The organism is Verrucosispora sp. SN26_14.1, assembly GCF_004307965.1.
In the GTDB taxonomy this organism is placed as follows: Bacteria; Actinomycetota; Actinomycetes; order Mycobacteriales; family Micromonosporaceae; genus Micromonospora.
Genome location: NZ_SISL01000009.1, coordinates 1 through 47987, shown reverse-complemented (window position 1 = coordinate 47987; position 47987 = coordinate 1). Strand labels below are relative to the sequence as shown.

Below are 47987 nucleotides of genomic sequence, written 5' to 3'. Positions count from 1 at the left end.
CTCCTGACCACGCCCGCCCGACGCCGTGCCGCCGCCCGCCGCGACGTGACCCGGCACGCCGACCTGCGCATCAAGCAGGCCCAGACCCGGAAGGACAAGCCGTGACCGACATCGACCTGGACCGCATCGAGGCGCTCACCAACGCCGCCACCGACGGGCCGTGGGTGGCCCACCCCGACGGGCTCGTGTGGACCGAGCAGCCGCGTATCGGTGACCCGGTGTCCGGCTCGACCGAGATCGCCGACGCCGAGTTCATCGCCGTCACCCGGACCGCCGTGCCGGTGCTGCTCGTCATCGCCGAGGCCGCCCGCTACGTGGTCGGGGACCGCCGATGCGTCGAGGGCGACTGCGACCACGCTGGCGAGGTAGACGACAACGCGGCCGACGACGCGCCGTGCCCGCTGGTCGAGACCCGATACGCCACCGCCGCCGAGCTGCTGGCCGTCATATCGCTGCTGATGAGCACGGACGGGGACGAGTTGGGCGACGACGAGGAGATCCCCGTGGGCGAGATCCGCCGGGTGCTCGCCGAGGCGGTGACCCGATGACGGGCATCACCCTGGCGGCCCTGCGCAACCGCCGCAACCAGAGCGCCGAGGACTACGTCGGCCGGCACCACACCGACACCGTCCAGACCGTCCCCGCCGGCTGGACGCCCCTGACCCCCGCCACCCGCCAACACCTCGCCCCGCACCACTACGCCGACACGGCGCTCCCCGCCGGCGTCGACCAGCCCACCGCCCACTTCGACCGGGCGGCCCTGAAGGCGGCCTGCGCCCCCATCCAGGGGCAGCCGCCCACCTGGCCCGAGGTGCTGGCCGCGCTGCGCGACGACATGGACCAGACCGCACCCACCGAGATCCTGCCCGCCGTCGGCGACGAGCAGGACGGGGCAAGCCAGTGAACGCCCCCACCGCCGCCCCGACGGTCACCCTCGCGCCCATCGACCTCCTCGCGCTCCAGCTGATCGCCGACGGACTCACCGTCGACCAGGTCGGCGCTCGCCTGCGGGTCGGCAAGTCCGCCATCCAGATGCGGATGTTCAGGCTCCGCGCCCGCCTCGGCGCGACCACCAACGCCCACGCCGTCGCCATCGCCTACCGCACCGGCCAGCTCACCGTCACCGCTCGTCCGCCGGAGCGTGCCGGGTGAGCCGTGACCAGGGCGCGGCCAACAGCGGACCGGTCCGGGAGCCCCGCCGCTGCGTGTGTGGGCGCCTGGAAACCCTCCACACGCTGCGGGATGGCCGCCGAGGTGGTCTGCCTCAGGTCGGCTGCAAGGGCTTCGAGGCGAGCAACGTCGTCCCGTTTCCCGGGGCCGGCACGATGCCGGCCCCGGGGCCCCGGGCGGTGCCCGCCGACCTCGACGCCATGGGCGAGCGGTACGTGGCGTACGCCGAGGCCCGCGACACCCCCGGCCGCGAGCACGAGACCAACCTCCTCGCCCGCGCCGTCGCCGACGACGCACCGGCGTGGCTGGGTGAGGTGGCCCGCGTCGAGCAGCTCCGCCGCGAGCTGGCCGACGAACTGAACCGGCTCCGGGGCGGCGCCTGATGGCCACCCGCCGCAAGCGCAGCCGCACCCGCCACCAGGTGCGGGTCCACCCGTACACGCCGTCCACGGTGTTGCCGGCGGATCACAACGGGCTGGTGCCGTGCATCTGCGGCCGGGCGAAACCCAACGCCGCCCACGACCCGGAGCAGGTGGCTGCGCAGGCCGCCGAGCGGGAAGCCGCTCAGACCGAACAACTCCGCCGACTCGGAGAGGACTCCGACCAGTGACCAGCCACCTGTACCGGGCCGTGTGGCCGATCCTTGACGACTCCCGGCCGCGCTCCGCGCTCGTCACCGAGGCGTCCGCCGGTCTCGACACCATGGCGCGCCTCGACGGCGCCCGCCTCACCGGCACCCCGACGTGGACGGTCGCCGGTAACCGGCTCGTCTGCGAGGTGCCCGCCGTGCCGCTGACCGACGAGCAGGTCGACACCTCCGACCTGGCCGACCGAGACGCGGTCGTGCTGCGGCTGGCCAGCCTGAACTGGTCGCTGCGGCAGATCGCCGCGACCACCGGCGTACCCCACTCCACCGTCCGCGACATCGTCGCCCGCCACGCCCGCACCTCGACGCCGGAAAGGACCCGAGCCGCATGAGCACCGCGATCGAGTGGACCGAAAAGACCTGGAACCCCACCACCGGCTGCGACCGCATCTCCGCCGGCTGCGACAACTGCTACGCCCTGACCCTGGCGAAGCGGCTCAAGGGCATGGGGTCGGCGAAGTACCAGACCGACGGCGACCCCCGCACCTCCGGCCCCGGCTTCGGCGTCGCCGTGCACCCGGACACCCTGGACGCCCCGCTGCACTGGCGCACCGGCCGGCGAGTGTTCGTCAACTCGATGAGCGACCTGTTCCACGCCCGGATCCCGCGCGACTTCGCGGCCCGCGTCTTCGCCGCCATGGCCGCCACCCCGCAGCACACCTACCAGGTGCTGACCAAGCGGCCCGAGCGCATGGCCCGCATCGTCAACGACGCCGCATGGCGGTCGTCGGTCTACCTCCACGAGAGCGTCCTCAAGCCGCGCGGCCCGGCGCGCGACATCCCGCCGTGGCCCCTGCCGAACGTGTGGCTCGGCACGTCGATCGAGTCCGACGAGCACGCCGGCCGCGCCGACCATCTGCGCGCCACCCCGGCGGCGGTCCGCTTCATCTCCGCCGAGCCGCTGCTGGGTCCGCTGCCGTCGCTCGACCTGGCCCGCGTCGACTGGTTGATCGCCGGTGGCGAGTCCGGGCCGGGCGCCCGACCGATGCACCCGGACTGGGCGCGCGACCTCCGCGACCGCTGCCAGGCGGCCGACGTCGCCTTCTTTTTCAAGCAGTGGGGCGGCCGCACCCCCAAGGCCAACGGCCGCGAGCTCGACGGCCGCACCTGGGACCAGTACCCCGCCGTCCCCGACTGACGCGGTCGGCCGGGTCCCCACCCGGGCCCGGCCGCTGTCAGGACGTTAACCCCGCGCCGCTGCTCGTATCAGTGGCGCACCACAGCAACACAGCAGCACCACATAGACCAGGAAGGCACGACGTGGCCCGGATTCGCTCCATCAAGCCGGAGTTCTTCACCTCCGAGGTCGTCGCCTCGGTGCCGATCTCGGCCCGGCTCACCTTCATCGGGCTGTGGACGCACGTCGACGACAACGGCGTCACCGTGGACAACCCGAAGCTCATCACCGCCGCGCTCTGGCCCCTCGAAGACGACCCTCGCGAGGCTCTCGCGAGAACCTCCGGAGACCTCGCGAGTCTCTCTACGGCCGGTCTGATCCAGCGCTACGAGGCATCCGGACGCCAGTACCTGTACATCGTCGGCTGGGACGAGCACCAACGCGTCTCCCACCCGAGCAAGGCCCGCTACCCGCGCCCCACCGAGCCGCCCACCAGCGGAAACGAGCCCGAACCGGCACCCTCCGGAAACCCTCCGGAGAACCTCCCGAGCCCTCCCGAGAACCTCGTCCCTGAGCAGGGAGCAGGGAGCAGGGAACAGGGAACAGGGAACAGGGATAGTGCGCCGCGCAAGCGCGGCACCCGACTCCCCGACGACTTCGCCGTCACCGACGAGATGAAGGCGTGGTTCGCCACCAACTGCCCCGGCGTCAACGGCTCCCGCGAGACCGAGAAGTTCCGCAACTACTGGCGGTCCGCCGCCGGCCAGAAGGGCGTGAAGCTCGACTGGCCCGCCACCTGGCGCAACTGGATGCTCACCGCCGCCGAGCGCGGCAGCAGCCCCATCACCGGCTCCAGGACCACCGGCGCTAACCGCCACACCGACCAGCGCGGCGGCGGCCACGACCCGAACCCCTTCCGCACCGGCGAAGCCGTCGCCACCTACGCCAGCCAGACCACCGGGAGCAGCCGATGACCACCACCCCGATCCGCTCCGACCTCGCCGCCTGGCAGGCCCGCATCGCCCGCCACGCCACCATCACCGACGACACCCCCACCCTGGAACAGCTCCAGCTCGACGCCGACCGCGCCGAACTCGCCGCCATCCAGTCCCGCCAGGCCGCCAACCGGGCCGTCGTCTACACCCGCCGCCGCCCCTCCCGCTACGCCACCGCCACCTACGACCGGCTCCGCACCGACCAGAACCCCAACGGCAAGGTCTCCCGCTGGTGGGCGACCGGACCCCGCACCCTCGTGCTCGCCGGCCCCACCCGCACCGGCAAAACCACCGCCGCGTACGCCATCGCCAACGACGTCCACCACCAGGAGCAGTGGGTCATGGTGTGGACCGCCGCCGACCTGTCCGCCGCACTCAAGCCCGACAGCGCCGAACCGCTCGCCTACGACTACGCCACCACCTGCCCGCTGCTCGTCATCGACGACCTCGGCCGCGAACGCGTCACCGACTGGTGGCTGGAGCAGCTCCAGCGCATTGTCGACCACCGCTGCGCCCACGAGCGTCGGCTCATCGTCACCACCAACACCGGCGCGTCCGCTGCGGCCGTCTACGACGAACTGGCCGAGCGCTACGGGCACCCGGTGGTCGAGCGGCTCCTCGACGGCGGCGGACTCCTGGTGCTCGACGGCCCGCCGGTGAGGCAGGTGACCGCCGAGTGGTGACCACCCTGCCCCCCGCCACCAACCCCGCCGCCTGAGGAGCCCGCCATGACCACCGAGCAGACCACCGGCCGCGACGCCGTCGCCGCCATCGACGCCGTCCTCGCCGAGACGGCCCACCCCCAGCCCCACAGCTTCGCCGCCTACATGACGGCCGTCGAACGCGACCAGCTCGACGCCCGAGCCGCCACCGCCGAAGCCGAGCGCGACGAGGCCCTCGCCACCCTCACCGACGTGTGGCACGCCCTCAACGCCGGCGGCGCGACCGGACCCGCCACCGCCGCCGACCACATCACCCGCCTCGCCGCAGCCCGCGACGCCGCCCAGGTCGACGCCGCGCAGTGGGGTGCACGCGCCGCCCAGCACGCCGAACAGCGCGACAGCCTCCAACGCGACCTCAACGGCGCCGGTGCCGAACTCCGCAGCGCACTCCGTGCCAACCGCGAACTCACCGCCGAACGCGACAACCTCGCCCAGGCCTTGGAACACGCGGAGAGCGTCCGCATCGACCGCGACGACAGCGTCTGGTCGCCCCGCCCCGACGGCCGCTGGTACACCCGCTACCTCGACCCGATGACCCTCAACGAGATCGAAAACGCCTTCGGGCCGACCCGCGCTGGTCTGTTCATCGCCCTCGACGACGAGCAGGACGAAGAGCAGGACGATGCTCCGGTTCCGGCCGGGCCCGCGCAGGAGCCGATCCGCCCCGCCGACTGGGAGCAGCAGGCCGTCGGCGCCGTCCAGGCCGCCCTCGCCGACGCGTGGGGCCACCTCGCCGAGGACCCCGTCCACACCGAGCAGATCGCCATCACCGCCGTCCGGGCCATCATCGACGCCGGACTCGCCGGGCCCGGCGGACGCTGCCGCCAGTGCGGCGCCACCTACCCGCGCACCCTGCCCGCCGGACAGGACCCGCTCTGCTGGACGTGCGACACCGGCGACCAGTCCGGCCCGGACCAGCCCGCGCAGGAGTCACACGACGCCGCACAGGAGCAGCACAGCGCGCCACAGACGACGGAGGGCTGACCGGTGACCTGCGACGTCTGCGGGCTCCCCGACCGCTACCGAGGCCAGGGCGACGGCATCGGCTCCTGCGACTGCCCCCGCTGCGACTGCGGGGCGGCGTCCGGCTCCCAGTTCTGCACCTGCGAGCCGGACGACGTGGACGACCAATGGCCACCCGACGACGAGCCGTGGCCCGACGACGTGATCGCCCGACCCGTGGAGACGGTCGAACTTGACGGGATCAGCCGATGACCGCGCCCGTCTGCGGCACCCCCGGCTGTGACCGGCCCGCCGTCGCCACCGCTACCACCAGCCCCACCGGCATCCGCATCCGCACCGACCGGCTCACCGACCCGCGCACCGCACAGGCGTGGGCCGACGACCTGCGCTGCTGGGGATGCGTCACCGCCACCGTCGACCACCACCTCACCACCGCGAACACCCGGGAGACGACGTGAACCTGGACCTGTACGCCGGAGCCGGAGGCTGGGACGAAGGAGCCCGCCACCTCGGTCTGTCGACCGTCGGCCTCGAACTCGAACACGACCCGTGCGTGACCGCCGTCCGTGCCGGCCACCCCCGTGTCCGCTGCGACATCGCCACCTACCCCACGCGCCCGTTCGTCGGCCGCGTCACCGGCCTGATCGCCTCCCCGCCCTGCCAGGCCTGGTCCATGGCCGGGAAGCGGGCAGGCGAGCAGGACAAGGCGCGCGTGCACCAGCTCGTCGACGACTACGCCGCCGGAGCCGACCACCCCGGCGACGGGTGGGCCGACCCGCGCTCGCACCACGCCGCGCAGCCCGTCCGCTGGATCCGCGACCTGCGCCCCGAATGGGTGACCCTGGAGCAGGTGCCGCCCGTCATCGACCTGTGGCGCCACATCGGTGACGTGCTGCGCGGCTGGGGCTACAGCGTGTGGACCGGTGTCCTCAACTCGGCCGACTACGGGGTACCGCAGACCCGCCGACGGGCCATCCTCATCGCCTCCCGCGTCCGGCCCGTCTACCAGCCGGAGACCACCCACGAACAGAACCCTCCCGACAACGCCCTGTTCGGTGCCCGGCAGCCGTGGGTGTCCATGGCGCAGGCCCTCGGCTGGGACGGCGTCGACCGGCCCGCCCGCACCATCTGCGGCGACCGGTCGCCCCGCTGGGCGTACGGGCAGGGCAACAGCTACGCCACCGGCTGGACCCTCGACCGGCGCACCATCAGCCGCGGCCCGGCGGGAACCCGGGTGCCGGTGGCCCCGGTGGAGGTCGAGCGGCCCGCACCGACCGTGACCAGCCAGACGGGCTGCCAGTGGGTGCTGCGGAACAACACCAACGACAACGCGTGCACCCGCCGCCTCGACGAACCCGCCGGAACCCTGTTCTTCGGCGCCCGCCTCAACAACGTGTCCTGGGTTCGCGAACGACCCGCCACCACCGTCCAAGGCGACCCCCGCATCGGCCGGCCGGGCCACAAGGACCGCGAAGGCGGCGAATCACAGTTCGAGCAGGACGCCCTCCGCGTCACCGTCGAGCAGGCCGCGATCCTCCAGTCGTTCCCCGCCGACTACCCGTGGCACGGCAACAAGACCAGCCAGTTCCTCCAAGTCGGCAACGCCATCCCGCCCGGCCTCGCCGCCCCGGTCCTCGCCGTCGCCGCCGGCATCACCACACCCGCCCGCATCGCCGCCTGAGGGAGCACCGTTGACCCCGCACCACTGGCACGCCACCGCCGCCGCCTGGGCCCTACACCAGGCGCGCGGCACCCTCACCACCCGCGCCGAAGCCGAGCGCCGCGTCATCGTCGCCGAACTCCTGGAGCCCCCGTCGGTGCTCCGCTCCCCGGTGTGGGGCCGACGCGGCGCCCTCGGCGGACACAGCGACCCCACCACCACCGCCCTGATCGACGCTGAGCGCCCCGCACGCCGCAACCGGTACGCGGAACTGGCCGCCGACATCACAACCCGTCTGGCGCTCCCTGCGGGCCACCTGCCGGGCGACGGCGACCCGCTCGACCGCATCACCACCGCCATCCCGGCGATGCTGCCCGGCACCGCCGCCGCCACCACGACACTGCTCGTCCGGCTCGACGACCGGATCCGCCGCGAACTCCGCATGGGCCCGGCACGCCGGCTACTGACCGGCCGCGAATGCCCGGCCTGCCGGCATCGGCTCGTCTACGAGCAGACCCTCGGCCCCACCGACGCCTGGACCGTCGTCTGCGGCGCCGACTGCCGCTGCACCGGTGTCGGCTGCCGATGCGGGCAGCCCGGCGCGGTGGAGGGTGTGCCGCACATCTGGCCCCGCGCCGCCGTCATCGGCGCGGTCGCGGGGGCCACGCCGAGCCCAACCACCTGACCCGCACCGACCGAAGGAGAGACCGATGAGCACCTGCGCGATCGTCACCGAATTCCTGGGCATCACGCTCGACCCCTGCGGCCTCGACGCCACCCACGCATCCGTTGGCCGTTGCGAACGCGGACACACCCGCGAGCGGCTGATCTGCTCGAACCACGCCTCTGCGTTCGCCGCCGTGCCGACGGCTGTTGTGTGCCAGCAGTGCGACGACGAGGGCCACGAGACGCAGATGGTCGTGACCGTCAGCGCGCTCGACGAGACCCAGATCCGTCGCTGACCCGCTCTGGCCCGGGGTGTGGCCGCGCACCCCGGGCCCCCGACCCGACCGAGAGGACCGACCGATGAGCGAGGCCAGCCGCCCCTGCCGCTACTGCGTCGCCAACTGGACCGAGATCACCACCCGACACAAGATCCCCGGCGCCGACCCGATTCTTCCCAGCGCCGAGGACTGCGAATTCGACCACCGCGACGACCCGCGCGTCTACGACCTCGCCACCGCCATGGCCCGAGTCATGCAGGACCGGAACCCGAGCGACGCCCAGATCGCCTACTTCCTCGGCGACGCTGACGACGTGGTCGACGACTTCGACCCGACGCCCGACCGGTGGCGGGTGCGGAAGCTGCCGGAGAGCGCTCGCGATCACGAGCAAGGCATCGAGGCCCGGCTGCGGATCAACGACGTGACGTATGTGGCGCTCGAAGGCGGCAAGGACAGCAGGGGCTCCGTGGTCAAGCTGACCGAGTTCCGCTCCTGGTGATGCCCTCAGAAGTGCCGTTCTGTTGGTAAACTAAGGTCGTGATGGATCCCGAAATCGACAGTGATCGAATCGCCGAATCCCTATCTCGCGTCGCCGTGAAGGCCACCGGAGCGAGCGACCAGATGCGTGCGGCGTGGGCCAACGTCCAGCCGGCGGTTGACGCCGCAGCCTCTGCCCTCGACGGTTTCGGCTCGCAGCTCAAGCTGGCGCACGAGGAGTACCAGGAGAAGCTGGCCGAGTTCGCTATAGCGCGGGGATACCGCCGAATCCTCTAGTCGAAGGCAGCGAGATGACCGCAGTCCAAGACCTCGCATTCGTGCAGCGCGACCAGGCGGACCACATCGGCCGCCTGGTCGCCGCATTCCTCGCCGGACGCCGCAGCAAACTCACCGCCGAGACGTACCGCCGCGACCTCACCAACTGGCTCACCTGGTGCCACGCCAACGCCGTCGACCCCCTCGACGCGTGGCCCGCCCACATCCAACTCTGGCTCGCACACCACGCCCGCCGGGGCGAGGCCGGCACCTCCCGCGCCCGCCGCCTCGGCGCAGTGTCGTCCTGGTACGGCTGGCTCATCCGCCACCAGGCCGCGCCCCGCAACCCCGCGCTACTGGAACGCGAAGAACGCCCAGTCCGCGCACCCCGCAAAGCCCCCGCCCTGTCCGACGCCCAGACCGGCGCCATGCTCGCCGCCGCCGACGCCGACAGCCCCCGAGCCGCCGCCATCGTCTACCTGCTGCTCTTCACCGGCATGCGGGTCGGTGAGCTGCTCGGCGCGACCACCGCCGACCTCGGCGAGACGCGCGGACACAGCGTCCTGCACATCCAGGGCAAGGGCGGCAAGGCTCGTTCAGCCTCGCTGGTGCCGCCGGTGCTGCTGCGACTCCACGCCTACCTCGCGCAGCGTCCCGACGTCGCCGGTGCCGCGCTGGTACCCGTCGGACAGGCCGGAGCCGGGAGCCCTCGCCCCCTGGTCGCCACCGCGAACGGAAACCGCCTCGACCGCAAAGAGGTACGCCGGCTGCTGCGGAGACTCGCCAGAAAGGCGGGGCTACCTGAGGTGCTTGCCGACCGGATCAGCCCACACAGCGCCAGGGCTACGTACGCCACCGCCTCGCTTGACGCCGGGGTTCCCGTGCGCGACGTCCAGTACGCGCTGGGCCACGCCTCACCGGTCACGACCGAGGGCTACGACAGGTCACAGTTGTCGCCGGACAGGTCACCCGCCTACCTGCTCATGCAGCGGTTCAGCGTCACCCAGCACGAGAACGGAGCGACCCCATGACCGTTGATCCGGCCTGCTGGTCATGGCCCGTGCGCCCCGTGGCCGAACTCGTCGACTGCGCCCTCGGCGGCATCCTCGCCGGGTTGAGCCCCTTCGCGCGGGAGCTGATTCTGGAAGGCCGCAACGACGGCCTCATGGCCATCGAGCAGTGGCAGCAGCAGCGGTGCGCCGTCTGCGGCATCCACCAGCTCGGCCAGCTCGTGCTCGACCACGACCACATCACCGCCCTGGTGCGCGGCTACCTCTGCCGGTCCTGCAACGTCCGCGAGGCACACACCTTCGGTCCGTTCGAGCTGTACCGCCAACGCAACCCGGCCACGATCCTCGGCGTGACCACCGTCTACGAATCGATCCTTGGTCCAGCCCGGCCCGCAACTCCGGTCGACCCGGACCTCTGGCACAAGAACCCGGCCGCCGGGATCGGCCTATAGCCGCATCGGCCCCGGGCGCCGATCGCAACCCGGGGCCGAACCGCAGTAGGGCTACGCCCCACCGAGCCGCTTCTCAGCCGTCCGCTGAAGGGTGTCCGGGATGTATGGGAAGTACTCGTTGGCGTCCCCGAGCCAGTGCTGGGTCTCCTCCTCCTGGAAGTGAGGGCGCGCCTCCTCGTACCACGGCACTTGCAGCCGGCGGAAGAGATCAACGAACTTGTCGAAGTCGCCGACCCGGTTGGTTTCGGGTACTCCCCGTACCGGCCCCATGCTCAGCCAACTGAGTAGTAGGGCGACCCCTGTGCCCCCCAGGAAGTTGCTCAGTTCGAGGCTCTCCCGGTATTCGGAACGGCTGCCCGGATCGCAGGTCCGGCCGCCGGTGGACTTGTGCACGATTAGGAAGTCCGTGAACTTGTCGTCCTCGCGGCGCCACATCACGAGCGACATGTTGGGGTCGGTGATCAGGTCGGGGCATCGGTCGCATTGCCAGGACTGGAGAGGTTCGGTGGTATTCATGTCGCTCCAAAAGGGTCAGGGCGAGGCGTCTCGGGTGACCCTACTGAGAGCGTTCTGTCCAGGGTGAACGCGGCCCGGGGTCGCTACGATCAGATTCGTGGATGACCTGGTGACCTGGCTGCGCGCCCAGCTCGACGAGGACGAGCGGGTGGCCACCGCTGCCCGCCAAGCCGCCCCGGGCGCCTGGGTGAGCATGTACCGCGACGTGCACGCAATCGATTCGCAGGCGGGCTCCACCAGCCGCGTACTCACTGCCGACACCGGCGTCCTGGCTGTTCATGCCGCCCGCCAAGACCCGGCCCGCGTGCTGCGCCGAGTGACCGCCCAGCGGCGCATCCTTGACCTTCACACGGGAGCCCACGAGTGCTCCACGCTGGTCTACCGGCAGGGCGTGCCGGAGGTGGACGCCTTCTCGTACGTCCTGGAGACCGAGCACTGCACCACCGTGCTGCTGCTCGCCGCCGAGTACGCCGACCAGCCCGGCTACCAACCAGAGTGGCGGCCCGAGTGAACGGCCGCCTGATCAGCGACGACCTGCGCGCCGCCATCTGCGACTGGGCCCGCACCAACAACCTCAACCCCGGCGACATCCCCGTCTCAGCCGACATCACCATCAACGAGCAGGCCAACACGATCACCACCGAAGTGTGGGTCCGCCGCGAAGGCAAGCTGGTCGTGCTAGGCAACGAGGCGTTGCGAACCTCGGTGACCGTTCCCCTGCTCACCAGACCGCCGGACAGCATCGCCCACCGGCTGACGTTTGCGGGCAGGCCGACCGCATGACCGAACACTGCCCCGCCTGCCGCGCCAAGCTGCCCCGCTCCGGCCGCTGCCCCGGCCTCGCGCCACTCATCGAACGCGACGGCCGGCTCTGGGGCATCGCCGCGCAGATTGCCCACGCCCTCGGCGGCGCACGCAGAGACGTCACGGAAAGCATGGTCATCAACTGGCGGGTACGCGACGGACTACCCAGCTACCGATTCGGCCGAACGGTCTATCACGCCCTCGACGAAGCAGCCCCCATCGAGCTGGCCAAGCGGCTCACCAAGGAACAGACGGGCAAGGGCCACCCGCGTCGACTTGACGTTGGCCTGGTCACCGCAGCATGATTTGATCAGTCGTTGTCGTAGGCGACGTATGCCCACAGCCCGGTAGAGGTCGACCGTCAGGTCCCCGCCGGGCTGTTGCGCGTCCAGGGTCGGGACGCAGGGGTGGTGGGAAAGCGGGCAGGCTGCTGGGCGAGGCGGCCTGCCCGCACACCTCCGGAGGTGGACATGGCCCGAGCGCTCAAGGTCTGCGCCGCGCCTGGCTGCCCCACGCTGGTCGCCAAGGGTCGCTGTGGCACCCACGCCCGACAGACCGACCAGGCGCGCGGCACCCGACAGCAGCGCGGCTACGGGCCGGAACACGAGGCCGAACGCCGCCGCTGGCAACCCGACGTGGAAGCCGGCCGGGTCGACTGCCACGCCACCACCTGCGTGATGCCCAGCCGCCGCATCCAACCCGGGCAGGACTGGGACCTCGACCACACCGACGACCGGCGCGGATACCGAGGCCCAAGTCATGCCCCGTGCAACCGAGGATGGAGACGCGACCGTGCCACGCACCCCTGACCAGGTGGCCGCCGACGAAGCGCTGACCGCCGCGATCGAGCAGGCTCTCCACGCCTACTCCGACGGCGAGCCGTGGGTGCTCACCGAGTACGTCGTCGTCACCTCGCAGCACAGGTTCGACGACGACGGCGAGGGGCTGACCGCCGTCGGGACCCTGTACCGGGACGGTGATGTTCCGCTGCACCGCGCGCTCGGCCTGGTCGACTACGCGGCAGTCCGGATGCGGAAGCCCGCCGCCGAAGACGACGAAGGCTGAATGTCACCCTCCGTGACGGGGGGTGGGGGGTGACCCCCACGGCAGGCCCCTGACCAGGACCGCCGGGGAGGGCTCTCCCTGGTCCGCAGGGTTCAAACGTTCAGAACCAGCTCCGGCCGTCACGCGATGTGACGGCCTCCCGATGCCGCGCGATGCGGTTGAGGAGTGATCGACATGACGCGTGGGGGTGCCCGCAACCGGTCGGGGCCGCAGCCGGATGAGACCTCGCTCAAGTCGGCGAAGATCGGCTACGTCCTGACCGCTCTGCCTGCGGCCGGGTATGACGGTCCGGTGCCGGAGTTCCCGCTGCCGAAGGTGATCGTCTGGTGGGAGCACTTCGAGGACAAGCAGAAGGTCCGCGAGGTTGACGACAACGCCACTGAGGCGCGCAGGGAGCGTGAGCTGGCGCTGTGGGAGTGGGTGTGGCGTACGCCGCAGGCTTGCGCCTGGTCGTCGCAGCCGTGGCGCTGGCACTCGGTGGCGATGTGGGTGCGCACGTCGGCGTTGTGTGAGTCGGCCGAGGCGACGGCGGCGGACAAGAACAGCCTGCACCGCTTCGCCGACCAGATCGGGTTGACGCCGGCCGGGTTGAAGGAGAACGGCTGGAAGGTCGCCGAGGTGGAGGCACCGGAGGCGAAGCGGCCTGCGGTGAAGAAGGCTGCGGCGCCGGCACGGAAGGCGGCAAGGGACCGCTTCCAGGTCATCGATGGCGCGGCGGGTTGAGCCCGAGCCGGTCGGTCAGTTCGTTGTCGACTTCCCCACCCTGTTCGTCACGGTCGACTGGATCGAGGCGCACTGCGTCGTCCCGGATGGGTTCCGGCGCGGCCAGCCGTTCGAGATGTACGACTGGCAGGCGTGGTGCACCCTGAGTCACTACCGGGTGCGTGAGGACGCCGAGTGGATCCCGGAGGATCCCCTGCTGGGGACCGCCTTTTTCTTTCGCCGGTCGCAGATCATCGCGCCGCAGAAGATGGGCAAGGGCCCGTGGTCGGCGTCGGGGTGCAGCGTCGAGGCGGTCGGGCCGTCGGTGTTCGCCGGCTGGGCCGGGCGGGGCGACGGGTGGGCGTGCTCGGATCACGGCTGTGGCTGCGGGTGGGAGTACGAGTACGCCCCGGGTGAGGCGATGGCGATGCGGCACCCGTCGCCGCTGATCCAGATCACGGCGTTCGCCGAGGACCAGACGGACAACATCTACCGCCCGTTGAAGGCGATGATCCGGCAGGGCCCGCTGGGTGACCTGCTGCGGGTGGGTGAGGAGTTCACCCGGATCGTCGACCGGGAGGATGGCCGGATCGACGTGGTGACGTCGTCGGCGCAGTCCCGGCTCGGTAACCCGATCTCGTACGCCCCGCAGGATGAGACGGGCATCTGGACGCGGCAGAACAAGATGATCGGGGTCGCGGACACCCAGCGGCGCGGCCTGGCGGGTATGCAGGGCCGGTCGCAGGAGACGACGAACGCCTTCGACCCGACGCAGCAGTCGCAGGCTCAGCTCACCTACCAGTCGAAGCGTCCGGACATCTTCAAGTTCCACCGGCCTCCGCCGAAGCACCTGAAGTACGAGCGGAAGGCGGACCGGCGAAAGATCCACGCGGCGGTGTATGCGGGGGCCCGGCATATCAAGCTGGACTCGATCGAGGCTGAGGCCGAGGAGCTGATCGAGAAGGGCGACCTGGCGCAGGCCGAGCGGTTCTTCGGCAACCGGATGCGAGCCGGCGCCGGGGTGTTCCTCGACGGCCAGGCGTGGAAGGCCCGCCGCAAGCCCCGGCCGGTGCCCGACGGGACGCCGGTGGTGCTCGGCTTCGACGGCTCGGACCTGGACGACTGGACCGGATTCCGGGCGGAGACGGCCGACGGCTACCAGTTCACCCCGCTGTACGGGCCTGAGGACTCCGAGCTGCCGACGGTGTGGAATCCGGCGGACTGGGGTGGCCAGGTGCCCCGCCAGGAGGTTCGGGACGCCCTGGCGGAGCTGATGCGCCGGTTCGTTGTGGTGCGGCTGTACGCGGACCCGCCGTACTGGTCGACGGAGGTCGACGAGTGGGCGGCGGAGTACGGGGAGAAGCGGGTGATCCGCTGGTACACGTCGCGGCCGTTGCAGATGCAGGCCGCCGCTGACCGGCTGCACACAGACGTGACGAAGAAGGGCTCGACGTTCACCCACGACGGGTGTCCGCTGACGCAGGCCCACGTCGAGGCCACGCACAAGGAGCCCCGGCCGGGGAAGCGGTACAAGCTGACCAAGCCGGAGGACGGCCGGAAGATCGACATGACGGTGGTGTCGATCCTGGCGCATGAGGCGGCCGGCGATGTGACCGCGGCGGGGTTGTGGCCGCAGCCGGAGCTGCCGTCGAGGATGGTCGTCTTCCGCAGCAGGAGCCGAGCGGGAAGGAGGTAGGGCGGTGCCGATGTCCCCGGAGGAGACCGTCTCCTACCTCGACGCGAAGTTGCAGCGGGCGCAGTTTCCTCTGCGGAAGTTGGACGCCTACTACGAGGGTGAGCAGCCGCTGCGGTTCTTGGCGCTCGAACTCAAGCAGGAGTTCGGTGAGCGGCTGGCGGAGATGGTCATCAACTGGCCGGAGATGGTCGCCGACGCCTACGAGGCCCGCCTGGACCTGACGGGTTTCCGCTTCCCGGGGTCGACCAGCAACGGGGTGGACGTCGATGAGGCGGACGCCGATGTGTGGGGCATCTGGCAGGACAACGACATGGACCGGCGGGCCCCGCAGGCGCATCTGGAGTCCATCGCATTGGGCCGCGCGTACGCGATCGTCGGCGCCCGGGGTGCGCTCGTTCAGGGGCCTACGGACGCTGATGGTGATGCTGATGACCCGTTCGACGAGGACACCGATTCGCCGCTGATCACGGTGGAGCATCCGACGCAGTGCATCACCGAGCAGGACCCTCGCACCCAGTATCCGGTGTCGGCGTTGAAGCGGTGGAAGGACGCCGACGGGTTGCAGCGGGCCACCCTGTACCTGCCGGACTCGACCCGTCATTTCGTGCGGACTCGTCGGTGGGTGGAGCAGGACCGCGACGAGCACAACCTGGGTGTCGTGCCGGTGGTGCCGCTGGTGAACCGCGGTCGACTACTCAAGCACGACGGGCGCAGCGAGTTCGCCTCGGTGATCCCGATCGCCGATGCGGCCAACAAGATGGCCACGGACATGATGGTGTCTGGCGAGTTCCACGCGATGCCGCGCCGGTACGCGTTGGGCTTTTCGCAGGGCGACTTCGAGGACGAAGACGGCAACCCGATCAGCCCGTTCGAGCAGATCGCCGGACGGATGTGGGCCACCGCGAAGAAGCCGGGCGAAGCTGCGGTGGGCCAGTTCCCGGAGTCGGACCTCACGGTGTTCCACAACACCATCAAGCTGCTTGCCCAGATCGTCGGTCAACTGTCCGGGCTGCCGCCCCACTACACGCAGTTCACCGGCGACAACCCGGCCAGCGCGGACGCCATCCGGTCATCGGAGGCGCAGATGGTGAAGCGGGTGGAACGCAAGCAGACCGGCTTGGGGGCGGACTGGCGGCGGGTGATGGCGATCGCCTTGCGGATCCGTGACGGCGCGGGCTGGGACAAGCGGGCCCGCCGGATGAAGGTGGTGTGGCGGGATGCGTCCACGCCGACGGTCGCGCAGGCCGCCGACGCGTCGGTGAAGAAGCGCCAGCAGGGCATCACGACGCTGCGGCAGGCCCGCATCGACCTCGGGTACTCGCCGGAGGAGATCCGGCGCATGGAGGAAGAGGACGAGCTGGAAGCCGCCCGCGACCCGGTGCGGCGCATCGCCGCCGAGCTGGCCGCCGACCGTCCGCCGCCGCCGGTGGAGGAGCCGGAGACGGTCGGTGTCGGTTGAGCAGGTCGCTCGGGCCCACTACCGGCAGCGACGGCGGCTCGTGGACGCGCTGGCGGCGGTGGCGCGGCTGCTGTGGGTACGCGTCGACCCGGACGACATCGCCCGGTCGTGGACTGGCCTGCTGGCCGAGCTGGTGCCGCTGACCAACGCAGCGCAGTTGGCGGCGGCCCGGTCCGCCGACGGGTATCTCGACGAGGTGCTCGACGCGCAGCGCGTCGACCCGGCGCGCGAGGGCCGGCTGGTGCCGGCTGGTGTGGCGGGGGTTGCGTCGGACGGACGGCCGCTGGCGTCACTGCTGTACGAGCCGGCCGTCGGCGCTCTGGTGGCGATCCGCGACGGGGCGACCGTCGAGCGGGCGCTGGCGGGCGGGTACGCGGCCCTGGACACGATGGTGCGTACTCAGGTGGCCGATGCGGGCCGGGTGGCCGACCAGACGGCGCTGGTGACCCGGCGTCGGGCGACCGGGTACGTGCGGATGGTGGTGGGCCGTACCTGCGGCCGGTGCGTGGTCCTGGCGGGCCGGCACTACGGGTGGAACACCGGCTTCGACCGGCATCCGCATTGCGACTGCATTCACGTCCCTGCTGCGGACGACACCGCTGACGACGTGCGGACGAACCCGCGAGCATGGTTCGACAGTCTCAGTGCCGTCGAGCAGGACAAGCAGTTCACGAAGGCCGGCGCGGAAGCGATCCGGCTGGGCGCGGACATCTCGCAGGTGGTCAACGCCCGCCGCGGCGCGTTCGGGCTGGCCCCGGCCGGAGCCCGGATCACCGCCGACGAGGCGCGGATGCTGCGGGGTGGCCGTGAGCGTGGCCGCCTGGAGGCGGTCGACGTGTACGGCCGGCAGTTGTACGTCACCAGCGAAGGGGTGACGCCCCGGGGCCAGGCCGGCATCCGGCTGGGTGCCCGCGAGTCCGGTGAGAAGCGGGACGGGGGTCGATACCGGTCGGCCCGCCCGCCGCGGCTCATGCCCGAGTCGATCCTGGCGATCGCCGGCAGCAACCGGAACGAAGCGGTCCGCCTGCTCAGGCGGTTCGGTTACATCACCTGACCTGGGCGCGACGCCCGGTCCTACTGGAGGTCGCGATGACCCTCACCAGCATCAAGCCGGGGCTGCGCGCCGCAGGCGACCTGCCACTGCACCCCACCCTGACCCACCCGCACACCGGCGCCCCGATCCGGGCGCTGGGTGTGCGCCGGGACGGCCGACTGATCTGGCCGGCCCTCGGCGCGGCCCCCGACGACGGGGGCGAAGGCGGCGGGGAGTCCGGCGAGACCGAAGGCGGCAAGCCGGAGGGCGAGTCCGGGAAGTCCGAGGGCGACGGCGACAAGCCGCTTGGCCCGGGTGGCGAGAAAGCACTCGCAGCGGAGCGGGAGGCGCGCAAGGCGCTGGAGAAGCGCATCGCCGCGCTGGCGCCGCTGGAGAAGCTCGCCACGGCCCTGGGTGGCGGTGACGTCGACAAGGGCAAGACCGAGGTGGAGCAGCTCACCGAGCGGCTGGCCGCGCAGGAGCGGGCCATCGCCGACGAGCGGACCGCCCGCTGGCGCGCCGAGGTGCAGGCGGAGAAGAAGCTCACCGCGGTGCAGGCGGCCCGGCTGGTCGGGTCCTCAAGAGAGGAACTGCTGGCGGACGCCGACGAGCTGCTCGCCGCCTTCGGCGGCACCGGCCAGGACGACCAGGCAGGCCAGAACGGCGCCCGGCGGCCGGGCATGCGACCGGATCCGGCTCAGGGCGCGAGGCCCGGGCAGAAGACGTCGTCGCTGGAGTCCGGCAAGTCCCTGTACGGCGAGCGGCACAACAAGAAGACGACCACGACAACCTAGGAGCGCGAGGGCGATGAACCTCAACCCCGTGACCGAGACCTTCCAGAACGAGGACCAGCGGTGGCTGGGGTCCGCCCACGCAACCGAGTCCGCCGAGTCGATCACGCTGGACACCAGCGCGTTCACGTCGGGCACCCACTACCCCAACGGCTACTTCCCGTCCGGCCTGCCGCTCGGGAAGATCACCGCGACGGGGTTGTACGGCCCGTACAGCGACGCCGCGTCCGACGGCCGGGAGACCCTCGTCGGGCTCCTGCTGTGCACGGTCGACGCGCCGAGCGTCAACACCCAGGACCCGCAGGGCGCGCTGCTCTGGCACGGCCGGGTCATCGAGTCCCGTCTGCCGATCGCGATCGACGCCAACGGGCGTGCCGACGTGGCCGGCCGGATCCGGTTCGTCTGAGAAGGGAGGTAGCCGAACATGCTGCTCAACGCTGACTACATCGAGCCCGTCGAGCTGACCGGGTACGTCCGGGAGGCTGCGGCGAACCTGCCGGTCAACCAGTTCTCGCTGGCGCGGTGGCTGCCGAACCGGCCGATCGACGACCTGGAGTACCGGTTCACCCGGGGTGGTGAGGGTCTCATCGAGGCCGCCACGTTCCGCGCGTACGACGCCGAGTCGCCGATCGGGCACCGGCCGGGCCTGACCCGGGTGTCGGGTGAGCTGCCGCCGATCAGCCGGAAGATCCGGCTCGGGGAGTACGACCGGCTGCGTCAGCGGTCGGCGAACGCGACGGCGGTCCGTGACGCGATCCTCACCGACGCGGAGCGGATGGCCCGGTCGGTGGCGGCCCGTCTGGAGCTGGCCCGGGGTGACGCGCTGGTCAACGGCTCGGTCACGATCAACGAGAACGGTGTGGTGGCCACGGTCAGCTTCGGCCGGTCCGGCAGCCACTCCGTCACGCCCGGCACGCCCTGGTCGACGATCGCGTCGGCGACGCCGCTGGCGGACCTGCTGTCCTGGCAGCAGACCTACATCACCAGCAACGGTGAGGCGCCCGGCGCGATGGTCATGCCCAGCACCGTGCTGGGCTACCTGCTGCGTAACGCCGAGATCCGCGCCCTGGTCGGGTCGACGCTGGGGGTGCCGTCGCGGGTGTCGCAGGCGGCCCTGCGGGGCATCCTCGACGACCACGGACTGCCGCCGTGGTACATCGTCGACGAGCAGATCAACGTCAACGGGTCGGCGGTGCGGCCGATCCCGATCGACCGGTTCCTGTACCTGCCGGCGCCGGTGGACCCGAACGACGCGGACGGCACCCAGCTCGGTGCGACCCTGCTGGGCACGACCGCCGAGTCCCTGGACCCGCGGTACAGCCTGGAGGAGGCCGAGCGTCCGGGCATCGTCGCGGGCGCGTACACGACCGAGGACCCGATCGCGGTGTGGACGAAGGCCGCGGCGATCGGCCTGCCGGTGTCGGTGAACCCGGACCTGTCGTTCGTGGCGGACGTGGCGTGAGCCGCCCGGAGCTGGCCACGTACGTGCACGTGGCGGACGAGCAGGGCACGGCGCATGTGTTCGGTCCGGGTGATCGGGTGCCGGACTGGGCGGTCGGGAAGATCGTCAACCCGAAGGCGTGGAAGGGCGGCAAGGCGCCGGGCCCGGCCGAGTCGCCGGAGGACGAGATGGCCCGGTTGCAGGCCCGGATCAACGCCCTGAAGGCCGCCGTCGCCGCGGGCACGGGCCCCGGCCAGAGCGTCGACACCGCCGGCGACCCGGACGAGGGCGAGCCGGTGCCGCCGCCGAAGGGCGGTCCGGGGTCGGGTGCTCCGGCGTGGCGGGCGTACGCGGCGGCCAACGATGTCGAGGTGGAGGCGGATGCGTCCCGTGAGGACGTGATCGCGGCTCTCGACGAGGCGGGTGTCCGCACCGAGTAGGACTCCGGTCGGCCTGGGTCTCCCCGTCCTGGGCCGACCGGACCACCCCGAGGGGGCAACGTGCCTGACCTGTTCACGCTGGAGCAGCTCGCCTCGTACATGCAGCAGGATCTCGACCTGGCGTCGGCGACGCTGGCGCGGCTGCTGGCGACGACCCTGATCCGCAACGAGATCGGCGGCACCCGGTACGACGCGCTGACGGATCTGTCGCCGCTGCTGCCGGTCGCCCTGGACGTGGCCCGGCGGCTGATGGACCCGCAGAAGGGCTTGCAGTCGTCGACCAGGCAGGTGGACGACTACCGGGAGACGGACACGTACGTGACGGGCTCGCCGGGTGCTCCAGCGCTGACGGCGGACGAGCGGGATCGGGTCCTGAAAGCGGTGGGGCTCAGCCCGTCGGGGGCGTTCACGATCCGCCCGGGCGCTCCGGCGCGACCGGTCCGTGGGTGTGGGGAAGCGGCTCGGCCGCTGCGCTGGTAGGAGGGTCTGTGGCGACGAGAATTTCAACGGCGGCCCGCAACGCGGCGGCCTCGGCGATCGCGGGTCTGCTGGATGGCGGTCCGGCGGCGGGCACGATCAAGGTGTACACGGGCTCGCAGCCGGCGACGGCGAACGATGCCGAGTCGGGCACGCTGCTGGTGACGTTCACGCTGGCCGATCCGGCGTTCGGTGCTGCCAGCTCGGGCGTGGCCACGCTGGCGGGTACGCCGCTGTCCGCAACGGGCGCCGCGAACGGCACGGCCGGGTGGTTCCGGGCTGAGGATTCGACCGGCGCGAACGTGCTGGACGGATCCGTGACCGCGACCGGTGGCGGTGGGGACCTGGAGCTGTCCACCACGACCATCTCGATTGGTCTGACGGTGGAGTTGACGTCCGGCTCGGTGGCGATGCCCGCGAGCTGATCGGAGGTGGCCGGTGGCGACCCTGACCAACAGCTTCGAGGGCGGGACGGCCGGCGACACGATCACCACCGGCAACAGCGGCGGATCGTCCGGCGACGCGTGGACGCTGACCGGCGACACGGCCGGCGGGTCGTGCACGTACTCGGCGACCGGCCCGTCGCACGGCTCCCGCTGCATGGCGGTGACGTTGGGCGCGACGGGCGGCGCGGTGCGACGCGGATGGAGCGTCAACGCCGAGGACTCGACGAACACCCAGCACTTCCGCTTCTACATCGATCCGGGCAGCGTCTCTGGCACGGTCAGCCCGTTGCGGGCCATGAACGTGACCAGCTCGGCACAGCGGTTCCGGGTGCAGCTCACCGCCGCCGGGGTGCTGACCTTCCACAACAACGGCAACGCCACCTTGTGGACGTCGTCGGCGTTGGCGGCGGGTACGCAGTGGCGGGTAGAGGTGTCGGCGGCCGGGTCGACGTCGGCGACGGCCCGGGTGCGAATCTTCGCCGGGGATGCGACCTCCGCGAGCCAGGATTCCGGCGATCTGACCGGCGTCAACATGGGCGGTCCGCTGCGGGAGGTGTGGTTCGGCCAGACCGGCGCCACGTCGAACGTGTCGCTGCGCCTCGACGAGGTCGGATGGTCGGACACGGCCCCGCTCGGCCCTGCGACGTCGCCGACGGTGTCCGGCATCCTGGCCGGGTCTCTGCCGCCGCTGTCGGCGTCTGCCGCCGGGTCGGCCCGCTCGTCGGGTGCGGCCGTCGTGCTGCTGCCGGGCCTGTCGGCTGCTCTGGCGGGTGCGGCGCGGGCGTCGGGTGCGGCCTCGGTATCGCTGCCTGCGGTGTCGGTTGCCCTGGTCGGTGGCGCGTCCTCGGCGGGTGTGCTGGCGGCCGGTCTGCCTTCCGTCTCGGCCTCGATGGTCGGGTCGGCGCGGGCGGCCGGGCTGGTCGTGGTGTCGCTGCCCGCGCTGGCGGTGTCGGCGGCCGGCGGCGTTCGCGCTCCTGGCGTGCTGGCTGCCGTGCTGCCGTCGCTGGCGGTAGCCCTGGTGGGCGGGTCGGAGTCGGCGGGCGGGATCGTGCCGCGCCCGGTGGAGGGCGTGGTGGTGCGGCCTGCTGGCGGTGTGGTGGTGCGGCCGGCGGCGGGTGTGGTGACGCGACCGTAGGAGGTGCCCGTGGATGCGCTGTTGGGTCGAGGCCGGGCGATGGCTGAGCGGCTGATGGCCGATGAGTGCCTGATCCGCCGCCGCACCGGTAAGGCGACGGACCCGGTCACTGCGGTGGTCACGCCGACGTACGCCACGGTCTACGAGGGTCGGTGTCGGGTGCAGCAGCCGACGTCGGCGGCCCGTGAGGAGACTCCAGGCCAGGCGGTATTACTCATGCTGCGCTTCGAGCTCCAGGTGCCGGTTAGCGCGGTGGGGATCGCGGCCGATGACGAGGTGCTGCTGACAAAAGCGGCGCACGACCCGGACCTGCTCAACCGCGAGTTCGTGGTGCGTGGCCTCTCGCACAAGTCGCATCCGGTGATGCGGCGGGTCGAGGTAGAGGAGCGCACGAGTTGAGCGGCGTGGAGTTCGAGCACCGGGAACTGGATCGCTGGGTGCGGACCCTGGACAGCGCAGCCGAGGACGCCATCCCTGAGGCACGCAAGGTCGTCCAGAAGGGTGCGCTCAACATCAAGAAGGACGCCCAGCAGCGGATCTCGGGCCTCAAGCACGCCCCCGCGTATCCGTACGCGATCACGTACGACTCGAAGGAGACGGCCGGCGGCGCGGAGGCGGAGATCGGCCTGGACAAGAACAGGCGGCAGGGTGCGCTCGGCAACATCCTGGAGCTGGGCACAGTGAAGAACCCGCCCCGCCCGCACATGATCCCCGCAGCTCAGGCTGAGGAGCCCAGGTTCGAGAAGGCGCTCGCCGACCTCGCCGAGCGGCTGCTGAGGCGGTCATGACGGTCCAGGCGCACGCCGCCGCGTTTCTCGACTTGCTGCGCGCGGACGACCGGCTGACCGTGCTTGACGGGGAGGTGCCGGACGAGGTTCGGCCGCCGTACGTGCTGGTCTACATCACCGTGGACGACTCGGACGGCCAGAGCCCCGATTGGGGGGATGGTCTGGACGGTGACTCTGGGGTGGTGACGGCGCGTGCCTACTGCCACAGCGTGGGCGGGTCGGCGGATGCCGCTCGAATCGTCGCCGGATACGTACGGGAAGACCTGCTTGACCGGGAGCCGCCAGTGGAAGGCAGGACGCAGGGGAAGATCCGCAAGGACTTCTCCAGTCCGCCGGTCAAGGACGAGTCGACCGGGGTCGTGGTGATGGATCAGATCGACGTGTACCGGCTGCGCACCAACCCGGCTTAGCGGGGTCGCAGCACGGTGAGCAGCACGTAGGCGATCACCGCCGTCACGGCCACCGCGAGGATGTGCAGCCCTCCGGTGGCGCCGCCGGATCCGGCGATGCAGCCGGCGAGGAGTCCGGCGACGGCGGCCACGAAGACCCGGTTGCCGGTGTGGTTGAGGCTCCACCGCGATTCGTGCTGCTGATCAGTCATGCCGCGCACCGTAGCGGTCGCGTGCATCTTCTACGGCCCGGAGACGGGATCACGACACATGGAAGGGGCCGCCGCATGGCGCTGCTCACCGCAACCTCGGTCACCAGCGCGGCGACGACCGTCGCTCCGGCGGCCATGTCCACCTCCGACACCGTGTCGGCTTCCGACATCGGGGTCAACGGCGCGCTGTTGCAGGTCATCAACGGCGGCGGGTCGCCGGTCAACGTCACGCTCGCCGACCCGGGTGTCACCCGGGTCGGGAACGCGGGCACGGCCGCCCCGCAGGCGGTGGCGAACGGCGCCGACCGCTGGTTCCGGCTCAGCCCGGGCCACGTGAATCCGGCCACGGGGGTGGCGACGGTGACGTTGTCGTCGGCCACGTCGGTCACCTACAAGCTGATCCGCTGCTGAGAGGGCGAGCGATGGCGAAGACGACCTACTGGATGACCGACGGGTACGGTGCCGCCGCCCTGGTCGAGGGTGCCGACGAGCGGGACCGGTGGAAGCCGCTGGGCTGGTCGGTGGTCGACGGCGAGAAGGCCCTGGCTGGTGTGACGCACGTCTGGCTGCGGCACGAGGACCACGGCCAGCGGGCGAAGTTCCCGGCCGGCGCGGTGGAGCTGTGGCAGGCGAAGGGTTGGCACCCCAGCGACCCGCCCGAGCCCACCAGCCCGTTCAACGCCGACCAGCCGGCCGACGTGCTGCCGGCGCAGGTCGCCGCGCCCGTCGAGAAGTCCGTGACGACCGAGCCGGCTCCGGCCGCGAAGACCAAGGAGAAGTAGGACATGGCGGACATCCCCGGCGACGGTAAGACCAGGGCGGACTGGGTTCCGGCCATCGCCAACAAGAACGCCCCCACCACGTCCGAGCTGAACGCGGGCATCCGGGTCAGCCAGTGGGCGACCGCCGACGGCCTGGCCGGGTTCCGGCCGGAGACGGCGGACGTGCCGGTGACCGGCCTGGAGGACACCTTCGACACCAACACGAACGGTCGGCGCAGCTTCTCGGGCACGATGATGCGCTTCAAGAAGCAGACCGGGAGCGACGTGGTCTACACGACCATGACCCCGGACACCGAGGGTTTCATCGTGATCCGACGGTCGGTGGCGGCGGCGACCGCCTACGCGTCCGGCCAGGACGTCCAGGTGTACCCGGTGATCTGCGGCGAGACGGCGTGGCTCGACCCCGAGGCCAACACGGTGGAGCGCTTCGAGGTGCCGCTGAAGATGCGCGAGCAGCCGGCCCTGCGGGCTGTCGTCGCCTGACCCTGAGCGCGGGGGCAGACCACCTGGCCGGTCTGCCCCCGCTTCATGTCCAGGGCCAGGGCGAAAGGCCAGGACACGAGCATGACCAGCATCAAGGACCGCATCAAGAAGGCCAGCCACAACACCAAGCGCATCCCCGTGTACCTCGGGCTCGACCACAACCTCCTCGACGAGTACCAGCAGGCGCTCAGCGACCTGGAGGACGCGGAGAGCCGCGCCCCGGACGCCGACACGTCGACCTACGGCGACAGTCTGGAGTCGGTGCCGACCAGTCAGGCGGTGGTCGAGCAGCGTGAGCGTGTGCAGCAGCTCCGCGATCGGCTCGACGAGTACAAGGTGATGCTGACGATCCGGCCACTCGACGACGACGAGTGGGAGCGTGTGCGTCTGGCGCATCCTCCCCGTCGTGGCGGCGACGGCGTCGAGGCTGACCTGCGGGACACCGACTCGCAGTTCAACACGAGCACCTTCCCGGGTGGGCTGTTGCGTGCCGCCGTGGTCGATCCGCAGCTCGATGACGAGGACTGGGGTCGTCTGCTCGGCACCGACGGTCAGCCGGCGCTTCTGCCCATGCCGCAGCAGCACCAGGCGGCCGACGAGGTGCTGCGGATCTCCCGGCACCGGCTGAACATCCCTTTCTCGTAGGCCGCATCGCCGCCGATCCGCTGCTGCGGGATCGGTTGGAGGCGGCTGAGCGGCGGGGCATCAGCCTGAAACGCCTCGGCGGCTGGGAGCCGATCACCACCACCGAGTACGAGTACGACGAGTCCGGTCGGCTGGTGCGGTCCTGGTCGCAGCCGGAGAGCGAGTGGGACCAGGACCAGCAGGCGTGGGTGGACGCGTGGGCCGAGTACCGGGCCCAACGCTGCCCGTGCGGGTGTGGCCAGCGGTACGCCGACGTCACCTCCGAGGAGGAGGGCGGGCCGCAGTTCGTCGCGGACCGGAAGGTGTGCCGGGCCCGCCTGGCGCTGCTGGAGGCGCAGAAGGCCGCTGAGACGCAGGACGTCATCGGCGGCGCCCGTCTGTGGCAGGTCCGCATGGTCGACGAGAGGGGGTGACGGGTGGCTGCGCTGCGCACGATCGGGGTGCGGATCCAGGCTGACGTCGCCGGCTACAAGGCCCGGCTGAATGAGGCCAGCAAGTCGACCAAGGACTTCGCCGCCGAGATGAACAAGGCGGCCACCGGCGGCCAGCTCGACCAGGTCGCCGACTCGGCGGCGCTGATGGGCGCCGGTCTGGTGGCCGCGTACGGCTTCGCGATCAACGAGTTCGCCAAGTTCGAGAAGCAGATGTCGTCGGTCCAGGCCGCGACGCAGGCGAGTGCGCAGGAGATGGAGCTGCTGCGCGAGGCGTCGATGCAGGCCGGCAAGGACACCGCCTACTCGGCGACCGAGGCTGGTCAGGCAGTCGAGGAGCTGGCCAAGGCCGGTGTGGCGACGGCCGACATCCTGCGCGGTGGTCTGGCTGGTGCTCTCGACCTCGCCGCCGCCGGTCAGCTCGACGTGGCCGAGGCAGCAGAGACTGCCGCGAGCGCGATGGTGCAGTTCAAGCTCGACGGCAGCAAGGTTCCGCACATCGCCGACCTTCTCGCCGCCGCCGCCGGCAAGGCTCAGGGCAGCGTGCACGACATGGGGTACGCCCTGTCGCAGGCGGGTCTGGTGTCCGCGCAGATGGGGCTGAGCATCGAGGACACCGTCGGTACGCTGGCCAGCTTCGCGAGCGCGGGCCTGCTCGGCTCGGACGCCGGCACGTCGCTCAAGACCGCGATGCTGATGCTGGCGAATCCGACGGAGAAGGCCGCCGACCTCATGGAGGAACTCGGCCTGGTGACGTACGACGCCAACGGCAACTTCGTGGGCATCGTCAACTTGGCAGGGCAGCTCAAGACGCAGTTGGGGCAGCTCACCCAGGAGCAGCGCAACGCCGCCCTCGCGCAGATCTTCGGCTCGGACGCGATCCGGGCCGCGTCGATCCTCTACGAGCAGGGTGCTCACGGCATCCAGGGCTGGATCGACAAGGTCGATGACCAGGGCTACGCGGCCGAGACCGCGCGGCTCAAGACCGACAACCTGATCGGTGACCTGGAGCGGCTGCGCGGCGAGCTGGACAACCTAGCCATCCAGGCGGGCGAGGGTAGTGCGGGTGGGCTGCGGTGGCTGGCGCAGGCCGCCGAAGGCGTGGTGGCCCAGTTCGGCAGCTTGCCGCCGGCCGTGTCCGGGACCGCGCTGGCGGTGACCGGCCTGACCGGTGGCCTGCTGCTGCTCGGTGCCGGGTGGGTGAAGGCGCGCCGCTCCAACCAGGAGATGCTGTCCGAACTGCGGGCGACGGGTCCAGCGGGCCGCCAAGCCGCCCGGGGCCTGGAGACCGCGCAGCGTGGTGCGACGAGGGCGGCCGGGGCGTTCGTGGCGCTCCAGCTCGCCGGTGCCGCCCTCAGCTCGCTCCAGACAGACCTCAAGCCGCAGGTGGAAGCGCTCGGCAAGGGCCTCGCCACCTGGGGGCAGTCGGGGCATCTGGCGGGCGAGGCCGCCCGGGTGCTCGGCAAGGACATGGAAGACCTGTCGACCGGGATGAAGTACCTGGCCGACACCGACAACTCGCGTCGGCAGTGGACGCGGCGGCTGCAAGACGGCCTGGAGTCGCTGATCCCCGGCCTGGACGGCACCAACCGGTCCCTCACGAAGACCCGTGAGCGGGTGGAGGCGATGGACCAGGCCCTCGCCGGGATGGTCCAGCAGGGGCAAGCCGATCAGGCGGCGGCCGTGTTTGCGAAGCTCTCCGAGGAGGCTGCGAAGCAGGGCGTCACCGTCGATGAGCTGCGGAAGATCTTCCCCGGCTATGTGGCCGCGCTGGAGACGGCCGGTCCGGCGTCGGACAAGGCTGCTGGTGCGGTCGGGTCGGTCGGGAAGGCGGCCGAGGAGGCGGCGAAGCGGACGCAGGAACTCAAGGATGCGTTCGACTCGCTGTTCGAGTCGCAGATGACGGCCGACCGGGCGGCCCTCAAGAGCGCGGACGCGATCGAGGCGCTCGACGAGACGTTCCGCAAGCACAAGTCGACGATCGACATCACCACCGAGTCGGGCAAGGCCAACCGCAAGGCCATCCTCGACCGCATCGACACGATCAAGGAGGAGCGGGACGCCCGGCTGGCTCAGGGCGAGTCGCTCGACAAGGTGAACCGGCGCTACGTCAAGGACATCGACGGCCTGCGGAAGTCGATGCGTCAGGCCGGGTTCACCAAGGAGGCCGTCGAGGAGCTGACCGGCGCGTACCGGGACATCCCCCGGACCGCCCGGACCACTGTCGAGGTGGTGGGCGACAAGAAGGCCCGCGACAAGCTCGGTGAGATGTACGTGCGTCAGCGCGCTCTGGCGAAGGGCACGACCATCGCCGAGGAGCAGCGCCGTTACGACAAGCTGAACGCGTTCGCGGACGGCGGGTGGACCGGCCCGGGCGGCAAGTACACCCCGGCGGGTGTGGTGCACGCCGACGAGTTCGTGATCCGCAAGGAGTCGCGGCAGCGCATCGAGCAGCGGCATCCGGGTCTGCTGGAGGAGATGAACGCCACCGGCCAGGTCCACGGCTACTACAACGGTGGTCGGGTGGTGCGGTGGCCGTTCCCGGTGACCGCCGAGTACACGAAGGTGCCGTCGTGGCGTGAGGTGGCGGCGCAGGTGACGCCGAACTTCGGGCCGTGGCCGCCGTCCCCGTCGGCGCAGCGCGGTGACTCCGACGTGTGGCGGGGCATCGTGGCCCGGATCCGCGCCACCGGCCCCCTGTCCGGCTCGTTCGGTAACGGCTACCGGCCGGGCGATCCGCTGTGGCACGGGTCGGGTCGGGCCGTGGACTGGATGGGCTACAACCAGGACGCCCTGTCGACGCTGATGACGGGGTGGCGTCCCCTGGAGCTGATCCACCGCACGAACCGGCGCGACTACGCGTACACGCGGGGCGTCAACAAGGGCTCGTTCAGCAACGCGCTGATGGAGGCGCACCGCAACCACATCCACATCGCGATGGCGGACGGCGGGGTGATCCGTGAGCCGGTGTACGGCATCGGCGTCGACACGGGCCGCAGCTACAGCTTCGCGGAGCGGGGCCCGGAGACCGTCGTCCCCGGCGTCGGGGCGATGGCCGGCGGTGGCCGGACCGTCGTCGAACACATCCACCGGCACGTGGTCGTCCTCGAGGGCAACGGCGTGCTGCGCGAGTTTCGCCGCGAGGTCGAGCTGAACGGCGGCGACGTGCAGAACACCTTCGGGAGGAAGAAGCGGTGACCTTCCCGCTGCAAGTCCGGGTTCAGGTGGCACCCGGCGTTGATCCGGCGTCGGACCCGGCCGGGTGGGTGTGGCAGACGGTCACCTCCGAGGTCCGGCCGGGGGTGCGCATCACTCGGGGGCGCACCGACGAGGCGGGTGAGACGCAGCCGTCTCGCTGCGTCCTTGCCGTCGATCACGCCGGTGGCCTGCGACTGCGGCGTGGCTGGGGCCTTCGGGTGCTGGTTCAGGTCGCGGGCGTCTGGCATGTCCGCATGACCGGCGTCATCGACGAGTTGGCACCGCGGCTGGTCGACGGGGCGATCGACACGTACGTGGTCGAGGTGCAGGCGTCGGGGGTGATGCATCGGCTGCTCAAGGGTGGTCCGCTGCGGTCGCCGCTGACCCAGTTCCTGTCCGGTCAGAGCGTGCTCACGGCGTGGTTGCCGCTCGAGGACTCGGCCACCACCACCGATCCGACCCGAGGTGTGCCCGGCCAGCCGCGCGCCACCGCGGCGGCGGTGGAGTGGGGGCAGCGCGACGAGGGCATGCCGGGGTCGCTGTCGGTGGCCCGTCTGGAGTCGGCGGCGGCGCGGATCGTGATGCCGGTGCCGACCGTCGAGCAGATCGGTGTCGGCGGGCAGATCCTCGCGACGGTCGGCTGGTACTGGCGGGCGTTCACGACGCTGGGCTCCACGCCGATCGACATCGCGGTCATCAGCGTGCGTAGCGAACAGGTGTCCCGGCTGGTCATTCGGGCGAACGAGACCGGCCTGACCATCGTGGCGCAGGACAGTGCGGGTGCGACGGTGCACAGCCTGTTCGCGCCGTGGTCGGTGGCGCACCCGTCCGAGGGGTGGGTGGGCATCCGCATCCAACTGGAGCGGCCCGATCTTCTGCCGGCGCTGCGGCTGCACGCCTCTCTGCACGCCGTGGGATCGCTCCAGTGGATGAACTACGCGTCGACGTTGGGTAGCTTCCCGTGGGGGCACGACGGGTTCAGCCAGGTGGAGACGGTGTGGGCGGGCGGCTCCGGCTGGTCGCAGCTCTACGCCGTCAACCTGACGACCGCGCCACCGCAGACGATCTGGCCTGCCAGCGGCTACGTGCGGGAGCCGGCCGCGAATCGTCTGGTCCGTGCCTGTGCGACGGCGGGTGTGCAGCTCGCCCCGGTGGGTGCGACGGGCACGAGCATGGGTCCTCAGCCGCCCGGCACGCTGATGGCGGTGATGCGGGACGTCGAGGACGCCGACGGGGGCACCCTGTTCGAGGGCCGCGATGGCCGATTCGCCTACCTACCTCGGGTCTCCCGGTACAACCAGCCGACCGCGCTGCCGCTGACGTACAGCCAGTTGGCGCCGCCGCTGGCGCCGACGGATGACGACCGGTACGTCCGTAACGACTGGACGGTCAGCCGCACCGGTGGCGGTTCGGCGCAGTTCGTCGACGACGCGCATGTCGCCGAGTTCGGCCGCTATGACGAGTCGGCGGCGATCAACCTGTCCAGCGACAACCGGCTGCGGGACCGGGCGGCGTGGCGGGTGCACCTCGGCACCGTCGACGATCTGCGCTATCCCGTGCTGAGCGTCAACTTCCGGCGTCCGGCCACCACGCCCGCCATCGCCGCGTGGCTGGCCTGCGACATCGGCTCCCGCATGACCGTGACCGGCGTGCCGGAGGCCATGGGCCCTGGCGTCATCGATCAGATCATCGAGGGCTACACCGAGACCATCGACAAGTACGAGTGGCGGGCGGAGATCAACACGTCTCCAGCGTCGCCGTGGGGGGTGTTCGTGGTAGGCGACCAGGCGCGCGGCCGACTGGATACGGCCGGATCGGAGCTGGCGACGTCAGCGCTGGTGGCGTCCACGGACCTGCTGGTGGCCACCGATCCCGGCCGCAAGCGGTGGATCACCAGCAGCGAACGGCCGCAGGACTTTCCGATGTTCGTGTGGGTGGGTCCGGAGGTGGTGCAGGTCGACGCGATCACCGACACCTCCTCGCCGCAGCTATTCAGCGTGACCAGGGCGGTCAACGGGATCGCGATCGAGCATCCGGCGGGTACGCGGGTGCGGGTCGCACGGTGGGGGGTGTGACGTGACTGTCATCTGGATGATCAACGGCAACGGCGGTCCGACCAGCATGGCGGTGTCGGTGCGGGTCACGACCGGCCCGACGATCCGCATCGGTCGCTCCACGGCGCCGGATTTCAGCTCACCGGTGTGGTCGTCGGCCCTGACGGTCAACTCGACCGGGCAGGTGAAGGGCGGATGGTCCGGGCTGACGCCGGGCACCCGCTACTGGTGGCGCGTCGAGGACAACGGCGTGGTCGACACCAGCGTGACCGGAACGTTCGTGACCGATCCGGCGCCGGTGGGCGACCCGGCGTCGTACACCGTCGCCTGCATCGGCGACGCCGGCATCACACCGGTCGTACCAGGCGTGACCGGCGCGGCGGTGTCCCGGCTCAGCAACCACCCGATCTTCGACACGATCCGGCAACGGGCGCTGGCCGAAGGGTGGCTGGCGGTCATCCACCACGGGGACCTGCACTACTACGACCTGGGCAGCGGCAGCCACGGGCTCAGCTCGGCGGCGAGCGTCGCCCAGTACCGGGGCGCCCTAGACGACGTGTTCGCGCAGCCGCGCCAGCACGAGCTGTACCGCAGCGCCCAGTTCGCGTGGATGCACGATGACCACGACTACGGGCCCAACGACTCCGACTCCACGTCGCCCGGCCGAGCCAACTACCTACAGGTGTACCGCGAGCGGATCGCCACCCCCACGCTGCCGCTCGGTGCCGGGAATCCGGTGTTCTACTCGTGGCAGACGGGCCGGGTGCTGCACATCCTGTCCGACACCCGGTCGGCGCGGGTGCCCGGCTCCACGATGCTCGGCGCGGCCCAGCTCGCGTGGCTCCAGACCCTGCTGGCCACGTCGACTGCCGAGGCGCTCGTCTGGCACATGCCCACGCCGTGGCTCGGGCTGGGCGCCGACACCTGGGCCGGCTTCACGTCGGAGCGGGCCACGATCGTCGGCTGGCTACAGGCCCGGAACTGGCACCGCCGCATGGTGATGATCAACGCCGATGCGCACACCCTCGCGATCAGCTCGGCGGCAGGCAACGCCCACGGCGGCTTCCCTGTCGTCCTGTGCGCCGGCCTCGACGCCTCACCCCACACCTGGACGGCGCAGTACGACCAGGGCATGTGGCCCGGCCGCGAGCAGTACGCCACCGTCCGCGTCGATGACACCGGCCGCGACATCTCCCTGACCGCCACCGTGTGGCGCCGCACCCGCCCCATCCGGTGGGTGGCCGTCAACACCGGCGGCACCACCCATGTGGCCGCCGGCAGCCCCGCCAACGCCCTAGCCCTGTGAGGTGCCGATGACCATCGACTTCTACGCGGGCATGGTGCCCACCGCCGACGACTTCGCCGACCTGGTCGCGTCCTACGTGACCCAGAGCGTCGCAGCGACGCGCATCAGCACCGTCACTGTCGCGGACAGCGCGATCATCTGCCCCGTCGACGGCCTCACCGAAATCAACCTGTCGGCCAGGTGGACGTCGCTCGGCGGCGGGATCCGCTGGTGCTGGCGTTACACCGGCACCGTCGCCCTCACCTCGCGGGACATCCTGTCGGCCGGTCAGACGGTGTCGGCCAACACCGGCACCGCCGCGATCCGAGACATTCGACTGCGGCAGATCGCCACCATCAACGAGGAGCAGTTGGTGACGCACTTCGACAACGCGGCCACGCAGCTCATCCAGGAGCGGCTCATCGTCAGCGGCGGCGGCGAGGTCGTGTTCCAGTTCGCACAGAACACCAGCAACGCCAACGCCACCACCCTGGCCAGCGGGTCGTTCGCCACCGTCCAGAAATTGAGGCAACTGTGACCAGAGCGCCCGCCAACCTGCTCGCCGCCCGACGGCTCCTCATCGAGCACCTCGGCCCCGGCGCCCAAGCCGCCGGGGTGACGATTCTCGACCCGCTCGGCTCCCCGGCGTGGGAGGTCGGCATCGTGCCCGACGCCAACCACCGAGGCGGCTACCACTGCGGCTCCGACCGGGTCGTCGCGAACGACTACTCGGTGGTCGAGTCGCCCCGCGACAAGGCTGGCCTGACCCTGGACGCGGCGGCCCTCGACGTCGGCATGTTCCGGGTGCGGACCCCGCTGGGGGTCTTCGACCTGCGGCACTACTCGACGTGGCTGGTGCGGCAGTGCGCGGCAGGTGCCGCCGACACCCAGCACATCCGCGAGGTCATCTACTCGCCGGACGGCAAGGTGGTGCGCCGCTGGGACCGGCTGGGCCGGCGTGCGACCGGCGATCGGTCGCACCTGACGCACACCCACGAGTCGTACTTCCGCGACGCCATCAAGGCGGACGCGGATCTGTCGGCGGTGAAGCGCCGCTACCTCATCCACATCGGCCTCATCAGGGCCACTGGCAGCAGCAACAACAGCACAGGGGGGACCGACATGTTCGTTCAGCAGGGCAACGACGGCGAGGGCGTCAAGTACCTCCAGTACCGGCTCGTGAAGCTCGGCTTCCTCAAGGCCGCCGACGTGGACGGCAAGTACGGGCCCGGCACGGCGGCGGCGGTCGCCGCGGCGGAGAAGGCGCACGGCGTGGAAACCGACGGCTCGAAGGCCCTCGCGGTGACGTGGACGCGTCTCGACGAGCTGTTCGCGAAGCGCTTCGCGGGCAAGGACGGTGAGCCTGGCAATCTCGCGACGCCGTTCCGGATGGTCGTCACCTCCGTCGAACCCGTCTACGGCAAGCAGAGCTGACCCAGGTGGCGACGATCGTCGTCACCGGCCGCCACAGGCCACACGAGGTCATGTTCCTCGCCCTCAGCGCCGTGGTCGGCACCCTGTTCGTCGCCGGGGCCCGGCCACCGGGCACCATCGAGCAGCTCGTCGACCCGTGGGTGCTGTGGACCTGGTACGTGCTGCTCCTCGGCTCCGGCATCATCGGCCTGATCTCGATCGCCATGCCCAACACCTACCGGGCGCTGGTGCTGGAGCTGGCGGCCATGCACGGGCAGGTGGCGGCGCCGCTGCTGTACGGGCTGGCGCTGCTGTCCACCGGCTCACCGAGGGTCAGCTTCGCGGCCGGGTTCTGTCTCACCTGGGCGGTGGCGTCGGCGTGGCGCGGCTGGCAGGTGTGGCAGGGCATGCGGGTGCTGCGACAGGAGGGCGGACGGTGACCGGCAACGTGTGGGCGCTGCTCGCGGCAGCCGTCGGCGGAGGCGGGCTGGCCGGGGTGGTGACCACGCTGATCGCGGGCATGCTGGCCCGGCCGAAGACCCGCGCCGACGCGGTGAAGGTACTCACCGACAGCGCGTTGCAGCAGGTCAACGAGCTACAAGAACGCACCGCCGAAGCGGAGCGGGAAGCGTCGGCCGCCCGCGTGGAGGTGGCGGAGACACGCCGGCAGATGCGGGAGCTGGCCGGGGAGATCGACGCTGCGGTGGCGACGCTGCGGACGTGGCGGGCGGCGATCCTGTCGACGCCGGGCGTGCCGGAGCCGCTGTTGGTGATGGTCCGCGACCCGGGCGGCACCATCAACGGCCGCCACCTGTAGGCCACTGCCACGGGTGGTCGTGCTGCACCACCCACCGGCAGCCGTCGGCCTGACACCGCCACTGACGGCCCATCTCACTGCACACCTGGCACTGCCCCCACCCGGGGGTGGTGCGCGGGCGTCCGCCCGGGTCGCGATGCCCGGCAGGGCACACCTCAGGCACCTCGGCGACACCGCCGCTGACCTGCCTGTACCTCGTCACACCCTCACAGTAGGAGAGATCATGGAGAAGTACGGCAAGGCTCTGGCCGCTGTCCTGGGCGCCGTGCTGGTCGCCCTGTACGCCGCACTCGGCGGCGACAACCACATCGGGTCCACGGAGATCGTGCAGGTCGGCATCGCCGCCGCCACCGCGATCGGCGTGTACCTGGTGCCGCTCGCCCCGCAGTACCGGTGGGGCAAGACCGCCGTCGCGGTGATCCTCGCCGTCCTCCAGGCGCTGGCCACCAGCGTGCTGGGTGGGCTGGACGCCGGGGAGTGGATCGTGCTGGTGCTGGCGGGGTTGACGGCGGCGGGTGTCGCGGTGGCTCCGGCGGTGTCGGACAACGGCATCGGCTCCCGAACGCCGGTCGCACCCGGCCGGTAGACTCCACGGCGCGGTGCCACCGGTTCTAGGACGGTAGCGCCGACCAACATCGAAGCGCCCCACCTGCTGCCTGATGGCGGCCGGTGGGGCGCTTTCGTGTGTCCGGAGGTCAGGCGGCCGGCGCGACCTCGTATCGGCCGTAGCTGCCCTCCGGCTTGACCACCATCCCCGCCACCATCAGGTCACCCAGCAGGTTGTGCACCTGCCGCTCGCTGTAGCCGGTGGCTTCCTTGATGGTCGACGGCTTCCAGTAGCCGGCGCGGATCGCCGCGAGCACCTTCTCGTGGCCCTCCTTCAGCGTCTTCCGCGCCTCGGTCCGCGCCTCAGCCTCGAACTGGGCCCAGGACGGGAACGCCTGCACCTCCCCGAACACCTGCAACGCTGCGCCGTCCCCACCGGTCGTCGGCTGCGGTCGCGGCGTCGGCTCGTCAACGACCACTCCAGCGCGCCGGGCAGCGATCCGGCGACGGGCATCCTCCAGCGCCTCCTCTGCCAGCTCGTGCCGCCGCAGATACGTCGCACCCCACGCCGCCGCAGCGCCGGTGTCGAGGGACCGCCACACGATGCGCTTCGGCCACTCCTCCGCCATCTCGTCCGTGAGGTAGCAACTGCGGAACGGCGCCGACCGGGCACCCGGGCGCGGGTTCACCAGGAAGGCGTAGCCCGGCATGTCCGGGAACGTACGCGGGTCGACCTCCACCCTGAACACCGTCTTGGCGTTGGCGTCCTTGCCCTTGAACATCGCCCCGTTGCCGGTCAGCAGGTTGCCCCGGATCTTCTCCGCGTACGGGCTGCCAGCCCCGCCGAACGCGTCGAGGGTCGACTGCTGCGACGCGAGGACCAACGCCACACCGACCTTGCCACCCTCGCTGGCGATGGCCGCTACCAGGAACTGGGTACGCGCCGCCAGCGCCGGATTGTTGGCCTTGTCGAGCAGCTTGTGGCACTCGTCGAGGAAACCGAGCAGGCCGGGACGGTCGTCAGCCGGCACGAACCCGCGCAGCCCCATCACCGCGTTCTCGTCCTGACGCAGCTGCATCACCAGGTACATGCCTTCGAGCATCGTCAGCGCCTGCTGGGGCGTGCGGCCCTTCACATCGGCGTGGTCCATCAGCAGCGGCGACGATGCGCCACCCTGCCCGTCGGCGTACAGGATCACCGTCGGGTGGGACCTCGACGCGGCGATGGTGAGGGCGAGCATCTCCATGGTGCGGGACTTGCCGCCGTTGGTGCCGCCCTGCAGGTAGCCGCCGAGCAGCCGCGATTCGGTGTAGACCTGCCAGGTTGCGTATCCCTCGCCGTCGGTGAACGGGCCGAGGCGAACCTGCCCGGTCTCGGCGTCGAACGCATCGGGGCCCGACCAGAGGACCGTCTGCTTGACCGGGGAGCGGGTCACGATGGTCACCAGCGCGGTCGGTTCCGGCTCGGTGGGGTGCTGCTCGACGATGAGTTCCTGGTCGGCCAGCAGCTTGAGGCCGCCGCGGACCGTGCGGATCTTCTCCATCAGCATGCCCTGGTGCTGTCTGCCGGGCCGCAGGCGCAGCGTGAACCGCACGCCCGAGGGGATCGACTCAGGGTTGGTGAGACGCGAACCGGGCAGCGCGCCGCCGTCGCAGCCGACGTTGTCCGCCCACCGCCGCTGATACTCGGATCGGGTTGCCTTCGGCTGGATGAGACCGACCGGGTGCTGCCGCCACCAGTGCATCGACAGGCCGTAGCCGAGGGCCATCAGCAGCCCGACGGCGCCCAGCGACAAGCCCACCGCGGTGACGCCGGTCAGCCAGCCCACGGCCACCGCGAGGAATGCGTACGCCCGCCGTCGGGCCTTCTTGTCGAAGACGCGGCGGCGGATGCGGGTGGCGGCGACCACGGCGATCACGAAGGCGCTGCCGGCGACCCACACGGCCACGGCCTGCTCGTCGCCGACGAGCGTGGCGGCGAGGCGGGTCGCTCCGGCCGCGACGACCAGGGCCCCGACGGCGGCGTGTGGGGCCAGGTGCGGGCGAAGGCCGCCCACGGTCGGCGTCTCGGTGGTGTCCATGGCTGCCCTCGTTCTCAGGCGGTGGTGTCGGTGGTCGGAGCGGGTTGCGGCTCGGTGATGATCGGCCGCCAGCGGTAGTGCCAGGGGCCCTTCTTCGTCCAACGCCACCGCCAGCCGATGGCGCGGACGGCGAGCGCGGTGCCGAAGTAACAGCGTTCGATCTTCATCTCAACTCCCAGAGTTCCGGCTTCCCCCGCGCGGGCAGCGCGTCGAAAAGGCGCGCTGCCCGACGGCGGGAGCCGGGGCTCAGCCGTTGAGCAGGAAGCCCTTGTCGGCGGCGTCCGGGTTGTCCGCGTAGCCCTCCTTGATGTTCATCTGCTTCGCCAGCACCGCCTGGTGGGCGGCCCACTTGTCGGCGGCGATACCGGACGCCTCCATGGCCTCCCGGGCGGAGGTGAGCACCTCGCCGGAGTTGCCGCCGTTCTCCAGGGCACCGACGTAGCCCTCGGCGCCGGTGGTGGCGAACGACTGGTGGGCGTTGCTGGCGGCCTCGGCGAACGCCAGGGCGGTGGACAGGCCGTTGACCTCGGACGTGGCCATGCTGATCTCCTTCTCTGCGGTCTTCGGGTTCGGGAACAGAGGGATGACGGTGGCGAGCGGGGTGTTGTCGTCGGGCTGGTTGGTGCAGCCGCAGACGGTGCGGTTGTCCGCGGTGACGGTGAACGCCTTGAAGCAGCGGTCGCAGCGGGGGTGACCGGCACCGGCCGGGCCGCCCAGCAGGTTGGAGAGCACGTCGTCGGCGGTCAGGTCGACCTCACCCTCCGGCTGCTTCGGCCTTTCCGGCCGCTCGTGACGGTCACACCACAACTGCATGTCGCTGCCGTTCGACATCCACGTCAGGTCGTTGATGTGCGCTTCACGCCCGCACTTGTCGCAGTTCGTGATGCCCGGCGGGCGCTGCAACAGGCGTGCGGCAGCGAAGCCCTCCCTGAGCCGGTCCCACGCGTCCTGCGGCTCGGGAATCCGCCGCGGCGGGGTCGGCGGGCTGGGCTTGTCGTGCACCACCGTGGTGGGTTCGTCCAGTTCGTCGAGGTCCGGGGTCAGCCACTCCGGCTCGCCGTGCTCGCGTTCCCACTCGGCGTTGCGGCGCTCCTGCTCGGCCAGGCAGCGCGGACACGGACGTCCGTCCAGCACCACCTCGCCCTTGCAGACCCCGCAGTTGCGGGTGTTGTTCGGGTCATACGAGCGGGCCGGGTCGGGCCGGACCCCGGCCACGTCGACCATATCGTCGACCGGCTGGCCGTCCGGGCGCCGGTTCAGGCTCCGCTTCGCCCACTCCGACACCGCCGCTGCCTGCTGTCGCCGGGTCGGCCGGACACCGTCGCGGCGCTCCTGCCGCACCCGCTGCCGGTGCGCCGCCAGGTCGTCCCAGGCGTCGTACCACAGCTCCGCGAAGTAGCCCTTCGCGCCCGGGCGGGCCGGGGCACGCACCCCGGCCTCACCCGCACGCCGCGCCGCCTCGGCCCGCGCCATCTTCATCCGGTAGCGCGGCGAGTCCTTGCCCTGGCGGGCGTACTCCATGTCCTCGCGGTGGGTGCCCACCATCTTCGTGAGCACCGCAGCCAGGAGCAGAATGCTGATCGGTTCCATCAGGTCACCACGCGTCCGCAGTCGCGGCCTGCCGGGTCATGCCCTTCACGGACCGTTGCGCCAGCAGGATCGCCGTGGCCCCCACGAACAAGGCCAAGGCGATCGGCGAGCTGGTGCCCAACCACACGCGCAGCGGCTCGGCGACCAACTCCAGCGCGGCACCGGTCCACTCGTCGATCCGGTCGCCGAGTCGACCCGGGGTGGCGCGCGCCACCGACGGGATGAGCAGCAGGCTCCAGATGGCCATGCGGTTGGGCTCCCAGTCCAGGAGCATGTCGCGCAGCAGCAGCACGACCAGGACGCCGAGAACCACCGGCGGGATCCACCCCCACGGGATGGCCTCCAACACGGTGTCGATGGCGTCGCCGAGGAACATGCCGGCGACCAGCGGACCGCCGACCAGGGCGGTGCCCATGGACGTCCAGGCGAGCACCTTGACGCCCTTCGACCGGGCGGTGGCGAAGAACCTCATGACGATCACCTCCTTTCAGAGGAACAGCCACAGCGCCGCGTTGACGCTGGGGGTGATGACGTGGTCGACCAGCCAGCCGACCGGGGGGATGAAGGTGAGCAGCTTGACGACGACCGCGACGACCACGAACCGGGCCGGACGCTCCGTCAACCACTCCCACGTGCGGGCCACGACCACGCTCGGCACGGCCACGAACCGACACCAGGCGATCCCCGCGTTACGCAGCAGACCCTTCGACGCGGCGAACCGGCCCCGACGGGCGTAGTCGCGCATCGTCTCCACCGCCGGGCGACGCTCCGTCAGCATCGGCGGCGGCGTCACGTGGTCGCGGAACTTGTTGATCCAGTCCGCCGACGTCCACGGGCGACGGTCACCCTCCGTCATTGCAGAATGCAGAGTTTCCGCCTCCACAACACGGGTTTCGCGCTCAAACTGCGGCCCCCTGGACTCTGCACTGCAGGGTGCAGAGTTACGGGGCGTCACCGTCTGGGTCACAGCGACCCCGCAGACATGGCACCGAGGACGCCGCCGAACAGGCCGGCGATCACGATCAGCACAGCGAACACGAACAGCAGGCGACCGCCGCTCGGGTCACCGTTGCGCTGCCGCTCAGTCGAGTGATGGGACACTGTTCTCCTCCTTCGGGAGAGAGGCGGGGCCGGTCCGGCTGTGGAAGGTTGGGGCCGGCCCCGCGCCTTGTTGTTGCAGGTCAGCGGGGGATGAGGCGGTAGCGCCTGAGGTCCGCGACCACGGTCGCGTCACGCGGACCCCGGGCCGAGACGAACGCCTTGCGGGCCTCCACCTCGGCGTACGACATCGACGGGTCGGCGTCGTAGGCGGCGAACAGGCGCTCCTTGAGCACGCTCAGCGGCCGGGCCGGGTGGGCGTTACCGCCGTCGGTACCGGCGTGCCGCCAGTACGGGTCCTTGACGTCCACGAACTCGACGACGTTGCGGCAGGTGAAGCACCGGTCCGTTCTCGCCATTGGTCAGTCCTCCTTCTTGGTCCGCTCGGCCCGCTCGGTGCGGACCAAGTTGATGGCCTTGCCGGTGTAGTCCGCCGAGGACCAGCCCATGACCCGCATGACCTCTGCGCGGGCCGGAATCTCGCCTCGGAACTTCTTCGCGAGCGCCCTCGCCATCTCCCGCACCTTGGGCGGAACCTCGCCGCCGGCAGCCGGGCTGACGGGCCTCACGCGGTCCACGCGGGCGGTGGTCCGCTGCGCCGGAGTAGACCGGGTGGCGGGCACAGCGCCCCTGGTCGCGGTCTGGTCCGGACCGGTCGGGCTGGTCCGCTCCTGGTCCACGTGACTGGTCCGCTCCTGGTCCACGTGACTGGTCCGCTCGATGGCCGGCGTCTGGTCCGCCAGGCTGGTCCGGATATGGTCCGTGCGACTGGTCCGGTGCTGGTCCATCCATCCCGCCGGGATGTGGTCCGGGATCTGGTCCGCGATGGAGGCCGGCATCCGGATGCCGGCGACCTCCCGCATCTGGTCCGCTTGGCGGCCCAGCGAGGTGGTCGCGATCCGCATACCCAACCGGAGATCGTCCATCGCTCGGCGCTCGCTCTGGTCCGCCTGGGTGTCGTCGCGGAACAGCTCCGTCTCGATGGACAGCACGCGGCGAAGCTGCTCGCGGGCCGCCCGCACCGTCTCGGCGTCGGCGGCCCGCGTCAGGTGCTGGAGACGGCGCAGAGCGTCAGCGAGCTGGTCGCGGCGACGCCACGGCCACCGCGACGTCTTGTCGGGGGCGCCGTTGAGCCGCGCGGCCTGCTGCTGGACGTACAACTCCATGCCCGCGTCGACCAGGGCAGCGATGCGACGCTGCTGAAACACCTCGGTCAAGTCGTCGACCGTGCCCGGCTTGAGCAGGCCCAGGCGTACGCCGATGCGCTGCGGCGTCCAGATCCACCGAGAGGGTTGCCGCTCGGCGGTCTCGACGTCGGCGTAGAGGCTCATGTACCAGATGCCCGCGGCGAGCGGCGGGGTGGCGAGCCGCAGCACCACCTCGGTGACGGAGCTGGAGGCGGTGGAGGCGATGACGCCGGAGGTGACCGCGACGAGCCACACGAACTTCATGTGGCGGCTGATGTCCGGCGCCGGACCGTCGGCGGCAGCGGCGAGCTTGTGGGCGGCGAGGCTGCCCTGGTGAAGCATGACCACCTCGAAGGTGGCGCAGAACATGAGGCTGCCGGGGACGTTGAGGCCGAGGGGCCCGTTGGCGACCTCGTACATGCCCTCCATGGCGAAGAGCGTGGCGAGGGTGACGGCCACGGTGCCGAGGCGTTCGTGCACCTCGCCGGTGCGTAGGAACCGCCAGATCAGTGCGAGCGCGAGCAGCGCAGCTACCACGCCGGCACCGAAGAGCAGCGGCTGGCCGTAGCCGACGACCCAGTCGAGGGTGGCGGCCCAGGCGTCCTGGAGCGGCTTGGGGATCTGCATGGCGGCAAGCATGGCACACCGTTGACAGTTTTGAAAGGTCTGACAGACTTGGTGTCATGAAGACGGTGGACCCACCCCGCCCGACCGTCGCCCTCGCCGCTCCACGTCTGCGAGACTTGACCAACTCGACAGGTCTGGGAGGTCTGGTGGCAGGCGACGGCACGTGGCTCACGCTCGGCGAAGTCATCGCCCGATACCGGCACGCCGGCTTCCACGACGCCGAATCGACCATCCGCCGCGAGATCGACGACCTCGCCACCAGCGGTTCACTCGCCTCCTACCGCACACGCGGAGGACACCGGCGAGTCGCAGCAGCCGGCGTCGACCAGCTCATCGCCGAGCGACTCAACCCGGCCGGCCCGAAGGGGGATCACGTGCCCGACCCCGCCACGACACCCGAACCCAGTCCCGTCGTCGCCGCCATCGTCACCAGCCACCTCGGCGTCCTCGCCGGCCGCCGCCACGACGGCAAGCCACCCTGGACGTTCATCGCCGGTGAAATCGAGCCCGGCGAGTCGGCAGCCGACGCCGCCGTCCGCGAAGTCAAGGAAGAAACCGGCCTACTGGTCACCGCCGGAGAACGCGAGATCGGCCGCCGCGTCCACCCCAAGACCGGCCGCACCATGATCTACCTGGCGTGTCAACCCTCCGGGAAGCTCGACACGATCGTCGGCGACGAAGACGAACTCGCCGAAGTGCGTTGGCTGACCCTCGCCGAAGTCGACGAACTGCTGCCCGGCGTCTTCGAGCCGGTCCTCGCCCACCTGCGCGCCGAACTGACCTGACCCGACCCCGCACACGACTGCGCCCCACCAGCCAGCCCGGCCGGGGGGGCGCATCGTCGTCTCACACCCTCGGCGCACCATCCTCATCCACCACCGTCCGCGCCCACGCATGCTGGCCACACCCGGCACCCGGGCACCCCAGATGGCAGCGCCGACCAGCCGCATGCGCCCTGACGCTCCGCTGAGCCGCCACCACCAGCGACGCCTCGTCGGCCGGCTCATCCAGGCGGCTCACGACAGCCACCCGAAGATGCCCGCCACCATCACCAGCAGCACGATCCCGGCGACCAGCCAGCCAGCGGCCAGATGACGGCGCGGCAGAGGCTCACGGGGCCAGGGGTGTGGCTGGCGGTCGCCATCGGGGACCGGACTCGCGGGCGGGTACGGATCGTCCATCACGGCCCCCAGGCAGGTCGATTGGGCTAGCCAGCTATCTCACCTGTCACGCGCGAGGCAGACCCTACCCTCCACAAGTGATCATCGGCGGGAACGACCCGGTCGGCTACCAGCACATCGCCGACGTGCTCCGCCACGCCATCACCACCGGCGAGCTGCGGCCCGGCGCCCGCCTGCCGTCCGAGCGCACGATCATGCAGACGTACGGCGTCGCCGAGAAGACCGCCCGGCGTGCCGTCGACCAGATCCGCAGCGAGGGCCTCGCGATGTTCATGCGCGGATACGGTGTGGTGGTGCGCGCTCAGCAGCCACGGGAGACAGTGTGGATCGACGCCGAGGATCGAGTGTCGTCCCGCAACCCGACCCCGTCCGAGCGTGAGACATACGAGATGCCGGAGGGCGTGCCGCTGCTCGTCGTCACGCATGCCGATGGGCTGATGGACCTGTGGCCCGCACACCGATATGAGCTGGCCACGCGGGGGGTGTGACCCCGGTCATATGGACAGGATCTTTACCGCTTAGGTGAACAGGGTGTTGCCCAGCGATCACTCATGTTTCGCGATCTGCAAATCCCATCGATCGGACTTGTCCCGGGGCAAGTGTGATCAGGGAGACTGCGTCGATGAACGCCACGTGGGGAACTCGTACGCGCAGCCGAACCGAGTGCGGCTATCTCGTGCTCGGGGCAGTCACGCTGACCGCTGCCATCGTCTTCTATCTGGTCAGCCACCTCACCCCCCTCACGCTCGCCACCGAGACGTATGTGCTCCTCGCCACCTTCTACATCGTCGGCGTCTGCGGATGGATCACCCGATCGAGTGACACGCAGCGGCGACGGGACCTCTACACCGGCAAGGAAGAGCTCGTCCGGGGACTCATCGCGCTGACCGCCAAGGTCGACCGCCTCAGCGCGCAGCTCGCGGAAGTCCAGGAGCAGGTCCGGCACCGCGGGGGCCAGACCTACATCTCGCAGGCTGCCGCACCGCGCAGCCCCGTCGACGCGACCACGGTGCCGGGCCAGACCCGCGTCGTGCAGCGGAACGAGGTCGACGAGGTCCGCGCCCAGGCATACGCCGAGGGGTATGTCGACGGGATCGCGCGGCGCCAGGACGGGTCGTAGCGTCCCGGTTCCCCTACCAGTCCCCTACGACAGCTCAGGCCCCGTCCGAAGACGGGGCCTGAGCTGCTGTGGAGTAGATCCACTTTCCGGGTGACTGATGGGAATTGAACCCACGACAACCGGGACCACAACCCGGTGCTCTGCCAACTGAGCTACAGCCACCATGCCGCCGCGCCCGAACTCATCGCCCGTGCGGGTGCGGAGAAATCATACCCCCACCGTGGTCGACCGCGTCCAGCGGGTTGCCGGGACGCTCAGAGGTCGGCGGCGATGGCCTTGGCGCTCTCCACGTCCGGACCGGGCAGCGGTACGAAGATGGTGCGCCGGTAGTACTCCAGCTCGCGGATGCTCTCCCGGATGTCCGCGAGCGCCCGGTGGGCGAGGCCCTTCTGCGGCTGGCCGAAGTACACCCGGGGGTACCACCGGCGGCACAGCTCCTTGATCGAGGAGACGTCGATCATCCGGTAGTGCAGGTGCGCGTCGAGACGGGGCATGTCCCGGGCGATGAATCCCCGGTCGGTGGCGATCGAGTTGCCGCAGAGCGGTGCCGTCCGTGGATCCTTCACGTGACTGGTGATGTAGTCGAGCACCCGCTCCTCGGCCTCGGCCAGGCTCACCGTGGAGCGGCGAACCTCCTCGGTCAGCCCCGACTTGCCGTGCATCGTGCGGACGATCTCCGGCATGGCGTCGAGCGCCGCGTCGTCGGCGTGGATGACCACGTCCACGCCGTCGCCGAGCACGCGCAGATCGGGGTCGGTGACCAGCGCGGCCACCTCGATCAACCTGTCGCCACCGAGGTCGAGCCCGGTCATCTCACAGTCGATCCAGACGAGAAGATCAGCCATCGGCACAGCCTACGCGCAGCCCACGCACCGTGGCTGCGCGCCGCCGGCCCGACCGACCGCTAGGGTCTTTCCCGTGCCCGCCGAACCCGCCACACCGTCCAGCGTCGACCTCGAAGACCCTGGTGGCCGCACCGCACGGCGGATCGTCGGGGCACTGGCGCTCGCCTCGGTGTTGCCGGTGCTCTACCTGCCGGGCACCGTGCACGACTTCTTCGACCTCAAGATCTATATGGCGGCGATGGACTGGTGGGCCGCCGGCAATCCGCTCTACGACTACGCCCAACCCGACCGGGTGCAGGGTGAGCTCTTCTTCACCTATCCCCCGTTCGCCGCGTTGCTGCTGCTGCCGTTCTCCCTGCTGAAGCTGGGCGCCACGGTGGCGATCTTCACCGGCCTGACCGTGCTCGGCGTGGTGGTCACCACCAAGTGGCTGCTCGACCCGGTGATCCGCCGGCACCGCCTGCCGTACGCGTTCACCCTGGCCGTGGGCGCGCTGCTGGTCCTCGGCGTGGAGAGCACCCGGGAGACGATCACCTTCGGACAGATCAACATGCTGCTGGTGGTGCTGATCCTCGCCGACCTGCTCTTCGCCGTACCCCGTGGCAGCCGGTGGGCCGGGATCGGCATCGGGCTGGCCACGGCGCTGAAGCTCTTCCCGGGCATCTTCATCGTCTATCTGCTGGCCACCCGGCGCTGGCGCGCGGCGGTGGTGGCGAGCGCGGCCGCCGCCGGAGCCACCCTGCTCGCCGCGGCGGTGGCACCCGGCGACTCGTGGCGCTTCTGGACGCACGAGCTGTGGGCCACCGACCGGGTCGGTCGCACCGACTACACCGGCAACCAGTCGCTGTTCGGGCTGCTGAGCAGGCTGACCGCGCCGGAGGAGCCGAGCCGGCTGATCTGGCTGCCCCTGGTCGCGGCCGTCGTCGCGTACGGCCTCTGGCGGGCGGTACGCGCCACCCAGGCCGGCGACGCACTCACCGCGCTGACCCTGACCGGCCTGGTCGCCGCCCTGATCAGCCCGATCACCTGGACGCACCACATCTACTGGTTCGTCCCGGCGGTGATCATCCTGATCGACGCGGCGTTGCGGACCGATCCCCGCACGCCCGAGGGGGCGCGGCGGCGCCGCCGGCTGAGTTGGCTCGCGCTCGGCACCTCGATGATCATCGTGTACGGCGTGGTGTCGTTCTACGACTGGGGTGTCACTCCGACACCCACCCAGACGCCGTGGGAGTTCGTGCTCCGCAACGCGTACGTGCTGCTCTGCCTGCTGCTGCTGGTCGTGCTGCCGGTGCGTCCGCGGGTGGACCGGCCACTGACCGAGTCGCACGAAGCGGACACTCTTCCCGAGACGACCATTCACCGGTAATCTGCCCGTAGAGGCATCATCCCTCCGATGGGCACCGATATCCCCCGGTGATGGGCGGGCCCTCCACGTCGGCAGCGCGGAGGGCCCGCCCCACCCGTCCCGGTGCTCACCGATGTGCCGTCAGGACGGCTGCCCCGGCGCCCACCGAGGGACCGTCAGGACGGCGGGGCGGGCGGACGCAGCGGATGGTGCGGGGCGGGCAGGTCGGCCAGGGTCTCCGGACGCGGCACCGGGGCGATCGCCGCCCGGGGCGCGGCGGCCACCGACACCAGTTGCCGCTCGGGCGTCGCACGTGGCGACGGCGGGGTGCCCAGGCCGCTGAGCGAGCTGACGCCGAGCCGGCCGGCGAGCACCGGCACCTGGTCGGGTTCGACCACGAAGACCACCTCGCGCGGGCGTGCCGGGCGCAGCAGCACCAGCGCCGCGAGGACCACCAGCAGGACGCCGCCGGCCAGCGAGCCCCAGGTGGCCGGCGCGACCCAACCGGCCCGCAACTCGGCGCGCAGGTCCAGGGCCAGGTCGGCCCGGCCGTCGGGGTGCATCAGCACCAGGCTCAGTCGCTGACCCGCCAGTTCCCCGGGACTCCATTCGAGGACGCCGGCACCCGCGCGTACCCAGAAGGTCTGTGCGGCCGGGGCCGCCGGCACGGTCGGCGGCGTGCCGACCTCCGGGGCGCGGTGCTCCAGCCGGACCGGCAGCGGGCCCCGGGCCAGGACGGTCCGCTGCACCACCGCGTGCGGTGCCCCGGCCAGCCAGCGACGCGCCTCGTCGGCCGGGGCCAACCCGACGAACGCCGGGCCGTCCGGTGTGCGTGCCTCCAGCCGCAGCCGCGCCTGCCCGACCCGACTGAACGGCATCTCCTGCCGCAGCAGCGCGTCCAGGTCGGCCACCACCACCGCGTGCCCGGATGTCCGCACCGTCTCGACGCGGGCGGTGAACCCCCCGCCCGGATCCGCGTGACTGGTCAACAGGCCGAGCCCGGCGGCACCGAGCAACGCGGTGGTGCCGGTGATCAGCAGCACCATCCCGGCCAACGCCCACACGAAACGCATCCGCCTTGTCCCCCTCCGTAGCGAGATACCCGGCAGACCTTACCCACGGCGAACGGCTGATCTGCGGATATCCACGGCAGCGGGTCCGAAAGCGGACGGGCCCGCCGGGGACATCCCGGCGGGCCCGCGACAACCGGAGCGGTCAGGAGGTCGAGGTCGCCTCGCCGTCGCGGTCGGCCGGGCCGGCGTCCCGGCGGGTACGCGAGAACGCGAGCCCGCCCAGCACCAGACCACCGACCCCGGCGACCAGCCCGGCAACGCCCAGGCCGACGGCCAACCCGGAGCCGTCCTCGTCATCGTCGTCAGCCACCGCCTCCGGCGCGGGCGCCCCGGCCGGCCCCTCCGTCTGGCGCTTAT

General features: G+C 71.1%; 66 protein-coding genes, 1 tRNA gene and 2 pseudogenes. 55 read left to right on the top strand and 14 right to left on the bottom strand.

Features of this window, described 5'->3' with window-relative positions; translation table 11 throughout:
- Window positions 1-101: 101 nt before the first annotated feature.
- From EYA84_RS02215 to EYA84_RS02125, 19 genes are all read left to right on the top strand, one after another.
- Window positions 102-548: a hypothetical protein gene (locus EYA84_RS02215; RefSeq protein WP_131051304.1), complete on the top strand. Its 447-nt coding sequence runs from the start codon at window positions 102-104 to the stop codon at window positions 546-548.
- On the top strand, window positions 545-904 hold the full coding sequence (locus tag EYA84_RS02210) for a hypothetical protein (protein ID WP_131051303.1): 360 nt from the start codon (window positions 545-547) through the stop codon (window positions 902-904). The genes EYA84_RS02215 and EYA84_RS02210 overlap by 4 nt, the downstream gene beginning before the upstream one ends.
- A complete protein-coding gene (locus tag EYA84_RS02205) occupies window positions 901-1152 on the top strand; it encodes a hypothetical protein (RefSeq protein WP_131051302.1) in 252 nt (83 codons plus the stop codon). The genes EYA84_RS02210 and EYA84_RS02205 overlap by 4 nt, the downstream gene beginning before the upstream one ends.
- Window positions 1149-1553, top strand: coding sequence for a hypothetical protein (locus tag EYA84_RS33295; RefSeq protein WP_236145557.1), 405 nt, complete (start codon window positions 1149-1151; stop codon window positions 1551-1553). Before EYA84_RS02205 ends, EYA84_RS33295 begins: the two co-directional genes overlap by 4 nt.
- Entirely contained in the window at window positions 1553-1780 is a 228-nt protein-coding gene (locus tag EYA84_RS02195) for a hypothetical protein (RefSeq protein ID WP_131051301.1), read from the top strand. The genes EYA84_RS33295 and EYA84_RS02195 overlap by 1 nt, the downstream gene beginning before the upstream one ends.
- A complete protein-coding gene (locus EYA84_RS02190) occupies window positions 1777-2148 on the top strand; it encodes a helix-turn-helix domain-containing protein (protein WP_131051300.1) in 372 nt (123 codons plus the stop codon). Before EYA84_RS02195 ends, EYA84_RS02190 begins: the two co-directional genes overlap by 4 nt.
- The gene (locus EYA84_RS02185) at window positions 2145-2954 is read left to right on the top strand and encodes a DUF5131 family protein (protein WP_131051299.1); all 810 of its coding nucleotides are present in this window, start codon (window positions 2145-2147) and stop codon (window positions 2952-2954) included. Before EYA84_RS02190 ends, EYA84_RS02185 begins: the two co-directional genes overlap by 4 nt.
- A gap of 122 nt (window positions 2955-3076) precedes the next feature.
- On the top strand, window positions 3077-3907 hold the full coding sequence (locus EYA84_RS02180; protein WP_131051298.1) for a hypothetical protein: 831 nt from the start codon (window positions 3077-3079) through the stop codon (window positions 3905-3907).
- A complete protein-coding gene (locus tag EYA84_RS02175; protein WP_131051297.1) occupies window positions 3904-4611 on the top strand; it encodes an ATP-binding protein in 708 nt (235 codons plus the stop codon). The genes EYA84_RS02180 and EYA84_RS02175 overlap by 4 nt, the downstream gene beginning before the upstream one ends.
- A 45-nt stretch (window positions 4612-4656) precedes the next feature.
- Window positions 4657-5634 (top strand): hypothetical protein, encoded by a 978-nt coding sequence (locus EYA84_RS02170; protein ID WP_131051296.1) that lies wholly within the window; start codon window positions 4657-4659, stop codon window positions 5632-5634.
- Between the two features lie 3 nt (window positions 5635-5637).
- A complete protein-coding gene (locus tag EYA84_RS02165; protein WP_131051295.1) occupies window positions 5638-5865 on the top strand; it encodes a hypothetical protein in 228 nt (75 codons plus the stop codon).
- Window positions 5862-6071 carry a hypothetical protein gene (locus tag EYA84_RS02160; RefSeq protein ID WP_131051294.1) on the top strand — a complete coding sequence of 70 codons (210 nt, stop codon included), beginning with the start codon at window positions 5862-5864 and terminating at the stop codon, window positions 6069-6071. The genes EYA84_RS02165 and EYA84_RS02160 overlap by 4 nt, the downstream gene beginning before the upstream one ends.
- Window positions 6068-7294, top strand: coding sequence for a DNA cytosine methyltransferase (locus EYA84_RS02155; protein WP_131051293.1), 1227 nt, complete (start codon window positions 6068-6070; stop codon window positions 7292-7294). The genes EYA84_RS02160 and EYA84_RS02155 overlap by 4 nt, the downstream gene beginning before the upstream one ends.
- 10 nt (window positions 7295-7304) lie before the next feature.
- Window positions 7305-7958 (top strand): hypothetical protein, encoded by a 654-nt coding sequence (locus EYA84_RS02150; protein ID WP_131051292.1) that lies wholly within the window; start codon window positions 7305-7307, stop codon window positions 7956-7958.
- Between the two features lie 25 nt (window positions 7959-7983).
- Window positions 7984-8235, top strand: a complete 252-nt coding sequence (locus tag EYA84_RS02145; RefSeq protein ID WP_131051291.1) for a hypothetical protein — start codon at window positions 7984-7986, stop codon at window positions 8233-8235.
- 64 nt (window positions 8236-8299) lie between these two features.
- Window positions 8300-8716 (top strand): hypothetical protein, encoded by a 417-nt coding sequence (locus tag EYA84_RS02140; protein ID WP_131051290.1) that lies wholly within the window; start codon window positions 8300-8302, stop codon window positions 8714-8716.
- 38 nt (window positions 8717-8754) lie between these two features.
- On the top strand, window positions 8755-8991 hold the full coding sequence (locus tag EYA84_RS02135) for a hypothetical protein (RefSeq protein ID WP_131051289.1): 237 nt from the start codon (window positions 8755-8757) through the stop codon (window positions 8989-8991).
- 14 nt (window positions 8992-9005) lie between these two features.
- Complete coding sequence (locus EYA84_RS02130; protein WP_131051288.1) at window positions 9006-10001, top strand: tyrosine-type recombinase/integrase; 996 nt, start codon at window positions 9006-9008, stop codon at window positions 9999-10001.
- Window positions 9998-10432 (top strand): endonuclease domain-containing protein, encoded by a 435-nt coding sequence (locus tag EYA84_RS02125; RefSeq protein ID WP_131051287.1) that lies wholly within the window; start codon window positions 9998-10000, stop codon window positions 10430-10432. The genes EYA84_RS02130 and EYA84_RS02125 overlap by 4 nt, the downstream gene beginning before the upstream one ends.
- Window positions 10433-10483: 51 nt before the next feature.
- Here EYA84_RS02125 and EYA84_RS02120 read toward each other — a convergent pair whose 3' ends face one another.
- The gene (locus EYA84_RS02120; RefSeq protein WP_131051286.1) at window positions 10484-10948 is read right to left on the bottom strand and encodes a hypothetical protein; all 465 of its coding nucleotides are present in this window, start codon (window positions 10946-10948) and stop codon (window positions 10484-10486) included.
- Window positions 10949-11045: 97 nt separating this feature from the next.
- Between EYA84_RS02120 and EYA84_RS02115 the strand changes: the two genes are divergently transcribed.
- The 19 genes from EYA84_RS02115 (at window position 11046) to EYA84_RS02025 (ending at window position 23635) form a co-directional block, all read left to right on the top strand.
- Entirely contained in the window at window positions 11046-11459 is a 414-nt protein-coding gene (locus EYA84_RS02115) for a DUF6221 family protein (protein ID WP_131051285.1), read from the top strand.
- Window positions 11456-11731 (top strand): hypothetical protein, encoded by a 276-nt coding sequence (locus tag EYA84_RS02110; protein ID WP_131051284.1) that lies wholly within the window; start codon window positions 11456-11458, stop codon window positions 11729-11731. Before EYA84_RS02115 ends, EYA84_RS02110 begins: the two co-directional genes overlap by 4 nt.
- Window positions 11728-12057 carry a hypothetical protein gene (locus EYA84_RS02105; RefSeq protein WP_131051283.1) on the top strand — a complete coding sequence of 110 codons (330 nt, stop codon included), beginning with the start codon at window positions 11728-11730 and terminating at the stop codon, window positions 12055-12057. Before EYA84_RS02110 ends, EYA84_RS02105 begins: the two co-directional genes overlap by 4 nt.
- 165 nt (window positions 12058-12222) lie before the next feature.
- Window positions 12223-12561, top strand: a complete 339-nt coding sequence (locus EYA84_RS02100) for a hypothetical protein (protein WP_131051282.1) — start codon at window positions 12223-12225, stop codon at window positions 12559-12561.
- Complete coding sequence (locus EYA84_RS02095; protein WP_131051281.1) at window positions 12545-12817, top strand: hypothetical protein; 273 nt, start codon at window positions 12545-12547, stop codon at window positions 12815-12817. The genes EYA84_RS02100 and EYA84_RS02095 overlap by 17 nt, the downstream gene beginning before the upstream one ends.
- 174 nt (window positions 12818-12991) lie before the next feature.
- Window positions 12992-13540: a hypothetical protein gene (locus EYA84_RS02090; RefSeq protein ID WP_131051280.1), complete on the top strand. Its 549-nt coding sequence runs from the start codon at window positions 12992-12994 to the stop codon at window positions 13538-13540.
- Window positions 13524-15215, top strand: a complete 1692-nt coding sequence (locus EYA84_RS02085; protein ID WP_201272272.1) for a hypothetical protein — start codon at window positions 13524-13526, stop codon at window positions 15213-15215. Before EYA84_RS02090 ends, EYA84_RS02085 begins: the two co-directional genes overlap by 17 nt.
- Before the next feature lie 10 nt (window positions 15216-15225).
- Window positions 15226-16674 (top strand): phage portal protein, encoded by a 1449-nt coding sequence (locus EYA84_RS02080; RefSeq protein ID WP_236145558.1) that lies wholly within the window; start codon window positions 15226-15228, stop codon window positions 16672-16674.
- Window positions 16664-17728: a hypothetical protein gene (locus tag EYA84_RS02075; RefSeq protein WP_131051278.1), complete on the top strand. Its 1065-nt coding sequence runs from the start codon at window positions 16664-16666 to the stop codon at window positions 17726-17728. Before EYA84_RS02080 ends, EYA84_RS02075 begins: the two co-directional genes overlap by 11 nt.
- A 35-nt stretch (window positions 17729-17763) precedes the next feature.
- A complete protein-coding gene (locus EYA84_RS02070; RefSeq protein WP_131051277.1) occupies window positions 17764-18501 on the top strand; it encodes a hypothetical protein in 738 nt (245 codons plus the stop codon).
- A gap of 13 nt (window positions 18502-18514) precedes the next feature.
- Window positions 18515-18904 carry a head decoration protein gene (locus tag EYA84_RS02065; RefSeq protein ID WP_131051276.1) on the top strand — a complete coding sequence of 130 codons (390 nt, stop codon included), beginning with the start codon at window positions 18515-18517 and terminating at the stop codon, window positions 18902-18904.
- An 18-nt stretch (window positions 18905-18922) separates the two neighbouring features.
- Window positions 18923-19960, top strand: coding sequence for a major capsid protein (locus EYA84_RS02060; protein ID WP_131051275.1), 1038 nt, complete (start codon window positions 18923-18925; stop codon window positions 19958-19960).
- Window positions 19957-20379 carry a hypothetical protein gene (locus tag EYA84_RS02055; RefSeq protein ID WP_201272271.1) on the top strand — a complete coding sequence of 141 codons (423 nt, stop codon included), beginning with the start codon at window positions 19957-19959 and terminating at the stop codon, window positions 20377-20379. The genes EYA84_RS02060 and EYA84_RS02055 overlap by 4 nt, the downstream gene beginning before the upstream one ends.
- 60 nt (window positions 20380-20439) lie before the next feature.
- Complete coding sequence (locus EYA84_RS02050; protein WP_131051274.1) at window positions 20440-20859, top strand: hypothetical protein; 420 nt, start codon at window positions 20440-20442, stop codon at window positions 20857-20859.
- Between the two features lie 8 nt (window positions 20860-20867).
- Window positions 20868-21281, top strand: coding sequence for a hypothetical protein (locus EYA84_RS02045; RefSeq protein ID WP_131051273.1), 414 nt, complete (start codon window positions 20868-20870; stop codon window positions 21279-21281).
- A 13-nt stretch (window positions 21282-21294) separates the two neighbouring features.
- On the top strand, window positions 21295-22437 hold the full coding sequence (locus EYA84_RS02040; protein ID WP_131051272.1) for a hypothetical protein: 1143 nt from the start codon (window positions 21295-21297) through the stop codon (window positions 22435-22437).
- Between the two features lie 9 nt (window positions 22438-22446).
- Window positions 22447-22836 carry a DUF6093 family protein gene (locus tag EYA84_RS02035; protein ID WP_131051271.1) on the top strand — a complete coding sequence of 130 codons (390 nt, stop codon included), beginning with the start codon at window positions 22447-22449 and terminating at the stop codon, window positions 22834-22836.
- Window positions 22833-23225: a hypothetical protein gene (locus tag EYA84_RS02030; RefSeq protein WP_131051270.1), complete on the top strand. Its 393-nt coding sequence runs from the start codon at window positions 22833-22835 to the stop codon at window positions 23223-23225. The genes EYA84_RS02035 and EYA84_RS02030 overlap by 4 nt, the downstream gene beginning before the upstream one ends.
- Window positions 23222-23635 carry a hypothetical protein gene (locus tag EYA84_RS02025; RefSeq protein WP_131051269.1) on the top strand — a complete coding sequence of 138 codons (414 nt, stop codon included), beginning with the start codon at window positions 23222-23224 and terminating at the stop codon, window positions 23633-23635. Before EYA84_RS02030 ends, EYA84_RS02025 begins: the two co-directional genes overlap by 4 nt.
- Here the strand turns inward: EYA84_RS02025 and EYA84_RS02020 are convergent.
- Entirely contained in the window at window positions 23632-23826 is a 195-nt protein-coding gene (locus EYA84_RS02020) for a hypothetical protein (RefSeq protein WP_131051268.1), read from the bottom strand. The genes EYA84_RS02025 and EYA84_RS02020 overlap by 4 nt on opposite strands.
- Window positions 23827-23901: 75 nt before the next feature.
- Between EYA84_RS02020 and EYA84_RS02015 the strand changes: the two genes are divergently transcribed.
- From EYA84_RS02015 to EYA84_RS01955, 13 genes are all read left to right on the top strand, one after another.
- The gene (locus tag EYA84_RS02015; RefSeq protein WP_131051267.1) at window positions 23902-24237 is read left to right on the top strand and encodes a hypothetical protein; all 336 of its coding nucleotides are present in this window, start codon (window positions 23902-23904) and stop codon (window positions 24235-24237) included.
- 11 nt (window positions 24238-24248) lie between these two features.
- Window positions 24249-24608 (top strand): hypothetical protein, encoded by a 360-nt coding sequence (locus EYA84_RS02010; RefSeq protein WP_131051266.1) that lies wholly within the window; start codon window positions 24249-24251, stop codon window positions 24606-24608.
- Window positions 24609-24611: 3 nt separating this feature from the next.
- Complete coding sequence (locus EYA84_RS02005; protein ID WP_131051265.1) at window positions 24612-25091, top strand: hypothetical protein; 480 nt, start codon at window positions 24612-24614, stop codon at window positions 25089-25091.
- An 81-nt stretch (window positions 25092-25172) separates the two neighbouring features.
- Window positions 25173-25736, top strand: coding sequence for a hypothetical protein (locus tag EYA84_RS02000; RefSeq protein ID WP_131051264.1), 564 nt, complete (start codon window positions 25173-25175; stop codon window positions 25734-25736).
- 35 nt (window positions 25737-25771) lie between these two features.
- On the top strand, window positions 25772-26149 hold the full coding sequence (locus tag EYA84_RS01995; RefSeq protein WP_131051263.1) for a hypothetical protein: 378 nt from the start codon (window positions 25772-25774) through the stop codon (window positions 26147-26149).
- A 3-nt stretch (window positions 26150-26152) separates the two neighbouring features.
- The gene (locus EYA84_RS01990) at window positions 26153-29365 is read left to right on the top strand and encodes a phage tail tape measure protein (RefSeq protein WP_131051262.1); all 3213 of its coding nucleotides are present in this window, start codon (window positions 26153-26155) and stop codon (window positions 29363-29365) included.
- A 254-nt stretch (window positions 29366-29619) separates the two neighbouring features.
- Window positions 29620-31440, top strand: a complete 1821-nt coding sequence (locus tag EYA84_RS01985) for a hypothetical protein (RefSeq protein WP_131051261.1) — start codon at window positions 29620-29622, stop codon at window positions 31438-31440.
- Between the two features lies 1 nt (window position 31441).
- Window positions 31442-32725: a metallophosphoesterase family protein gene (locus EYA84_RS01980; RefSeq protein WP_131051260.1), complete on the top strand. Its 1284-nt coding sequence runs from the start codon at window positions 31442-31444 to the stop codon at window positions 32723-32725.
- 7 nt (window positions 32726-32732) lie between these two features.
- A complete protein-coding gene (locus tag EYA84_RS01975) occupies window positions 32733-33242 on the top strand; it encodes a hypothetical protein (RefSeq protein ID WP_131051259.1) in 510 nt (169 codons plus the stop codon).
- Window positions 33239-34138 carry a peptidoglycan-binding protein gene (locus EYA84_RS01970; RefSeq protein ID WP_131051258.1) on the top strand — a complete coding sequence of 300 codons (900 nt, stop codon included), beginning with the start codon at window positions 33239-33241 and terminating at the stop codon, window positions 34136-34138. The genes EYA84_RS01975 and EYA84_RS01970 overlap by 4 nt, the downstream gene beginning before the upstream one ends.
- 5 nt (window positions 34139-34143) lie before the next feature.
- Window positions 34144-34557 carry a hypothetical protein gene (locus tag EYA84_RS01965; RefSeq protein ID WP_131051257.1) on the top strand — a complete coding sequence of 138 codons (414 nt, stop codon included), beginning with the start codon at window positions 34144-34146 and terminating at the stop codon, window positions 34555-34557.
- A complete protein-coding gene (locus EYA84_RS01960) occupies window positions 34554-34934 on the top strand; it encodes a hypothetical protein (RefSeq protein WP_131051256.1) in 381 nt (126 codons plus the stop codon). The genes EYA84_RS01965 and EYA84_RS01960 overlap by 4 nt, the downstream gene beginning before the upstream one ends.
- Window positions 34935-35157: 223 nt before the next feature.
- The gene (locus EYA84_RS01955) at window positions 35158-35520 is read left to right on the top strand and encodes a hypothetical protein (RefSeq protein WP_131051255.1); all 363 of its coding nucleotides are present in this window, start codon (window positions 35158-35160) and stop codon (window positions 35518-35520) included.
- 109 nt (window positions 35521-35629) lie between these two features.
- Here EYA84_RS01955 and EYA84_RS01950 read toward each other — a convergent pair whose 3' ends face one another.
- The 8 genes from EYA84_RS01950 to EYA84_RS01925 form a co-directional block, all read right to left on the bottom strand.
- The gene (locus EYA84_RS01950; protein WP_131051254.1) at window positions 35630-37561 is read right to left on the bottom strand and encodes a hypothetical protein; all 1932 of its coding nucleotides are present in this window, start codon (window positions 37559-37561) and stop codon (window positions 35630-35632) included.
- Window positions 37562-37575: 14 nt separating this feature from the next.
- Window positions 37576-37728 (bottom strand): hypothetical protein, encoded by a 153-nt coding sequence (locus tag EYA84_RS32340; protein ID WP_161594888.1) that lies wholly within the window; start codon window positions 37726-37728, stop codon window positions 37576-37578.
- 79 nt (window positions 37729-37807) lie between these two features.
- The gene (locus EYA84_RS01945; protein WP_131051253.1) at window positions 37808-39151 is read right to left on the bottom strand and encodes a hypothetical protein; all 1344 of its coding nucleotides are present in this window, start codon (window positions 39149-39151) and stop codon (window positions 37808-37810) included.
- 4 nt (window positions 39152-39155) lie between these two features.
- Complete coding sequence (locus EYA84_RS01940) at window positions 39156-39623, bottom strand: hypothetical protein (protein ID WP_131051252.1); 468 nt, start codon at window positions 39621-39623, stop codon at window positions 39156-39158.
- 15 nt (window positions 39624-39638) lie between these two features.
- On the bottom strand, window positions 39639-40007 hold the full coding sequence (locus EYA84_RS01935; protein WP_131051251.1) for a hypothetical protein: 369 nt from the start codon (window positions 40005-40007) through the stop codon (window positions 39639-39641).
- A gap of 107 nt (window positions 40008-40114) precedes the next feature.
- Window positions 40115-40252: a hypothetical protein gene (locus tag EYA84_RS32335; protein ID WP_161594887.1), complete on the bottom strand. Its 138-nt coding sequence runs from the start codon at window positions 40250-40252 to the stop codon at window positions 40115-40117.
- Window positions 40253-40332: 80 nt separating this feature from the next.
- Window positions 40333-40608 carry a hypothetical protein gene (locus EYA84_RS01930; RefSeq protein ID WP_131051250.1) on the bottom strand — a complete coding sequence of 92 codons (276 nt, stop codon included), beginning with the start codon at window positions 40606-40608 and terminating at the stop codon, window positions 40333-40335.
- Window positions 40609-40611: 3 nt separating this feature from the next.
- Window positions 40612-42063 (bottom strand): hypothetical protein, encoded by a 1452-nt coding sequence (locus tag EYA84_RS01925; RefSeq protein WP_131051249.1) that lies wholly within the window; start codon window positions 42061-42063, stop codon window positions 40612-40614.
- 56 nt (window positions 42064-42119) lie between these two features.
- Between EYA84_RS01925 and EYA84_RS01920 the strand changes: the two genes are divergently transcribed.
- From EYA84_RS01920 to EYA84_RS01910, 3 genes are all read left to right on the top strand, one after another.
- Complete coding sequence (locus tag EYA84_RS01920) at window positions 42120-42848, top strand: NUDIX hydrolase (RefSeq protein ID WP_131051248.1); 729 nt, start codon at window positions 42120-42122, stop codon at window positions 42846-42848.
- 473 nt (window positions 42849-43321) lie between these two features.
- Window positions 43322-43732 carry a winged helix-turn-helix domain-containing protein gene (locus tag EYA84_RS01915; protein ID WP_161594886.1) on the top strand — a complete coding sequence of 137 codons (411 nt, stop codon included), beginning with the start codon at window positions 43322-43324 and terminating at the stop codon, window positions 43730-43732.
- A 134-nt stretch (window positions 43733-43866) separates the two neighbouring features.
- Window positions 43867-44364 (top strand): hypothetical protein, encoded by a 498-nt coding sequence (locus tag EYA84_RS01910; RefSeq protein ID WP_131051246.1) that lies wholly within the window; start codon window positions 43867-43869, stop codon window positions 44362-44364.
- 89 nt (window positions 44365-44453) lie between these two features.
- Here EYA84_RS01910 and EYA84_RS01905 read toward each other — a convergent pair.
- Window positions 44454-44526, bottom strand: a tRNA-His gene (locus tag EYA84_RS01905).
- A gap of 92 nt (window positions 44527-44618) precedes the next feature.
- Window positions 44619-45215 carry an oligoribonuclease gene (gene orn, locus EYA84_RS01900; protein ID WP_201272270.1) on the bottom strand — a complete coding sequence of 199 codons (597 nt, stop codon included), beginning with the start codon at window positions 45213-45215 and terminating at the stop codon, window positions 44619-44621.
- 67 nt (window positions 45216-45282) lie between these two features.
- Here orn and EYA84_RS01895 point away from each other — a divergent pair, with 67 nt between their 5' ends.
- Window positions 45283-46578, top strand: coding sequence for a glycosyltransferase family 87 protein (locus EYA84_RS01895; protein ID WP_131051244.1), 1296 nt, complete (start codon window positions 45283-45285; stop codon window positions 46576-46578).
- Between the two features lie 155 nt (window positions 46579-46733).
- Here EYA84_RS01895 and EYA84_RS33290 read toward each other — a convergent pair.
- Both EYA84_RS33290 and EYA84_RS32330 read right to left on the bottom strand, forming a co-directional pair.
- Window positions 46734-47102, bottom strand: a pseudogene (locus tag EYA84_RS33290) (hypothetical protein); the annotation flags it as partial.
- 670 nt (window positions 47103-47772) lie between these two features.
- A pseudogene (locus EYA84_RS32330) lies at window positions 47773-47987 on the bottom strand (hypothetical protein); the annotation flags it as partial.

What these genes read in the sequence shown, in the direction of transcription:
- EYA84_RS01975 (WP_131051259.1), top strand. Translation starts at nt 32,733, where the DNA reads ATGACCATCGACTTCTACGCGGGCATGGTGCCCACCGCCGACGACTTC.
- EYA84_RS02210 (WP_131051303.1), top strand. Translation starts at nt 545, where the DNA reads ATGACGGGCATCACCCTGGCGGCCCTGCGCAACCGCCGCAACCAGAGC.
- EYA84_RS02070 (WP_131051277.1), top strand. Translation starts at nt 17,764, where the DNA reads ATGACCCTCACCAGCATCAAGCCGGGGCTGCGCGCCGCAGGCGACCTG.
- EYA84_RS02090 (WP_131051280.1), top strand. Translation starts at nt 12,992, where the DNA reads ATGACGCGTGGGGGTGCCCGCAACCGGTCGGGGCCGCAGCCGGATGAG.
- EYA84_RS32340 (WP_161594888.1), bottom strand. Translation starts at nt 37,728, where the DNA reads ATGAAGATCGAACGCTGTTACTTCGGCACCGCGCTCGCCGTCCGCGCC.
- EYA84_RS01930 (WP_131051250.1), bottom strand. Translation starts at nt 40,608, where the DNA reads ATGGCGAGAACGGACCGGTGCTTCACCTGCCGCAACGTCGTCGAGTTC.
- EYA84_RS02145 (WP_131051291.1), top strand. Translation starts at nt 7,984, where the DNA reads ATGAGCACCTGCGCGATCGTCACCGAATTCCTGGGCATCACGCTCGAC.
- EYA84_RS01950 (WP_131051254.1), bottom strand. Translation starts at nt 37,561, where the DNA reads ATGGACACCACCGAGACGCCGACCGTGGGCGGCCTTCGCCCGCACCTG.
- EYA84_RS02140 (WP_131051290.1), top strand. Translation starts at nt 8,300, where the DNA reads ATGAGCGAGGCCAGCCGCCCCTGCCGCTACTGCGTCGCCAACTGGACC.
- EYA84_RS01955 (WP_131051255.1), top strand. Translation starts at nt 35,158, where the DNA reads ATGGAGAAGTACGGCAAGGCTCTGGCCGCTGTCCTGGGCGCCGTGCTG.
- EYA84_RS02000 (WP_131051264.1), top strand. Translation starts at nt 25,173, where the DNA reads ATGACCAGCATCAAGGACCGCATCAAGAAGGCCAGCCACAACACCAAG.
- EYA84_RS02170 (WP_131051296.1), top strand. Translation starts at nt 4,657, where the DNA reads ATGACCACCGAGCAGACCACCGGCCGCGACGCCGTCGCCGCCATCGAC.
- EYA84_RS01920 (WP_131051248.1), top strand. Translation starts at nt 42,120, where the DNA reads ATGAAGACGGTGGACCCACCCCGCCCGACCGTCGCCCTCGCCGCTCCA.
- EYA84_RS02085 (WP_201272272.1), top strand. Translation starts at nt 13,524, where the DNA reads ATGGCGCGGCGGGTTGAGCCCGAGCCGGTCGGTCAGTTCGTTGTCGAC.
- EYA84_RS01985 (WP_131051261.1), top strand. Translation starts at nt 29,620, where the DNA reads ATGACCGGCGTCATCGACGAGTTGGCACCGCGGCTGGTCGACGGGGCG.
- EYA84_RS02005 (WP_131051265.1), top strand. Translation starts at nt 24,612, where the DNA reads ATGGCGGACATCCCCGGCGACGGTAAGACCAGGGCGGACTGGGTTCCG.
- EYA84_RS02080 (WP_236145558.1), top strand. Translation starts at nt 15,226, where the DNA reads ATGTCCCCGGAGGAGACCGTCTCCTACCTCGACGCGAAGTTGCAGCGG.
- EYA84_RS02065 (WP_131051276.1), top strand. Translation starts at nt 18,515, where the DNA reads ATGAACCTCAACCCCGTGACCGAGACCTTCCAGAACGAGGACCAGCGG.
- EYA84_RS02195 (WP_131051301.1), top strand. Translation starts at nt 1,553, where the DNA reads ATGGCCACCCGCCGCAAGCGCAGCCGCACCCGCCACCAGGTGCGGGTC.
- EYA84_RS02125 (WP_131051287.1), top strand. Translation starts at nt 9,998, where the DNA reads ATGACCGTTGATCCGGCCTGCTGGTCATGGCCCGTGCGCCCCGTGGCC.
- EYA84_RS02175 (WP_131051297.1), top strand. Translation starts at nt 3,904, where the DNA reads ATGACCACCACCCCGATCCGCTCCGACCTCGCCGCCTGGCAGGCCCGC.
- EYA84_RS02100 (WP_131051282.1), top strand. Translation starts at nt 12,223, where the DNA reads ATGGCCCGAGCGCTCAAGGTCTGCGCCGCGCCTGGCTGCCCCACGCTG.
- EYA84_RS02060 (WP_131051275.1), top strand. Translation starts at nt 18,923, where the DNA reads ATGCTGCTCAACGCTGACTACATCGAGCCCGTCGAGCTGACCGGGTAC.
- EYA84_RS02160 (WP_131051294.1), top strand. Translation starts at nt 5,862, where the DNA reads ATGACCGCGCCCGTCTGCGGCACCCCCGGCTGTGACCGGCCCGCCGTC.
- EYA84_RS01945 (WP_131051253.1), bottom strand. Translation starts at nt 39,151, where the DNA reads ATGGAACCGATCAGCATTCTGCTCCTGGCTGCGGTGCTCACGAAGATG.
- EYA84_RS01935 (WP_131051251.1), bottom strand. Translation starts at nt 40,007, where the DNA reads ATGACGGAGGGTGACCGTCGCCCGTGGACGTCGGCGGACTGGATCAAC.
- EYA84_RS01940 (WP_131051252.1), bottom strand. Translation starts at nt 39,623, where the DNA reads ATGAGGTTCTTCGCCACCGCCCGGTCGAAGGGCGTCAAGGTGCTCGCC.
- EYA84_RS02105 (WP_131051283.1), top strand. Translation starts at nt 11,728, where the DNA reads ATGACCGAACACTGCCCCGCCTGCCGCGCCAAGCTGCCCCGCTCCGGC.
- EYA84_RS02010 (WP_131051266.1), top strand. Translation starts at nt 24,249, where the DNA reads ATGGCGAAGACGACCTACTGGATGACCGACGGGTACGGTGCCGCCGCC.
- EYA84_RS02130 (WP_131051288.1), top strand. Translation starts at nt 9,006, where the DNA reads ATGACCGCAGTCCAAGACCTCGCATTCGTGCAGCGCGACCAGGCGGAC.
- EYA84_RS02120 (WP_131051286.1), bottom strand. Translation starts at nt 10,948, where the DNA reads ATGAATACCACCGAACCTCTCCAGTCCTGGCAATGCGACCGATGCCCC.
- EYA84_RS02025 (WP_131051269.1), top strand. Translation starts at nt 23,222, where the DNA reads ATGACGGTCCAGGCGCACGCCGCCGCGTTTCTCGACTTGCTGCGCGCG.
- EYA84_RS02020 (WP_131051268.1), bottom strand. Translation starts at nt 23,826, where the DNA reads ATGACTGATCAGCAGCACGAATCGCGGTGGAGCCTCAACCACACCGGC.
- EYA84_RS01910 (WP_131051246.1), top strand. Translation starts at nt 43,867, where the DNA reads ATGAACGCCACGTGGGGAACTCGTACGCGCAGCCGAACCGAGTGCGGC.
- EYA84_RS02185 (WP_131051299.1), top strand. Translation starts at nt 2,145, where the DNA reads ATGAGCACCGCGATCGAGTGGACCGAAAAGACCTGGAACCCCACCACC.
- EYA84_RS01925 (WP_131051249.1), bottom strand. Translation starts at nt 42,063, where the DNA reads ATGCAGATCCCCAAGCCGCTCCAGGACGCCTGGGCCGCCACCCTCGAC.
- EYA84_RS02015 (WP_131051267.1), top strand. Translation starts at nt 23,902, where the DNA reads ATGGCGCTGCTCACCGCAACCTCGGTCACCAGCGCGGCGACGACCGTC.